This is a genomic window from Mycobacterium sp. UM_Kg1 (genome assembly GCF_000972925.1).
GTDB classification, from domain to species: Bacteria; Actinomycetota; Actinomycetes; order Mycobacteriales; family Mycobacteriaceae; genus Mycobacterium; species Mycobacterium hiberniae.
This window is the reverse complement of the sequence record NZ_JRMK01000008.1, coordinates 1-52429: the sequence shown is the minus strand read 5'-3', so window position 1 is coordinate 52429 and position 52429 is coordinate 1. Positions and strand designations below refer to the sequence as shown.

The window sequence follows — 52429 nt, the reverse complement described above, 5'->3', positions numbered from 1 at the left end:
GTATAAGAGACAGCATCAGCACCGGCGGGCTGACGGTGCTTCCCGGACCGGTGGAGTCGGCGTTGTCGACCCATCCCGCGGTGGCCGAGTGCGCGGTGTTCGGGATCGACGACGCTCGACTGGGGCAGCGTGTGGTCGCCGCGGTCGTGACGGCGCCCGGTGCGCCACCGCCGACCCTGGAAGAGTTGCGCGCCCATGTCGCGGCGTCTCTGGACAGTACGGCCGCGCCGCGCGAGCTACATCTCGTCGCCTCGCTGCCCCGGCGCGGAATCGGCAAACTGGATCGAAAAGCACTGGTGCTCCGGTTCTCTGCCGTCCGGAAAGCGTCGGACTAGACCGCGAGCTCGAATCGCAGCCCGCGAGCCGGCGCGGTCACCGAGGCGAGAAGTTCAGTCCGCCCCACTACTCGAGCCACCGCTCGAGCCGCTGGAGCCGCCGCTCGAGCCACCGGAATCGCCGCTGGAGCCGCTACTCGAGCCACCGGAATCGCCGCTGGAGCTGCCGCCCGACGATGCCCCGGCGTCGCCGCCTGAGCCCGCGGAGCTCGATCCCCCGCCGCCGGAATCGCCGGTGCTGCCAGAACTTCCGCCGGAACCGGCGGAAGTACCGCCGGAATCACCTGATTCACCACCCGAGGTGCCCCCCGACGTAGCGCCGGAGCCGCCTGCGCCGCCCGACCCGGATGTTCCGGAATCCGAACTGCCGGAGCCGGACGTCCCCGAACCGGAACCGTTCGACCCGGAAGTCCCCGAACCCGAACCGCTGGAGCCGCTCGTGTCGCCGCTGCCGCCACCGGATTCGCCCGCGTCGCCGCCCGCTCCACTGCCCCCGGAACTGCCGCCGTCAGAACCCCCGGAGGTTCCGCCGGACCCTCCGGTGTTGCCAGCGGACCCGCCGGTGTTACCACCGGAGCCGCCGGTGTTACCACCCGAACCGGTGTCGCCGGAACCACCTGCACCACTGACGGATTCGCCCGGGTTACCGCTGGAGCCGTTGCCTCCTGTACCGTCCCCCGAGCCGGCATCGCCGCCGGAGTGACCGCCTTGGCCCTGGCCACGACCAGGCCCGACGCCTCCCCCACCGTTGCCCGAGCCGGGCACCCAGCCGCCACCGCCCCCGACAGGTCCGGTGATGATCGGGACCGGAATCGGGAACGGGATCACCGCAGGAGGCGCCGGTGCCGCCGGCGGTACCGGCGCCGCCGGCGGAACAACGACGTCCGGAGCTGTATTCACCGGCGCCACAACCGAGTTAAGAGGTGGAGCCTGGGGAACGGACGTGGGCACCGGCTTGGGTACCGGCAGCACCGGCAGGAAGTTGCCCGGCACCGGCTGGGACTGCGGCGGCGGCACCACCGCGGGCTGCGACGGCGTTGACGCGGCGGTCGGGCGGATGCCGATGGTCACCGCCACCGCCAGCGCCGCGCATCCGGCCACCAGAATTCCCCCGACCGAGCTGCCCACCAGAAGTGCACGCCCCACCGGCGGCGGTGGGGCGTCGACTTCAGCGGGGTCGGCGCCCCCGTAGTCGGCCTCGTAGTCGGCCTCGTAGCCCTCATAGTCGTTCTCGGCGTACTCCACCGGCAGCAGCTCACCGTCGTCGTCGGTCATCGAATACGCCAGTTGCTGCTCCGGCAGGCTTTCCTCCACCGCTGGTGCCAGCTCCGTGGACGCTGCCGCCACGGCGCTGGCCTGCGTCACCGCCGGTGCGGTCATGGTCGCGTCGCCGGCCGGACCGGCGGGCAACCACGTGGTCTGACCGTCCTCGTCGGTGGCGTTGCGCGCCAGCGCAACGGCCGAACGCGCCTGGGCCAGCTCGGTGACGTTCTCGACCCCCGCCTCTTCCAGGGCGCGGTGGAGCTGGGCGAGCAATTCCGAGTCCGACCAGCACAGCCGCGTCGCCGCCAACCGATGGCCCTCCTGGGCCAGCGTGCGGTGTGTACCGATCACGGTGTCGGTCAGCGTTTCGACCGGATCGCGCGTCAGGTCGAGCATCGACTCGTCGAGAACGGCATCGCCGTAGCCGTCCGACTCGACGAGCGCCAGCCGGGCGAGCGCGCCGGTGATCGACACCCCGAGCGCGACGTCCATTACGCGTCTCCTTCCGCGGCCACTCGTTTAGCCAGTCTAGCCGCGCTTGACCGATAGCCGACCGGGCTGATCTTTGCAGGTCCGGGGCGTAGGTGCCGCTCGCGACTATGGTGAGCAGGTGATCGCCGAGTCGACCAGGGCCTGGAATATCGGCCGCGATGCAACGGCCGCGGCACTGCTGATCGCGGCGTCGGCCCTGCCGTGGAGCGTCTATGTGGGCGCCGGAATCCCGGGCAGCCCCGCAGGGTTGTCGATTGCACTGGCCGTCGCCACGGTGCTCGCAGTCGCTGCGATCACCGCCACCTACGTCGGGCCCTGGGCGATCACGCGTGAGCCGACCGATCCGGTGGCCACCGCGACGCTGCGCCTACTTCTCAGCACGCCGTATCTGCTGTTGGTGCTCGGCATCGTTGCCGCTGATGTGGTGCAGACGGTGCGCTACGGGGGAAGCCCGCGACCGCCCGGCGGGGTGGGTCCGGGCGCCCTGCTGGGCACCGCGGGGGCGTTGCTCGCCGCGCAACCGGTGCTTGCCGGACCGGTGCGCTTGTGGTGGCGCACCGTCCGGGTCCTGGGGTACGCAGCGATCGCCGGTGCCACCCTGAGCACGCTGTTCAACCTCTACTGGCGCGTGAGTTACGCCCTGCCCGACGCGCAGTCCCCCGACGGCTTCGGCCGAGCGCAGGTGGCGATCATCGCCACCGCGCTGGTGTACGGGGCGGCGGCGTGGGTCACGGCGATCTTCGCCTCGCGGTGGGTGCTCCTGCGCGACAAGGCATCCCAGCTCAGCGTTGTCCTTCTCGGTGCAGCCACTGTGGTTGCCGTACTGCTGGTGTGGGTGCTGCCGGTGGGCCGCGACATCGACGGCTTTCACGGCATCGCCCAGAACACCTCCACGGCGGGGGTCGGTTTCGAGGGCTATCTGGTGTGGGTGGCGGCCGGGGCGTTGCTCGCGGTGGCCGCAGCACGCGACGCGTCGCCGGCGACGTGGCTGGCGGCGACGCGTAACACGCTGCTGCTCATCGCGGTCTGGAGTTGCGGGTCGGCCCTCATGCGCATCGTCGATCTGAGCGTCGCTGTCGGCCTGGACCTGCCGCGTTCGCCCTACGACAGCGTTGCGACGGCGTCCTTCGACGTGGTGAGCGCGGCCCTGGCGATCTGGCTGCGGCTCAACCTGGGCAATCGATCCCTTCCGGCGGCCGCCGTCTGGTCGGTGAGCGCCGTCCTCGTCGGCTTCACGGTGGCGCGCGTGGTGGTGGGCGTCGGTCTGGCGCCACGGCTCGCCGAGGCCCAGCGCGTGGCCGCGGCGGCGGGACCGGTGTACGGCAACGGACTCGCGCAGCAGATCACCAGCACCTTCGACGTGGTGCTGTGCGGCCTTGCCCTGTGCGTCCTGGCGGTGGCGATCATCGTCGGCCGCGGCACAGTGCCCGCCGACGACCGTCCGCGGCCCGGCGGACCAGGCTCGCCGCGTATCTTCCGTTCCGCGAACTCCCCCACCGCCGCACCCACGGGTGGACCCAAGATTTATCGGGGCAGTGACGCTGCAGCCGAAGACGGCGAAGTGGTGCAGGGCGGCTCGAGCGGCGACTGAGTGCCGTCGCGCGGCCGGCACGAGCACCGGGGCACCGCGGCGTTTATCGAACTCCGACGACGGGTAGCCGAAGCTTTCTGCTCGTGAGCGCGGGTGAACGATACGGATGAAGGTCACGATGGACATCACTGCATTTGTCGCAACGACAACACGGCGCATTGCTCGGTATCTGGGCGCAGCGATGGTGCTGGGCGGTGCCGCACTGGTGGCCCCCGGCGTCCCCTCCGCCTGGGCGCAACCCTGCCCCGATGTGGAGGTGGTGTTCGCGCGCGGCACCAGCGAGCCACCCGGCGTCGGCGGCGTCGGTCAATCCTTCGTCGATGCGCTGCGGGCCAAGGTGGGTGAGCGCTCCTTCGAGGTGTATCCGGTCAACTACGCCGCCAGCAATGATTTCGGCGGCGGTCTCGACTTCGCCCGCACCGTGGTCGACGGTATCCGAGACGCCGGCACCCATATCGAGAACACCGCCGCGAACTGCCCCAACACCCGCATCGTGCTGGGCGGCTTCTCCCAAGGTGCGGCGCTGGCCGGTTACACCACGTCGGCCGAGTTCCCCAGAGAAGTCCCCGCCGCCTACCTCACCTCCCTCCCCCAGCCGATGCCGCCGTCCGTGGCCAACCACGTTGCGGCGGTCGTGTTGTTCGGCAAGCCTTCGGCGGAGTTCCTTGCACCCAACGGCGCGCCACCAGTGCGGATCGGTCCACAGTATGCGTCCAAGACCTTGGAACTGTGCGCCGACGGCGACACCATCTGTAACGGAGCCCCAGCCGGCGGCCCGCCCTTCGCACATGCGTCGTACGGCGTCAACGGCATGACTGAGCAGGGCGCCGAGTATGCCGCCGCCCACCTCTGAGCGCGCTACGCCGATTCAGGGCAGTTCGAATGGCAGCTGAACACCGGCGTGCGACAGGCAGTGCGTGCAGGTGCGCTCGGCGTCGATCTGTTCGATGGCCTGGTGAACCAGTTCTTTGAACGGCTCGATGTTCTTCTGGAACTCGGCGAACACGTCGACAGCCTTCACGCCCGCACCGACATCGACACCGGCGTCCAAGTCGGTGACCAAAGCTACTGCGGCATAACACATTTCCAGCTCCCGGGCCAGCACCGACTCGGGATAGCCCGTCATGTTGACCAGCCGGAATCCGGCCGCGGCGAACCATTGGCTTTCGGCGCGGGTGGAAAAGCGCGGGCCCTGGATCCCCACCATGGTCCCGCCGTCGACGACGTCGGGCAGCCCGGTCACCGCGGCCCGCAGCGCCGGGCAGTACGGGTCGGCGAACTCGACGTGTACGCCGCCGTCGTCGAAGTAGGTGTCGGCACGCCCCCGGGTGCGGTCCACCAGCTGATCGGGGACCACCACCGAGCCCGGGGGCAGTTCCGGAGTCAGGCTGCCGACCGCACACGGTGCGAGGATCCGCCGCACTCCCAAGGCCCGTAGGGCCCACATGTTGGCCCGATAGGGAACCGTGTGGGCCGAATACTCGTGCGCCGCGCCGTGCCGCGGCAGAAAGGCGACCTCGTGGCCACCGACAGCACCGATGGTGATCTCGGCGCTGGGGGCTCCGTAGGGGGTCTCGCTGGTGAAACGGCGCGCGTCGTCACCGAAGAACGAGTAGAAGCCGCTACCGCCGATCACGCCCAGCATGTCCGCCGCTTCCTCCTGATCTCGGTGGTACCTCGCCGCTGACGGCCATCCCGATCGGGTCGTCACCGCCGAGCACGTTCCGCCGCTCATGCAAGGATCGTGCGGTGGCCAGCTTCGCACAATGGATAGAGGGGGCACGTCCCCGCACCCTGCCCAATGCGATCGCCCCGGTGGTCGCCGGAACGGGTGCGGCCGCGTGGCTGGGTGCAGCGGTGTGGTGGAAGGCCTTGTTGGCGCTGACCGTCGCGGTGGCGCTGATAATCGGGGTGAACTACGCCAATGACTACTCCGACGGCATCCGGGGCACCGACGACGATCGCAGCGGGCCGGTGCGTCTGGTGGGCGCCGGGCTGGCGAGCCCCCGGGCGGTGCTGTACGCAGCGATCGCCGCGCTGTCGGTTGCAGCGCTGGCCGGTTTGGCGCTGGCCCTGCTCACCGCACCCTGGCTGCTGGCAGTGGGGGCGGTCTGCATCGCCGGGGCGTGGCTCTACACCGGCGGGTCGCGACCCTACGGCTACGCCGGCTTCGGTGAGATCGCGGTCTTCGTGTTCTTCGGCCTGGTCGCGGTACTGGGCACCCAATATGTCCAGGCCCTGCGGATCGACTGGGTCGGCGGCGCGCTGGCGGTCGGGGGGGGCGCGCTGTCCTCGGCAGTGCTGGTGGCCAACAACCTGCGCGACATCGTCACCGACGAGCCCGCCGGAAAGCTGACGCTGGCGGTCCGACTCGGCGACGCCCGCACGCGGGTGCTCTACACGCTGCTGCTGGCCTTGACGGGTCTGATGACGCTGGCACTGATGCGGGCCACGCCCTGGTGCGCGGCCGGCCTGCTGGCCACGCCGCTGGCCCTGCGGGCGGCTGCGCCGGTGCGCTCCGGCCTGCGCGGGGCGGCGCTGATCCCGGTGTTGCGCGATACCGGCCTGGTCATGTTGGTGTGGGCCACCGTGGAGGCGACGGCGCTGTTTCTGCGATGACGGGGCCGAAACCCGGTCAGGCGAGTTGAGGTGTCCAGGGCCGGTCCCAGTGGTCCCGGGCCGCGACATCGGCCAGCGGCTTGCGGCGGACCCGATGGTGGTGTCCTCGTGGCCAGCCCACGGTGACCAAGGTGGCGACCTTCCAGGTTTCCGGGATGCCGACGAGTCGGCGTAACTCGGCGTCGCAGGCGTCCTGCCACAGTGTGATGGCCGCGCCCAGCCCCTGCGACCGCGCCGCCAGCAGGAAGTTCTGGACGGCGGGGAACACCGAGCCCCCCTGCTGCAGCTCCGTGGTGCCCCGCTGCGGCTGCACGCAGAACAACACCAGAGCGGGTGCGCCGCCACCGACGCGCATGTGCTCGGCCATGGTGCGCAGTGTGCGTGATTTGGGATCGTCGGCGCTATCGGTGACGTCCGGCAGCCGGTAGAAGTCCTTCATCACCTCCCAGGTGCGCTGCGCTGCGGTGGTGACGAGCGCACGGAGTTCAGGCGAGTTGAGCACCACGAACCGCCAGGGTTGCCCGTTGCCGCCCGAGGGGGCCCAGGACGCCGCCGTCAGACACTTCTCCAGCATCTGATCCGGAACGGCTTCGTCGCGGTAGCGCCGCACCGCCGTCGCGGTGCTCATCACCGTCCACAGATCGTCCGAGACCGGCTCAACCGGCTTGTGGTTCATGCACCCTCCGTGGCAGGACCCCTTGCCAGGTACCGCCCCGCACCGGACCGGTGACCAGCGGCAGGTCCAGGGTCGACAGCAGGCCCGGCGCTGCCTCGATGACCGCCGGGATGGCGTTGAGCTCACGCATCACCGTCGCGTAGGTGAGCCCGCGCATGTTGTTCCCGCGGCCGTGCATCTCGATGTCGACGGTGTAGGTCGGCAACCCGTCGACGATCACCCGGTAACCGCCGTGGGGCGACGGATGCTGCGGCCAGTCCGGTGCCGCATGCTCGCCCATCCGGGTGATGTGCTCGAGCACGACACGTTCCTCGCCGTCCACCATTCCGGCCAGCTTGAACCGCATACCGCCCATGGTTCCGGGTTCCACCCAGCCGGAGGCGACCTGGTAGCGCTCGGTGGCCAGCCACTTGTCGATCGTCGTCTCGACACGATCAAGCGGCAGACCGACACCGTCCGCGACCAGGTGGACGATCGGCGACCACAGCGCGGCCAGCCGCGCCGTGTCGAACAGCGGGGCCGGGTAATCCGGCGTATGACCGAAACCCATGAAATCGAACATGATCTCCGGTTGGGCGATCGGGCCGTAGTCGAGGATCTCCAGCATCGTGATGGTGTCGACCCTGCTGCTGAACCCGGTCATCGTCAGCGCGATGACATCGTTTGCCCAGCCGGGGTCGACGCCGCTGTTGAACAGACTGGTGCCGCCCTCGCGGCAGGCATCCTCGAGGAGCTCGACGGTTTCGCGGTCGGCCGCAGGCGGATAGCACAGTGGCACAAGGGATGTGCACACCACGTTCTTGCCCGCACGCAGACAGCGGGCGACATCCTCGGCGGCCTCCCGGTAGCGGTAGTCGCCGGAGGCGAAGAACGCGACCACGTCGGCATCGATCGCCAGCGCGGCATCGATGTCGCGGGTGGCGATCACCCCGGTCGCGGGCATGCCGCAGATCTCACCGGCGTCGCGCCCGGCCTTGGACTCCGAATGCACGATCAGCCCGACCAGGTCCAGGCCGGGATGCGCAATGACCGCCCGCAACGCGCCGATACCCACCTGCCCCGGTCCCCAGAGGATCACCCGCGGGTTATCGCCCACCGGGCACCGCCGTCAGCAGCTCACGCAGGTTGGCGCCCACGATACGTTCGATCACCGGTTCGTCCAGTGCGGCGATCTCCGGTGTCAGCTCCGCCGGATGTGCCAGCCCCTCCGGATGCGGGTAGTCCGAGCCGAACAGCACTCGATCCGCGCCGATCAGATCGATGAGCCCGGCCATATCCTCCTCGTGGAACGGGTTCACCCAGATGTGTCGCTTGAACGCGGTGACCGGATGTTCGCCGAATTCGGCCGGCATCTTCTTGTAGACGCGATCGAAGAGCTCGATAAGCCGCGGCACCCAGTTGCCGCCGTTCTCCACGACACCGACCCGCACCCCGGGGTGGCGGGTGAAGACGCCGTGCGCGACCAGCGCGGCGCAGGTGTCCAGGATCGAGCGGGCGTCCTCGTACACGATCGTCTTGAACGCATCGGGCTTGAACGGCTGGTATTCGGCGCCGGCGCCCTCCCAGTCGCGGCTGTAGCGGTCATAGCCGGAATCGCAGGCATGCATGAGCACCGGTATCCCGTGCTGACTCAGACGCGCCCAGAACGGATCGAAGTACGGCTGTCCCATCGAGGTGGTGCGGCCCGAGGGCGTCGCCACCGGCCGCGGGTTCACCAGCACGGCACGCGCACCGTGCTCGACGCACCAGTCGAGTTCGGCGACGGCCTTGTCGACGTCGGGCAGGGTGATCACCGGTGTCGCGAAAATACGTCCGCGGTAATCGAAGCTCCACTCCTCCAACAGCCACTCGTTGTACGCGTGGACCACGGCGTGCGCCAGCTCGATGTCGTCGGTCATGCGTTCTTCGAGCATTCCGCCGGTGGTGGGAAACATCACGCAGGCGTGGACGCCCTGCTCGTCGAGCAGAGTCAGCCGCTGATCGGCGCGACGGAAGGCGTCCGGGCAGCTGATGGGATTGGCCAACTCCCGCAACGACTTACCGTCGGGATTGATCCCCCGGAAGTAGTCGGCCCAGGCCCCCGGCGAAGCCACCACTTCGTACGTCGGATTGGGGATGGTGTCGGTCAGCCGCCCCTTGATCATCAGCTTCGTCTGGCCACCGACCTGTATCCACTGGATGGCGTCGCGATACTGCCGAGGGAGATGCCGCGTGTAGGCGTCTTCAGGCTCGTACAGATGGTTGTCGGCATCCCAGATCTCACGGACGGGAGGGGTCACGGCGACTCCTAAGTTACGTGTGAGAATATCTCTTCTCATCAAGCGATAACATTATTACCATAGCGGGAAGAGGGAGAGCGGTGGGCGATTACCAGTTCCTGAAATGGCAGACCTACGACGACGGCAGCATCGTCCGGATATCACTGAACCGGCCGGATCAGCGCAACGCGCAGAATCGCGGCATGCTGGTGGAACTCGACGAGGCGTTCGGCGCCGCCGAGGCCGACGACAACGTCCGGGTGGTCATCCTGGCCGGCGAGGGCAAGATGTTCTCCTCCGGCCATGACATCGGGTCCAAGCAGGCGATCAGCGAGTACCTGCCAGGCCCCGATCAGCACCCGACGGCGGCCATCAACGGCGGAACACGGGAGGGCGCCGAGAAATGCATGCTTCAGGAGTGGCACTACTTCTTCCAGAACACCCTGCGCTGGCGAAACCTGCGCAAGATCACCATTGCCCAGGTGCACGGCGATGTGTTCTCCGCCGGTCTGATGCTGATGTGGGCGTGCGACCTGATCGTCGGCAGTGAGGATGTGCGATTCGCCGATGTGGTGGGAACCCGCCTGGGCATGTGCGGCATGGAGTACTTCGGTCACCCATGGGAGTTCGGGTCTCGCAAGGCCAAGGAACTCATGCTGACCGGCGACGCGATCGACATCCACGAGGCACACCGACTGGGCATGGTCAGCAAGGTCTTCACCCGTGACGAACTTGCCGACCGGACCCTGGAGTTGGCCCGCAGGATTGCCTCAGTGCCGACCATGGCCGCGTTGCTCATCAAGGAGTCGGTCAACCAGACCCAGGACAACATGGGCTTCTACAACTCGCTGCAGGCGTGTTTCACTCTGCACCAGCTGAATCACTCGCACTGGTCGGGCATCCGCGAAGACAAGCTCGCCACGGCCGGCCCCGAGCAGGGGGTACCGGACTGGCGTAGCGCACCGCCGGTCGTCCTGGCCGTCAAGGATCAGGTTCGGGCGCTGGAATGACAGCCCGTCAGCCGGTTGCGCCGTAGCGCGCGTCGGCAACCCGGTCCAGCGCGGTCAACGGATCTCCGTAGACCAGGGTCAAGCCGCGGACCCGCCGGTAGTACAACTGGACATCGGCTTCCATACCGAAGCCGTATCCCCCGTGCACGTGCAGGCTGGTCCGGGTGGCATCGCGGGCGGACTCGGCGGCGAAGGCGAACGCCATGGCGGACAGCTCAGTTGCCCGGGGGGTCTCGTCGGTGAACGCACACGCGGCCTTGAACGCCAGCAGCCGCGCGCCGTCGATGGCCGTGGCACTGTCGGCGAGTGGGTGCGAGACCGCCTGAAACGATCCGATCGCCACACCAAAGGCTCTGCGCTCCTTGGCGTACTGTGCGCCCACTTCGACGGCGCGACCGCCGATGCCGACCAGCGCAGCTGCCGTCAGGGTCAGCCACCGGTCCAGCGCAGACGAGTGCAGGGCAATCGCTTCAGCACCCTTGGCCAGCGTGACGGCGTGCGGTTCGATCGCCACGTCCGCCAACGGCAGGGTTCCCAGGTTGTCGACCACGGTTCTTTCGCCGATGCTCGATGCCACCAACCGATCGCCCACGAGTGCGATCACCACGTCGGCGACCGCGCCCGCCGGTACCATTCCCAGTACCGAACCATAGGACCGGCGCGGCGCGAAGGTGATCAGCTGCTGACCCGACATCGCCGTTGCCAGCAATTCGGCCCCGGGCGCGCCGCATGCCGCCAACAGCCCGGCAGCAACCTGCGCCTCGATGACGGGAGCCGATCCTGTTGCCCTGCCGTGCTGTTCGGCCAACAACGCCAGCTCGAGCACTGAGGCACCCCAACCACCGTCGCACTCAGGTACGGCCATCTCCACGACACCCGTTTCCCGCAGCGCCAGCCACAGGGCGGAGTCGAAGCCGACCGGCTCGGCGGAGCGCACCCGCTCTGAGGTCGACTCACGCGCATACAGGGCGGCGAAAGAGTCGACGAGCTGACGCTGCTCGTCGGACAGGCTCAGGTCCAAGTCAGTGCCCCGTTCCCGCGGATATGATTGCTCTCACTTTTGAGATTAGCAGTATCGTCTAGGTGTTCCAGCGAGAGATTGGTGCGAGGGCATGCATTTTCGGCTCGACCCGGAGACCGCGGAGTTCAGCGCTGAGGTGCAAGCACATCTGCAGGAGGTGCTGACTCCCGAGTTCGAGGAGCAGACCTACCGCAGCGGGGTCTCCCATGATGAGAGCTTCGCCAAGGGCTTGGTGGACAAGGGCTACTTCGCCCCGGCCTGGCCGGTCGAGTTGGGCGGCCAGAATCGCGGCCTGTGGGCCGAACAGGTCGTCAAGGAACAGATGATGCGCTTCGACGCACCGGTGTACCTGTCCGAGACAACCCGCATGGTGGCGACGATCATCCAAACCGCCGGCACCCCCGCGATGCGGGAGAGGATCGTTGCCGACGCCATGCGGGGCGATATCACCATCGCGCTGGGATTCACCGAACCCGAATGCGGATCGGACGTCGCAGCGGCGGCCACCCGCGCTGTGCGCGAAGGTGATGACTGGATCATCAACGGATCGAAGATGTTCACCACCAACGGCCATATCGCCGACTACGTGTTCCTGCTTGCCCGGACCAGTCCGGACAAGCCGAAGCACAAGGGACTGACCATGTTCCTGGTGCCGAGCGACAGTCCCGGATTCGAGGCGCAGGCGGTGTGGACGCTGTCCGGGGAACGTACCAACGTCACCTTCTACAGCGATGTGCGTATCGGCGACCAGTGGCGCATCGGCGAGATCGACGGCGGCTGGCAGGTACTGCGGCTCTCGCTGGAGTACGAGCACGCCTCGGGCTGGGGGCCGCACATCGCCCGTCTTCTGCACCACGCCGAGCAGTGGGCGCAGGCGACCCCACCCGACGGTGGCGCGGTACCGATGAGCCAACCCGATGTGCGACGCCGAATCGCCAGAGTCGCAATGGAGACCGAAGTCGCCACGTTGCTGCAGCGACGGTGTGTATGGCTGAGCGAGCAGGGTAGACAACCGGTCGCCGAGGGCCCGATGTCCAAGGTCTTCAGCACCGAAGCCCTCGAGCGTGCGAGTCAGGACATCGTCGAACTGGTGGGCCCTGACGGGGCGCGGGCCTATTTGGACCCGACCGCCCCCGAGCGGGGCAGGTTCGAGCAGCTACTCCGGTTCGCCCTCGGCACCACGATCTACGCCGGCACCAGCGAAGTTCAACGATCGATCATTGCGCAACACGGCTTGGGTCTACCCCGTTAGCCTGCGCTACTTACGGGCTGTGCGCGCGCGCGACGGGCGCGAAGCCCGGACCGGCGCCGGCTTCTCGTCCACCGGTGGCGAGATCGCCTGCTTACACCAGGCCCACAACTGGTCTTCGGTGAGCTCAGCCCCCTTGGTGCCGAGCTGAAACACACCGATCTGCGCGAGCGCGGTCAGAGTCGAGTTCAGCAGCGTGGTCAGCTGTGCGGGTGTCAGATCCTTACGCACCAAGCCGGCACGCGAACAGGCCGTCACGATTTTGGTGAGCAGCTTCTGATGCGGTTCCCAGATCTTCGCGAAGTCGGTGGGCCGTTCGATCTCCAGGCTGAGGTTGTAGATGGTCATGACCCGACCGCCGGACTTCTCCGAGGATTCGGCGCGGGAGAGGAAGCCGCGGCAGAACGCCTCGAGTTGCTCCATCGGCCCGTCCGCGGCCGCGACCTCCTGACGGATACTTTCGGTGAACTGGCTTGTGACGTCTTCGTAGAGCGCGAGCAGCAGTTCTTCCTTGCCCGCGAAGTGCTGGTAGAAGGCCCGCAGACTCAGGCTGGAGCGATCGATCAGGGTCTGAATGGTGAAGTCGGCTCGCCCGGACTCTTCGATGAGCTCCAGAGCCGTGGCCAGGAATCGCGAACTGCGGGCGAGTGCGCGCGCCCGCGCAGCACTGAGTCGCCGGTCGATGGTTCGCTGCTGCCAGGTGGTGCCGGGGCTGTCCAGTTCGGCTTCGACAATCTCCAACTCGGCCGGTGCGCCGCCGGGGGTGCCTTTCTTCGCGTTCATGATGCCTCGAAGGATACGGGATCGACGGCGAGAATTGTCCGTCTACCTACACGAGTATGTTGGTTATCGCCCGCCGTGCCCTCCATCGCAGCACCGGACACGGCACCCATACGCTATCGTGGAAACGATCATTCTCGTTTTTAACAAATACTTGCTGTCGCACGTCCTGAAGGAGTACGGCGTTGGGTTCAGTCAGCTCTGCAGATATTCCGATCGTCTCGCCGGACGACCACCTCGTTGAGCCGGCCGACCTGTGGACCAGCAGGCTGCCCTCGCGCTACCGGGACATCGGGCCGCGAATCGTCAGGCACCGCGGACGGATGGACCCCAGTGTCACCTCCGACGTCGCCTTCATCGACGATGCGGCCGGTCGCGAAGCCGACATCTGGCATTACGAGGATGCCCTCATCCCGATCCCGCTCATCAGCGCCGCGGCCGGCTACGAGATCGACGAACTCACCACCGACCCGATCACCTACGACGAGATGCGCCCCGGCTGCTACCGCGTCGCGGATCGCCTCGCCGACATGGACATCGCCGGGATCGAGGCCTCGGCGTGTTTCCCCAACACGCTCGTCCGGTTCTGCGGACAGCGATTTCTCTACGGCAAGGACAAAGACCTGTCCCTGCTCTGCGTCCAGGCCTACAACGACTTCCAGATCGATGAGTGGGGCGCAGGCTCGAACGGTCGGCTGATTCCACTCGGAATCATCCCACTGTGGGACGCAGAGCTCGCCGCCAAAGAGGTGGAGCGGGTTGCGGCCAAAGGCATGCCCGCCGTCTGCTTCTCCGAGCTCCCCGCACGCCTCGACCTGCCGTCTATCCACAGCGGCTATTGGGACCCGTTCTTCGCCGCCTGCGAACACCACAACGTCGGCATCATGATGCACATCGGCTCAAGCTCGTCACTGACCAAGTCTTCGCCCGACGCCCCGCACGTGGTCACCAGTGCGCTCATGGCAGTCAACTGCACGATCGCACTGGTGGACTGGCTGTTCTCGGCGAAGCTGATGCAGTTTCCGAAGCTCAGGCTGGCGTTCGCCGAGGCGCAGGCCGGCTGGATCCCCTATTACCTTCAACGTGTCGATGAGGTGTGGGAAGACCGTCGGGGGTGGGGCGGTATCCATCCGTTGCTCACCGCGCCGCCGAGCAGCCAGATTCCCGGCCGGGTGTGGTTCTCGACCTTCGGCGATCCGGTGGCGTTTCGCATCCTCGACCTCATCGGGCCCGATCAGCTGATGTTCGAGACCGACTACCCGCACAACGACACCAACTGGCCACACAGCACCGCGGTCGCGAACAAGGCGACCGAGGGTCTCGATGAGGAAACCAAGCGCAAGGTCTTGTCCACCAACGCGAAGAACTTCTTCGGCTTGGCGTAGCAGAACGGGCGGGGCTTGAAGCGCGATGAAGCGCGACGATCTAGCGAGCCTGCCACTGCGGCGTGCGCTTCTCCAAGAATGCTCGCGGTCCCTCGATCGCATCCTTGGTGAGTGCCACCTTCATGCGGTAGTTCTCGGCCAGCAACTCGGCCTCGTGAATCGGCAGCGTCAGGCCGTTGCGCACCGCCATCCGTGATCCGCGCACGGCCAGAGGTGCATTCGCGTTGACAATCTCGGCGATCTCCCAGGACCGGTCCAACAGCGCGGCGTCGGGCACCACCTCGGTGAAGATGCCCAGATCGTAGGCTCGTTGGGCGCTGAGGCGCTCATGACGCCCCATGAGCACCAGCCGCATCGCCACCGGAAGCGGCAGGATCCGGGCCAGCCGTACGGCTTCTCGGCCCGACGCCACGCCGATACTCACATGCGGGTCCATCAGGGATGCGCTCTGTGCGGCGATGGTGATGTCCGCCGTGGTGACCAGGTCCATACCTGCACCGCATGCGATTCCGTTGACCGCGCAGATAATCGGTTTGGTCATCTGCAGCCAGGGCGGTGTCGCCTCCTGCGGGGCATCCCACTGCCGCAGCGAGCTCAGAATGGGTTCGCCTTGGTTGTCGATTCCCGCGGCGTTCTCCATGTCGTGGTCGGCGGCCTTGTTGACATCGGCGCCCACACACAGCGCCCGGCCCGCGCCGGTGATGATCAGGGTCCAGATGTCCGATGAAGTCTCGACCTCGGTGTACACCTCGGCCAGCTCGGCGATCATCTCGTCGTTGATGGCGTTGAGCACCTCGGGTCGGTTGAGGGTCACACATGCCGTGTGCCCGCGCACCTCGAACTCGATCGTCTGGTATCCCACAGTCCTCACCTTCGTGTTGAATCGAAATCCGCCGGGTCGGATTCGGCGTGCGGCCGGAAACCGAACACGTCGTTGAACCGCTCGCAGTAGCGCGGCCACACATCGGGATTGAGCAACCGGGGCGGCAGCTGGCCGGCAAAGATCGCCTTCCACTGGGTCGCGGTGGCGACCGCGATATCGCGTGCCGCCTCGGCGGTGATACCGGCGGTGTGGGGGGTCGCCACCACATTGCCCATCTGCAGCAGCGGATCATCGGGCCGGGGCGGCTCGGTATGGAACACGTCCAGGCCGGCCCCTGCTATCGCGCCGCTGCGCAGGGCGGCCAGCAGGGCGTGCTCGTCGTGGACCGGCCCGCGGGCGGTGGGGATGAAGTACGCCGTCGATTTCATCGCGGCAAACTCCGCGCGCCCGATGAGTCCCTCGGTCTCGGCCGTCAGCGGACAGGTGACCTGGACGAAATCCGAGCATCGCATCAGCTCGGCAAGCTGGACCCCGACAACCCCGAGGTCTGCTGCTCTGGCCTCATCCAGATACGGATCGTAGGCGAGCACGGTCATCCCGAACGGCGCGCAGAGTTCCACCAGTCGAGAGCCGATCGCCCCGAGGCCGATGACCCCCAGAGTTTTGCCGAGCAGCTGAGTTCCGCGCAGGGTCAGCCGGTTCTCCACCGGTCCCGCGCGCAGTGCGCGGTCGGAGACGGTGATCTTCTTTGCCAGATCGAGCATGAACCCGAGCGCGTGTTCGGCGACCGCCTCCGCGCCGGGCCCCGAGTTGTTGCACACCGCCACACCGGCACGCGTGCACGCCTGAACATCGATCACGTCATAGCCGGCCCCGGCAGAGCACACCGCCAGCAGGTTCTCGCACCGTGCGATCAGCTCGGCACCGGCCAGATACTGCGAGGCGCCGGGCACTGACGCGGTGTCGGTACGGGTGGCCACCTGGTAGCCGTGCGCCGACTCCAGTACCGACCAGTTGCGTTCGGCCGGCCCCGACAGATCCAGCCGGACGACATCGATGTCGGCGGTCTCCAGCACGTCGCCGGCGATCGGGTCGGTCCACCGCTCGTATGCCAGCCGCGGGTGTGTCCTGCTCACCGGCTTGGCTTGGGCTTCACCTGGGCGGCCTTGAACATGTCGGCCAGCTCGGCGTCAACATTCTTGTAGTCGTTGCGCGCTATGGAGCCGTCCCGTCCCGGCACAACGTCATACCCGAGGCGCATGTCCTTGTTCTCCATGTGGAAGTACTCGCGGCCGAGCGGCAGGCGGCGGTCCTCGCGCGGCACCTCCATCCAGGCCCGCAGGAAGCAGCGCGCCTTCTTCGGGTCGGTGCTGCTGACGAAATCGGAGCGTGAGTGGCACATCGCGAAGTTATTGGCCACCGCGGCCTCACCCGATTCGAGCCGGAACTCGACCTGTTGCTCGACGAGTACCCGCCGGAGCAGCTCAATGGCCTCATTCTGTTCGGGCGTGAACTCGCGGCCGAGGGTCTTCATCGCGGGCAGGATGCTGCTGTACGTGAAGTTGATGCAGACCCGGCCGTCGATCTGCGAGAACACCGGCACGTCGTACGGTGTGACATCCGGCTGGTCATCGGGCTGCTCGCTGCGACGATGGTGCGGGAAACCCTGGTAAAGAACCTGCAGCAGGTCAGGCCGTTCCGCCAGGATTCGATTGTGGGCCGCGGGCCCGCTGGCGAACTGGCTTTCGCCACCGGAAAGAGCCGGATACACACACAGCAGCGACAGAATGTCGGCGGCGTCGTTGTGCATCGCCAGCTCCGCGCTGGACTTGGTTCCCCGGGCCGGTTGCACACCGTTGGGCAGGATCTCTTCCTGGACCCGGACCAAACGATCACCGAAGGAGTTGTTGGACACCGGATATCCCAGATGCCAGCAGAACGCCCAGTAGATCCGCTCGAGGTCCTCCACCGAGTGCTGCTCGACCGGGAATCCGCGGACGCACGCCAAGCCCTTGCCGAACATCAGGTCGCGGTACAGCCTGGCGAGGTCGTCATCGAGGTCGGGATGGCGCGCGTCGTCGAAGGTGATGTCGTCTCGGTCCTTTGCCGCTGTCCGCACCAGGATCGACTCCAGCGCCGCCACATTGCGGGCGGACAGGTCGAAGCAGAGGTCCTCTTTGCTGGTGAAGTCAGCGCCGGTCCACGCCATCGAGTCGCTGACCTGTGCGGTGTGTATCGCGGTGGGCATCCGGGGCTCCTGTCGTCGTGCGCGGCCTGTGCGCTTGTCAGCGACCCGCCGACAGAGCACGGAGCGCCAGCGCGCGGGAGCCGGCCGCCTCGGTCATCATCCCGACATCGGTACCCGCCGAAATGAAGCGCAGGCCCAGGCCCACAAACCGTTCCAGCAGTTCAACCGACTTGATACCGGCGATTCCCAGCGCCACGCCGTGCCTACGACAAGCCGCTGCAACAGAGCGTACCGCAGAATGGAAATCATCATTCTCGTAATCGCCGTGGATTCCCATCTCGGCGGTCAGGTCACTCGGCCCCAGCAGGATCATGTCGATACCCGGGACCGCGGCAATCAGGTCACAATCCGCTACGGCTTGCACGCTTTCGACCATGACCGCCACGACCGTCTGTCGCTCCAGTTCGGCGGTGAGCCCGGACGGGTCGAGGGGGCGATATCCGCTCACCACGCTGGGACCGGAGATCGATCGCCGCCCGATCGGAGGGAACCTGGCCGCAGCCACCACAGCGGCCGCCTCGTCCGCCGAGTTGACGTGGGGAACAATAACTCCCACCGCCCCCGCATCGAGAACTCGTGCGATGACCCCGGGGTCCTGAGAGGGCACTCGGACCAGGCCCGCGATGCCCGCACCGACGGCACCCACACACATCAACGCTGCGGTCTCCAACGACGTCGAGGTGTGCTCGAGGTCGACGTAGATGGCGTCGTAACCGCAGGCGGCAGCGATCGCCGGCACCTCGGGCGTGCGAGAGTTCAGCAGGGCCAGGCACAGCACCAACCGGTCGCCGCGCAACTCCGCCCTGAGGTTGTTCCGCATCGTCCTGACGTTAGCGGAATGAGAATCACTATTGACGGGGTTCGGTAAACGCCGTTACCGGTGTGGTTACCATGTGCTATGCCGTCCAAGCGCGTTGCCATCGTGGGAGCGGGACTCTCCGACTGCGGGCGGGTGCCCGATATGACCGCGATGGGGCTGATGGCCCAGTCCGCACGCCGCGCCATCGCCGACGCCGGCCTGTCCAAGGACGATATCGAGGGCTTCGGCGGCCACGGGACGCTGCTGCCACCGATCGAGGTCAGCGAGTACCTCGGCCTGCTGCCGCGCTGGGTCGATGCCACCAATGTGGGCGGATCCTCGTGGGAGGTGATGGCCCGACATGCGGTCGCCGCCATCGCCGCGGGCGAAGTCGACGTCATCCTGCTCACCTACGGCTCCACCGCCCGCTCGGACGTCAAACGGCGGACACGCGCCTCGGCGGCCGCGATGGGCGCCGGAGGGGCCATGCAATACGAGGCTCCCTACGGCGCCACGCTGATCGCCAAGTACGCCATGGCCGCCCGCAGGCACATGATCGAGTTCGGCACCACCGCGGAGCAGTTGGCCGAGGTCGCGGTCGCCGCACACGAGTGGGCGGCCGGCAACGAGAACGCCTTCGACCGCGAACGCATCACCGTAGACGACGTGGCGGCCGCGCCCATGCTGGCCGATCCCTTCACCGCCAAACACGTCTGCCTGCGCACCGACGGCGGCGGAGCGGTGGTGCTGGCCAGTGAAGCCGTTGCCCGCAACTGCGCCAAGGAGCCGGTCTGGGTACTCGGTTCCGCCGACGCCGCCTCGCACGTCAGCATGAGCGCGTGGGACGACTTCACCACGTCGGCCGGCGCGCTGTCCGGCCCGGCCGCCTTCGCCCAGGCCGGTGTGGATCCCGCCGATATCGATGTGTGCCAGCTCTACGACTCCTTCACCGCCACTGTGCTGTTCACCGTCGAAGACCTCGGCTTCTGCGCCAAGGGCGAGGGCGGCGCATTCATCGGGTCGGGGGCATTGCGGCCCGGTGGCGCGCTGCCCACCAACACCGACGGCGGCGGGCTGGCCGCCTGCCATCCGGGGATGCGCGGCATGTTTCTCATGGTCGAAGCGGTGCGGCAGCTTCGCGGTGAGTGCGGCGAACGCCAAGTCGAGGATGCCGAACTCGCCTGCGTCCACGCCACCGGCGGCTTCTTCAGTCACAGTGCCACGATGATCCTGGGGAGGCAGTGATGACGAGCCCCGACCGGCCCACCATCGACGTGGACAGCGAGGCATGGTGGTCGGCGATCCAGAACGGCACACTGCTGCTCAACACATGTCAGGACTGCGGCCGAAACTCGCTGCACCACAGGGCGTTCTGCCCTCACTGCTGGAGCGAAGACGTGGCCCCCACCCCGGCATCTGGTCGCGCAACGCTCTACACCTGGACCGTGGTCCACCAGAACGCCGCTCCGTTCGATGCGCGCACGCCGTATGTGGTCGCCATGGTCGACCTGGCCGAGGGACCACGCCTGATGACCCACGTCGAGAACTGCACCGTCGAGGAACTGGCTGCCGGGCTGGAGCTCGTTCTCGGCTTTCGCCACGGCGAAGACGGTTTCGCCATCCCGATTTTCACGCCGGTACTGGAGAGGAACTGAAGTGAACAAAGACGACATGATCCTGGTCAGCGTCGACGACCACATCGTCGAACCGCCCAACATGTTCGCCAACCACCTGCCCAAGAAGTACCAGCACGAGGCTCCGCGACTGGTGCACGACACCGACGGCAGCGACCGATGGCAGTTCCGCGACGTCACGATCCCGAACGTGGCCCTCAACGCCGTTGCCGGCCGGCCCAAGGAGGAGTACGGCCTCGAGCCGCAGGCACTCGACGAGATCCGGCCCGGCTGTTACAACGTCGACGAACGCGTCATGGACATGAACGCCGGCGGCATCCTGGGATCGATGTGTTTTCCCTCCTTCCCGGGCTTCGCCGGGCGGCTGTTCGCCACCGAGGACCACGACTTCTCCCTCGCACTCATCCAGGCCTACAACGACTGGCACGTCGAGGAGTGGTGTGGCGCCTATCCGGCCCGATTCATCCCGATGACGCTGCCGGTGATCTGGGATCCCGAAGCCTGCGCCAAAGAGATTCGCCGCAACGCTGCCCGCGGCGTGCACTCGATGACCTTCACCGAGAACCCGGCCGCAATGGGATACCCGAGTTTCCATGACCTGGAGCACTGGAAACCCATGTGGGATGCCCTGGTCGACACCGATACCGTGCTTAATGTGCACATCGGCTCCTCGGGTCGACTGGCCATCACCGCACCGGACGCTCCGATGGATGTGATGATCACCCTGCAGCCGATGAACATCGTGCAGGCCGCCGCGGATCTGTTGTGGTCCAAGCCGGTCAAGGCCTACCCGGGTCTCAAGATCGCGCTGTCCGAGGGCGGCACCGGGTGGATCCCGTATTTCCTCGACCGGGTCGACCGCACCTACGAGATGCACTCGACGTGGACCGGTCAGGACTTCGGTAAGCAGAAGCCCTCAGAGTTCTTCCGCGAACACTTTCTGACCTGCTTCATCTCCGACCCGGTCGGGGTGGAACTGCGTAACAAGATCGGCGTCGACAACATCTGTTGGGAGGCCGACTACCCGCACTCGGACTCCATGTGGCCCAATGCCCCCGAGGAACTCGATGCGGTGCTCAAGGAGTTCGACGTACCCGACGCCGACATCAACAAGATGACCTACGAGAACGCTATGCGCTGGTATCACTGGGACCCGTTCACCCATATCACCCGTGAGCAGGCCACCGTCGGAAGTCTGCGTAAGGCCGCCGAGGGCCACGATGTCTCGATTCAGGCGCTGTCCAAACGGGACCACAGTGGTCAGTCGTCGGACTGGCAGGCTCAGATCAAAGAGGCCACCGTCAACGTCAGCGGTACCGACTGACCTGTGGCGATCAGTCTGTTGCGACCAGTCGGTCGGCCACCGCTCGTGGCCGACCGGCTGCATGCTCGTGCAGCCTGTTGCGCGCCACCTTGCCGTTGGCATTGACCGGCAGCGGCTGGTCCCAGAACACCAGTTCCTCAGGCAGCTTGTACTTGGGCAGTCCGGCCGACACCAGCGCCTCGGTCAACTCTGCCAGCGACAACTCGGTGTCGCCGTCGAGCACCAGCGCCAGGGCCAATCGCTCTCCGGTGGTCGCGTCGGGCACCGAGTACGCCGCGCATTCGCCGACACCGGCTATCCCGGCCACCGCCTGCTCGACCTCGGCGGCCGGGATCTTCATCCCGTTGCGGATCACGATGTCCTTGATCCGCCCCACGATGCGGACCCGTCCGGCCTCGACCTCGGCGACGTCGCCGGTGCGGAACCACTCTCCCTCGAAGGCGGTGTCGTCGGCGGCGGGATCGGTATAGCCCAGAAAGGTATGCGGACCGCGGATGCAACACTCCGCCGGATCCCCGCTCGAACCCAGTCGCACCTCGACATCCGCCAGCGGCACCCCGTCATCGGCATGTCGCACCTGCCGAGCGTCCGTCCGCTGCCCGGAGGTACTGACCGGGACCTCCGAGGATCCATACGCTCGCATCACGACGATGCCGAATTCATCCTCGATACGTTCGACGATCCGCGGGTCGAGCATGGTGCCGCCGAGATATACCGCACGCAGCGGCACCGAACTTTCCCGTGCCACCGCCTCGTCGAGCAACCGGTCCAGTAGGCGGTCCGGTCCGCCATACCACGTCGCCCCGCTGGACAATAAGAATTCACACGTCCTTGCGGGATCCCAGCGGTCCTCCAGTACGATCGGCGCCGCAAGCATGGGACCCACGAACAGCGCCTGCACCACACCCGTGACAGACGCCAGCGGGCTGATCAGGAAGATCCGGTCCGCCGGCCCCAGCCCGGCGGCTGCGACGTAGTTGGCGGACGCCTTGTGCAGGGTGCTCAACGAGTGCACCACCCCCTTGGGCTCCGCGGTGGTCCCCGAGGTGTACAGCACAAACGACGGTTCGTCGGCGGGCCGGTGCGGCCGAAGCGGTACCGGCGCGCCGGGCAAGTCACTCGGGTTCGCGATCCACCTACACCGCGTGGCCAGCTCCTCGGCCGCCGTCGGCCAATTCGGCGCCAGACCGAACGATGCCCCGGTGCGGTCGATGATCGAAGCGATCTGCGCGGCACCGGCGCTGCGTGGCACCAGCAGCACGACGCCATCACAACGCTGCACCGCGTGCACGGCGGCTACCGAGTCGACGTCGTTGCCGGCCACCACGACTACGGCACTGCCCGGCACCGCGCCGGCCCCGGTCAGCTCCCGGCATATCCGGTCGATGCGGCCGTCCAGTTCGGCAAAGCTGATCTGTTCGCACCGATCGATCAATGCGATCCGATCGGGATGCCTTGCCGCAGTGTCGCGTACAAGGTCCAGTGGCTGCTGTGTCCAGTGCCCGGCGGCCCGATATCGCGCTCGCAGTCCTGCGGCGCGCAGGCCCGCATTGCCCAGAAGACCGGTCGGGCACGTCATGAGATCCTCCGATGCAAACATTAATTCTCGATACTGCGAATGTAACCTCTCACCCATGACACTTGCATTCGACAACCAGGTAGCCATCGTCACCGGAGCCGGCGGAGGACTCGGCCGCTGCCACGCGATCGAACTGGCACGCCGCGGGGCCCGGGTCGTGGTGAACGATCTCGGCAGCGCAGTCGACGGCAGCGGCGCCTCCGAGTCGGTGGCCCAGCGCGTGGTGGACGAGATCACCGCGGCGGGGGGAACAGCCATTGCGAACGCCGATTCGGTGGCCACCGAGGCGGGTGGTGAGGCCATCGTCGCGGCCGCACTGGAGGCTTACGGGCGCGTCGACATTCTGGTCAACAATGCCGGCATTCTGCGCGACGCCGCGTTCAAGAACATGACGGTCGACCAGTTCGACGCCGTAGTCGCCGTACACCTCACCGGCGCGTTCAACGTGACCCGCGCAGCGTGGCCGGTCATGCGGGAGCAGAACTACGGCCGGATAGTGCATACCACTTCGGGCACCGGTCTTTTCGGCAATTTCGGACAGGCCAACTATGGGGCCGCCAAAATGGGCCTGGTCGGCATGATGCACGTGCTGGCGATCGAGGGGGCACGCAACGGCATCACCGTGAACGCGATCGCGCCCATCGCGCGGACCCGGATGACCGAGGACATCATGGGCGAGGCGGCCAAGGCGATGGACCCGGAGCTGGTCACTCCGGTGGTGGTGTATCTGGCGCACCGCAGCTGTGAGCGCACGGCCCATATCTATTCGGTCGGGGCCGGCAAGGTGTCTCGGGTGTTCATCGGTGTGACGAAAGGGATCCAGGATCCCGCCCTGACCGCCGAAGGCGTCGCCGCCGCGATCGACCAGATCGACGACAGCTCGTCGTTCACCATCCGGGGCGGGCCCACCGCCGGCTGAAGGCACGCTCAGCGCCCGCGGAACCGCGGCGGCCGGCGCTCGGCGAAGGACTGCAGCCCTTCTTGCAGATCAGCGGTGCGGGAGTTCAGCTCGGCCGCCCATGCCTCCTGCTCGAACCCACGCTCCCGCGGCGACTCCACTGAAACCGCGAGCAGGCGCTTGGTCAACGCAAGCATCACCGAGGGCCCCGCTGCCAGCTGTACCGCCAGGGCGTCCGCAGCCTGGTGCACCTCATCCGCGCGCACTACGCGGTTCACCAAGCCCAGCCGCAAACACTCCTCGGCGTCCACCGGCTGACCCAACATCACCAGTTCGGTGGCCTTGCGCAGGCCGACGATCCTGGTCAGCAGGTGCACGGCCCCGGAGTCGGGCACGATGCCGCGATGCACGAATCCCTCGACCAATGACGACTGCTGCCCCATCACCACCAGATCGCACGCCAGCACGAGACTGGCACCGCCGCCCAACGCTGTTCCGTTGAATGCCGCCACAACTGGTTTGTCGCAGTCGAGTACAGCCCCCACCAACCGTTGCCAGCCCTGCGCCAGTTGTCGCGCGATATCACCCGGACGCCGGTCGGGGGGAAGCTGCCTGGACGTATCGGCCGGCGCCGACGCCAAGCCCGCACCGGTGCAGAAGTGTCGCGAACCTGTTGACGCCAACAGCACCGCTCGAACTGCGGGGTCTGCGTGTGCACTGATCAGGACATCGGCGAGCGCATCTCGAGCCAATGGCGACAAAGAGTTTCCGACGTCAGGGCGGTCTATGACGATGCGGCCCACGCAGTCGGACCCCACGTCGTACTTGATCCCGATCGGTTCTTCCGGCATCCAAACCCGCCCTACGTTAACGTCGCTCTCGTTTTTCGGGTATCTTAATTCTCACTTTGGTCTCGACCAAGTGCATGCGCCATGAGGAGGTTGCGCGATGACCGGCACCGGCCAGATCACCGATGAGGCGCTGGACCGGCTGCGGGCCACCATCGGTATTGCCATCCCCAACCCCCAGCCACCGCACTACCGGCGACCCAACGAGGACGCCTTTCGCAATGCCGCGGAGAGCTACGGGGACGGGAATCCACTGTGGTGCGATCCCGCCTATGCCACCAAATCGATTTGGGGAGAACCGATCGCGCCGCCGCCGCTGATAGGCGGCGACACCGTGATCGGCGAAGACGAAGTCACCGAGCTGTCCGAGGCGGACCGCGCGCTCACCAAGGGCGACCCGCTGCGGGGCGTACACGCCTTCTACGCGTCGTCGTCGCGGGAATGGTGGGCTCCGCTGCGAGCAGGACATCGGGTCTTCCGGCGTAACGCGCTGGTCGCGGCACTGGACAAGAGGAGCGATTTCGCCGAGCGGGCGGTCCATGAGTGGACGGCGCAGGTCTTCCGCGACGATGAGGGAACCATTCTCGGGGGCCAGTACCGCAACATGATCCGCACCGAACGCAGCAAGGCCCGCGGTCGCAAGAAATACCAGGGGGTCGAGCTCAAGACCTGGACGCCTGAGGAGATCGCCGAGATCGACGCGCGGTACCCGAGGGAGGCTCCTCGCGGGTCCGAGCCGCGATGGTGGGAAGACGTCCGGGAGGGTGACGCCGTCGGACCTCTGACCAAGGGGCCACTGACCGTCACCGACATGGTCTGCTGGCACGTCGGCATGGGCACCGGTATGTACGGCGTGCGACCGCTCCGGCTGGCATGGCGCAACCGGCAGCGAATTCCCCGGTTCTACACGCCCAATGAGCAAGGCGTGCCCGATGTTGCGCAACGCGTCCACTGGGACCCCGAGGCTGCCCGCGGCGCCGGAAACCCGACCACATTCGACTATGGCCGGATGCGCGAAACGTGGCTCATCCATCTGTGCACCGATTGGATGGGCGATGACGCCTGGCTGTGGAAACTGGACTGCGAATTCCGGCTGTTCAACTACGTCGGCGACCTGCACACCATCTCAGGGACCGTGGTGCGCAAGTTCCTCGCCGAGGGGGACCGGCCGGCCGTCGAACTGGAATTGGCGGCCACCAACCACCGAGACGAAATCACCACGCCGGGCCATGCCACCATCCTGCTGCCCAGCCGGGAACGAGGTCCCGTCCGGCTGCCCGATCCGCCCGGCAGAGCAACCGACCTCGCCCAGCTGCTGACCGCGGTGTCGGCGCGGTTCTCGCAGGGTTGAGCCGCTGATGACCTACGCCAGCGTCCCGGGCCTCGTGGTAGAACACCGAGGACCTCAGTTGCGCCTGACCCTCGACCGTGCCGAGCGGCGCAACGCGATCGACGATGTCGTCCTCGACGCCCTGGTGGCGCACGTCGCGGCGGCCGGTACCGACGAAGAGGTGCGCGTCATCCGCATCGATGCCAACGGGCCGGACTTCTGCGCGGGCTCGGACCTGATCACCACGACATCAGCTTTTGCACGCAAACCTCGCGTCGGCGCCACTCAGCGCAGACTGCCGAACAAGGCCAACCGGCTCATCCCGCTGATGCTGGAGACGCAGGTGCCGATCGTATCGGTGGTGCACGGCTGGGCTGCCGGTCTGGGGTTCCACATCGCCCTGGCGTCTGACTTCTGCCTGGCCGCCGACGACACGAGATTCTGGGAACCGTTCATGGCCCGCGGCCTGAGTCCTGACAGCGGCGCCGCCTGGCTGCTACCCCGCCTGATCGGGATGGTGCGCACTCGCCGGCTACTGATGCTCGGCGAGGAGCTCTCCGGCGCTCAGGCCGCGGCATGGGAGATCATCCACGACGCCTACGCGCCCACCGATCTGGCCGCCGCTGCCGACGAGTTCACAGACCGGCTCGCGACCGGCCCGACTGTTGCGCTGGGACTCACCAAATGGCTGCTGCAGAGCGGGAACGGACTGGACCTCGACCGGCACCTGCACAACGAAGCTATGGCTCTGGAACTGGCGACCCGCAGTGACGACTTCAAAGCGGGCCTGGCGGCCTTCCGGGAGAAGCGGAAAGCGGAGTTTCAGGGTCGATGACACTGCCGATCGACGCGTCGAGCACCGCTGAGGAAGCGGTGGCCACAGTTGAGCAATGGATTCAGGCCGAGGTGCCTGAACACTGGCGCGCCGCCGCCGCCGACGGCCATCGGGCGCTGCGTGCGGTCCGCACTCCGGAGGACTACCGGCGGTGGTATCCCGCCTTCGCCTCGACCGGCCTGGTGGCGCCGACCTGGCTTCCCGAGCACGGTGGGCTCGGGGTGTCCAACGACGTGGCGCGCGCCATCGAAACCGTCCTGGCGCCGCTGCGGTTGAACCGACTGAACCCGCTGGGGCTCAACAATGCTGCCGCGGCCTTGTTCAGTCACGGCACCGAAGAACAACGCCTGCGATTCCTGCCCCCCATCGTTCGCAACGAAGAGAAGTGGTGCCAGCTGTTCAGCGAGCCCGGCGCCGGCTCGGACCTGGCTTCGCTGGCCACCCGTGCCGTACGCGACGGTGACGAGTGGGTGATCACCGGGCAGAAGGTATGGACGACATGGGCCGATGAAGCGGATTTCGGCATCTTGCTGGCCCGCACCGATCCCGAACAGCCGAAGCACAGAGGTATCACCTATTTCCTGCTCAATATGCACCAGCCCGGCGTCGAAGTCCGCCCACTGCGCCAGATCACCGGCGAACGCGAGTTCAACGAGGTGTTCCTAGACGGCGCAAGGGTTCCCGACGCGCACCGCGTGGGCGATCTCAACGACGGCTGGCGGGTCAGCGCATCGACACTGTCCGTGGAGCGGCAGATGGTTTCGGGATCGGGCTCCGGCGGCATGGGCCGGCTCGGCGGTTCCAGCGCGCAGCGGTTGATCACATTGGCACAGGAGACCGGGCGCTGGGCCGATCCCGTGATCCGCGCCAAGGTCATGCGGCTGTGGGCGCAGGAGCAGGTGCGCGGCTGGACCAACGCCCGGGTACGGGCGGCCCTTAAGGCCGGGCAATCCCCCGGCGCCGCGTCGTCTATCGGAAAGGTCCACCAGGCCACACTCAACCAGCAGATTCAGAATCTCATCGTCGACCTGGCCGGCACCGCTTCGGTTGCCTGGGTCCCCCCCGATGACGGCGACGCGCTGCCGCGGGACGTCCAGGGCTGGATGCGCAGTCTGGCCAACGGCACCGAGGGCGGCACCACCGATATCAACAAGAACATCCTCGGCGAGCGGGTGCTCGGACTGCCCAGAGAACCCGATCCCTGGAAGGGAAAGCCGTGGAAGGACATTCCCCGATCGTGACCGACTACGAACGGCTGATCGTGCAGAAGAGCGGTGGCATCGGCTGGCTCATCCTGAACCGCCCGGAGGCCGGCAACGCCTTTGATGCGCTGATGCTCGACGAGCTTGAACACGCCTGGGCCGACCTCGAGGCCGACCCCGATGTTCGCGTGATCGTCAACACCGCGAACGGCAAGGCGTTCTGCACCGGCATGGACGTCGTCCAGGTGGCACGCGACAAAGATGCCATGCGCAAACACTCCCGGCGGACCCGGGACGCCGAGCTGAAGATCTCGTCCTGGCACTGCGATGTCTGGAAGCCGGTGATCGCCGCGGTGAACGGGGTATGTGCGGGCGGCGGACTGCATCTGGTCGCCGACGCAGACATCGTGATACTCAGCGAGCGGGCCTGGATCGTGGACCCGCACGTCTCCGTCGGCCAGGCCGTCGCCTACGAGGCGATCACCCTGCTGCGCAAGTCGCCGATGGAAGCGATCACCCGAATGGCGTTGAGCGGGCGAGGCGAACGAATCCCCGCCAACCGCGCGTACGAACTGGGCATAGCTTCCGAAGTCGTCCCCCACGACCGGTTGCGCACCGCAGCGGAGACCCTGGCCGGCGCGATCGCGACCAACTCTCCGGCTGCGATGCGGGTGACCAAGCGGGCGCTGTGGCGGTCACTGGAGGGCGGACTGACTCAAGCCCGCCGCGAAGCAGCGGAGGCGATCCGGCATATGCGCCATCAGCCCACGGAGGTGTCATGACATACCAGCGACTGATCGTGGAGCGTCGCGGCCCGGTCGGGTGGATCATCAACAACCGCCCCGAGCGGCTCAACGCCTATGACCACCTCATGCGCCAGGAATTCCGCAGGGCGTGGGCTGAACTCGATGCCGATGCCGACGTCCGGGTCATCGTGCACACCGGCAACGGTCGCGCGTTCCAGGTGGGCACCGACGTCGAGGAACTCGATGAAGGCGCCGAGCAGTTCGCGGACACCATGTCCTCCCTCGACCTCGGGCTCACCGCCTGGCATTGCAACGTCGGCAAGCCGGTCATCACCGCGGTCAACGGCGTGTGCGCAGGTGGTGGACTGCACTGGGTCGCCGACGCCGACATCGTCATCGCCTCCGCCGATGCGACTTTCGTCGATCCACATGTCTCGATCGGTCAGGTCAGCGCATTGGAGACCATCGCGCTGATGCGCAAGATGCCCGCCGAGGCCGTGCTGCGGATGGCGCTGGTCGGCAGCCACGAGCGACTCACCGCGCAGCGCGCCCACCAACTCGGCATGATCAGCCAGGTCGTCGACCCACCGGAGAAGCTGCGCGACGTCGCCCAGGAACTCGCGGAGAAGATCGCCCAGAACTCGCCGGCGGCGATGCGCGCCACCAAACGCGCACTGTGGGGCGCCCTGGAGCACGGGTTGACCGACGCGTGCCGGGAAGGCGCCAAACACCTGACATCGATGTGGGGTCACCCCGACCAGGACGAGGGACCGCGCGCCTTCGCCGACAAGCGCTCCCCGCAGTGGCTTCCGTTGGAGCCGGATTCATGAGCCTGGCACAGCTGCTCGACGGTCTGCCGCCCATCGCTGTGCATACCGTCGACCACGACGTCAGCCGCGACCAACTGATCGACGGCGCCCAGTCACTCGGCGACCTGCTGACTTTCGCCGGCCTGCAGACCGGCCAGGTGGTGGCGGCAATGCTGCCCAACGACGCCATCACCGTCGCGGCGCTCTTCGGCACCTGGCGCGCCGGCGGCGTCTATACCCCGCTCAATCCACGGGCCGCCGACGCCGAACTTGCCGAGCAGCTGGCAACCCTGCGGCCGGTCGCCGTGGTCACCACAGCGCCGCTGGCGCATCGCTTCGGCGCTTGCGGGCTGCCGGTCATCACCGACGACGGGCCGGCCTGGCAGCTGTCTGCCGACGGCGCCGGCCCGAACGACCCCCGGCAATACGACACCGACGTCGCACTGCTGCAGTTCACCTCGGGCACCACCGGGAAGCCGAAGCCGGTGCCCCTGCGGCACGCCACGGTGCTCGATCTCATCGACCGCCTGCTGAGCAAACTTCGGGGTAATTCGAACGCCCCCAAACCCAAGCGGGCGCCGATGCCCAACCTGGTGCCCCTGTCGCTGTCGTTGTGGGCGGGTATCTACCAGGTGCTGTTCGCGTTTCGCGCGGGCTCCGGTGTGGTGCTGATGGAGCGCTTCACGCCACAAGATTTCGCCATGCTGGTCAAGCGGCACCGGTTGCGCTCCACCGTGCTGCCGCCGGCCGCGTTGACCATGGTGCTGCACGAGGCGACGGTGACCGACCTGTCACCACTGACGATCGTGCGATCGGTCACCGCGCCGCTGTCCCCGGTCCACGCCGCGGCCTTCCGTGACAAGTTCGGGGTCGTGGTGCTCAACTCCTATGGTCAGACCGAACTCGGCGGCGAGGTGGTCGGCTGGTCAGCCGCTGACGCCCGCGAATGGGGGGAGGTCAAACTGGGGTCCGTCGGGCGCCCGTTGCCGGGCATCGACGTCATGATCGCCGATGACGAGGTGCTGGTACGCACTCCGACGACGACGGCCCGCAAGATCGACCCCGCGTTTTTGGACCGGCTCACCGCCGACGGCTGGTTTCATACCGGCGATCTCGGCTGGATCGACGACGACGGATTCCTCTGGCTCGACGGCAGAGTGTCGGACATGATCAACCGCGGCGGGTTGAAGGTGTTCCCGGGCACCGTGGAGGACGTTCTGCTGTCCTCGGCGGGGGGGCGGGAGGCCGCTGTGGTCGGCGTCCCCGACGAGCGTCTCGGTGAGGTGCCGTGGGCGTTCGTGGTCCGTCTTGACGACACAGTGACCGCGCAGGATCTGGACGCCTGGTGCCGCGCGCGACTGACCCCCTACCGGGTGCCCGCGCGCATCGTGTTCGTCGATCAGCTTCCGCGCAACGAGGTCGGCAAGGTGGTCAAACACAACCTGCTGCTCGGCGATCACGAGTGATCCGACAGCTTCCCCGGCGGGGTATCCGCGCGGTAATCATGTCCTGACAGCCGTCCGCGACCCGCGCGTGGCAACCGATCGTCCCAGGACCGGTTCCAGCAGGCCGGGCAGGCTTGCGACGACATGTGGGATCGCGTTGACGATTGCCTGCCCGGTGAAGACCAGAGACGGATTCGCGTCCTCGTCCGGCCCGTCCTCGAAGCTCACCTGCAATCGCAGACTGGGACGCCCGACGATGCGGTGCACCATTCCCGCGCCGCCCTCGGGCTTGGGCCACGAGTCGGGCCACGGTGTCGACGACACGGTGGCGAAGTACTGGATGGAGACCAGCGGCCGACCGTCGACCATCCCCGCCAACTTCCAGCGGTGCCCGCAAATGGTCCCCTTACCGATCGTCCCGAGTGCGGTCTTCAGATCGTCGGGGGCCAGTAGCGTCTCCCATTGCAGGTCTACCGAATCCAGCCGCAGGCCGAGCACATCGGCGACATAGCGCACCACCGGTTCCCAGTCGTGGTGGACCTTGCCCGACGCGATACGTGCCGGCACGTGCCCGTCCGGCTTTCCGAAGCCCATGGACTCGTGCAGCACATCCCAGATCGGGTAAACCTCGTCCAGCCCGACCGCGTACTCGTCCATTCGGTAGCTGTCGATCCGGCCGGCGCCCGCGAGTAGCGCGACCGGCAGCTGCATGCTGATGATCCCCGGTTCACATCCCGATGCGTAGAACGTCGATCCGCCTTGCATGCAGGCCGATTCGAGCAAGGAGCGCCACTGACTCGGCGCCGCGGGAGGGTAGACCATCGGGATGGTCGAGATGGTCACCACGTTGATGCCCGCCTGCAACAGGCGAGCGATCTGGCCGTACGCCGCCTCTTCGCGACCCACGGCCGTCGAGCAGTAGGTGACGCAGTCGGGCTTCTGGCGAAGAACGGCGTCGAAATCGGCGTGCGCCAAGACACCGGTGTCACCGCGTCCACAGAAGCTGCCCGCGTCTCTGCCGACCTTGTCCCGACCCGACACAAGCAACCCGACCAGTTCCAGGTCCGGGTCGTCGAGCACGCCGCGAAGCGCTTCGCGGCCGGTCAATCCTGTCCCGGCATGAACCACGGTCACTGCCACGGCGGCCTCCTCAACGATTGGGTGACGAGCTGCTGGATGCGGATTCCTGTCATCGCGGGCAACCTTCAGGCCCGCCTGAACACGTGTGTCGCCACGGTGACCAGCTTTCCATCAGCACCGTCGTCGTAGACCCGTGTGCGTGCCGCAACAGTGCCATCTGCTCCGGGGAGAGATTCGGCCACGAAGCGGAACGGCCCAGCTTTAGCCCTGGCGAGGAACATGATGTGCGACGAGACGCCGAAGAATGACTCTGTTCGCACCGAATCGGCCACGCAGCTGCGGGCCGCGGTCTCGGTCAGGACGAACTGCGGACCCACATGCAATGCCGCATCCGGCGAGGCGATCTCGACAGAAAGCTCGGGCAGGACCCAGGTGCATGCATCGACCCGGCTGCCGCCGAACCCCTGCCACAAGGGCGGCAGATCCGGCGAGTCGACCACCTCGATCGGTTCCACCGTCATCTTCTGCAGACCGTCAGGCGGAGTACCGATGATCACCCCCTGGCCTTCGGTGACCGCCAGCACGCGGGCCGGTTCATCGGCATCGACGATCAGCGATCGGCTGTAGGCCATACTGCGCCCGCGTTTCAAGTCTTCGGTGCGCACCTCGAAGCGGGTCACGCCCGCACCGGCGTCCAGAACCTGGCATGAGTGCACCACCGGATTGGGGACTGCTTCCAGGTCTGAGACCACACCGCCCTCGGGCGCGGCGATGCCGAAGACGCACAACAGGATCGCTCCGGTTTCGTCACGCATATCGGAACGTAGGGCGACGGTGTCGTCGGAGGGACCGACGTTCATCGACCCGTGATTTCGGCCGATGTAGCGGTAGCTCAGTAAGCCGCCCCAGCGGCGCTGCAGTTCCGCGGCGTAGGCAGCCCGGTCGCCTACGAGGTCTCTGATGTCGCGAATGATGTCTTCTCCCTGCGCTCACTGTCCGCTCCATGGGGGACTCCGACAACGACCGGCGTCGACGCGGATCTCCTTGTCATCGCCGGAACCGCTCACGTAGTTCGGTTTTGAGGACCTTGCCGGTGAGGTTGCGCGGCAGCGCTTCCACCAACTCGAGACGCTCGGGCGCCTTGTGTGCGCTCAGTCCGCGCTGCCGGCAGTGCGCTACCAGCGAGTCCAGTGTCACCGGCCCCGCCTGCGCGACGACGACGGCACAGACTCGTTCCCCGGTCCGCGGGTCGGGCACACCGATCACTGCGACATCGGCCACTGCGGGATGAGTGGCAAGCACGCCCTCGACCTCCAGCGTGGAGATGTTCTCTGCATTGCGGATGACCGTGTCCTTGATCCGGCCGGTCACGATGACGTTGCCGTGGGTGTCGATACGCCCCCGGTCGCCGCTGCGGAACCAGCCGTCATCGTCGAAAGCGTCCGCGTTCAGCTCAGCGTCGACATAGCCCAGAAAGCACTGCGGACCCTTCAGCCGCAACTCCCCTTCCTCCCCCACACCGACCTCGCGCTCGGCATCGTCGACCACCCGTACCGAGACGCCCGGTACGGGTCTGCCGACGGTGTGGTCGAGGGTGTAGGCGTCGCCGTCCGGTGGCGGTGAGGTGGCCACCGGGAACTCGGTCAGTCCCCAGGCGTTGGCCACCCCGGCCACCGCGAGCGTCTGACGCACTTGCCGGCTGAGTTCGGCGGTGATCGGCGCACCCCCGCCGACACACCCGCGTAGCCGATCGAACAGCGGATCGGATCCGTTCGCCCGCTGCGCGGCGATGAATGCCGCAAAGAAGGGGGTGGCCGACCCCAGCAGGGTCGCCCCGTGGGCCGCCATCGCCCGGGGCGTGTCGGTCGGGTCGAAGACGTCGAACAGGACGAGCCGCATGCCGGTCAGCAGCGCGGCGGCCAGCATTGCCGCACCGCCGATGTGGGAGATCGGAAAGGCGATCGGGTTGACGTCCCCGCTGGACGCGCCCACCATCTTGATCACGCCGGCCGCCCCTGCGATGACGGAACGATCACAATGTCGAATGCCCTTGGGGGCCGCCGTGGTTCCCGACGAGTAATAGACCCACCGGGGGCATTCCGCCGAATCTGGTGGCGGCGCGAGTACCGCTGGGTCGCCCGTGTCCAGTCTGAGGTCAGCGGCGACAGGCGTGTCGTGGTCGATGACCACCACGGACATGTCGTGTTCTCGGGTGAGTTCGCCGGCCAGCGCTCGATGGTCAAAACCCCGCCACACCCCCGGGTTGATCAGCACCTCGGTACCGAGCTGCCCAGTCACGAAACTCAACTCGCTGGAACGCCAGATCGGCAGGACGGGGTTCTGAACAGCACCCAACCGGGCCAGCGCCACCATCACGACCATGGTTTCCAGAGTGGTCGGCAACTGCCAGGACACGACAGTTCCCGCTGACACCCCGCGCTGCGCGAGAGCCGCAGCCGTGCGCAGTGCCGCAGCGCGCAGCTGCGCGTTGGTCAGACTGCGGCCGAAGTCATCGGTCAGAACCACCCGGTCCGGATGCTGGTCGGCCGCGGTTTCCACCAGGCCCCAAAAGGTTGTCACCGGCTCGGCAGCATCAGCCGGCGCTTGGCAAGGATATTGCGCATGATCTCCGAGCTGCCACCGGAAATGGTGTAGGCCCTTGACCACAGCCAACATTCGCGCAGACGTTCTTTGGCGCCGCGGGCGGCCGAATCGCTCGGTCGGTCAAGCTCGACGGCAGCCGCCAACTCAGCGCCGTAGGCAGACACCCGATGATAGGTCTCGGCGAAGCTCAGCTTGGCGATCGAACCGTCGCCGACACCGTCGGCACCGACGATCATCCGTTCCACATGATCGTCGATGAACGCTTTTGCCACCTCGACCTCAACGGCCAGCTCAGACAACTTGTGACGGATGTCGGCGCACTGCAGAGCGGGCACACCTTCCACGGTGCCGGCCTTGGCCAGCATGATCAGGTCATCGATGAGCAGTTCGAGCAAGATGACGTTACCGCCGATGCCGAACCGTTCGAAGTCCAGACCGGTCATGATGATCGACCAGCCCTGGCCCGGCTCCCCGACCACACTGTCGGCGGACAGTCTGACCCCGTTGAGGAAGACCTCGTTCACCTCGATGGCGTCACCGACTGTGCGAATAGGACGCACCTCGACACCGGCCGCGGTGAGGGGGACCGCAAAGACCGACAGCCCGTGGTGACGCGTAGACGACGGATCGGTGCGGACCAGCGCCAGACCCATGTCGGCCCAGTGCCCGTCGGTGATCCAGGTCTTCTGGCCGTGCAGCTCCCAGCTACCGTCGGCCTGCTGCGCTCCCCGGCACCGCACAGCGGCGATATCGCTACCCGCGTCGGGCTCGCTCAACAGCTGGCACCAGACGTGCTCGCTGCTGCGGATGCGCGGCAGCAGCGTCTTCTTCTGCTCCGGCGATCCGAAGTGCAGCAGTATGTGTGCGGCGAGATTGACCTGGTCGACGGGCCGGGGCGCCCGGGCGCGCAGAATCTCCTCGCTGACGATGCGATCGTGCAGCGGGTGGAAATCGGCCCGGCCCCCGTATTCCACGGGCCAGTCCGCACCCACGAATCCGGCGTCGAACAGGGCCGCGAACCAGCTGCGCAGCAGCGCCTCCTGGGCCGCGTCCACGGGCGCTCGGTGTCCTTCTCGGGCGAGTACTCCGGGCGCGTTCTCGGCGATGAATTTCCTTACCGCAGAACGAAACGCCGTCAACGACTCAGGGCTGGGCCTAACAGCCGTGGTGGTCACCATCCCGCCACCTCCGCCAGTTCGCGGTGGCTCGATCGGGCGGTGCCGAACAGCTGCGCGTTGTCGAAGACCCGGCGCAGCTCATGGTGCAGGGGGTACTCCCAGGTGAAGCCGATCCCGCCGGACAGCTGCATGCATTCGTCGACCGCGGCGGTCGTGTTGGCAGTCACGAAGGCATGGGCGGCCGCGGTCAGCAGTGCGGCGCGCGGATCGCGCGCGGCCACCGCCCGCATGGCCTTCATGACGATCGCACGGGACTTGACTTGAAGCACCAGCAGATCCACCAGACGGTGCTGTACGGCCTGAAAGCTGGAGATGCGCGCACCGAAGGCGGTCCGGTCGTTCAGATAGCTGACCAGGCGGTCAAAAGTGGCCGAGAGCGCCCCGGTGGAGTCGGCACTGACGAGCAGCCGGGCCACCCCGCGAAGCTCCGCGGACCGCGCAGCCGTACCGATATCGCATCTCGAGGCAGCACTGACGTCGACTCGGTGCACGGGCCTATGCACGTCGAGCAGATCTGCGTCGTGGTCTCGCGGCAGCGCAGCCAGATCGCCGATGAGTTCGATCCCCCCGTCGGTGAAGATCACCAAGATCTCGCTGCGGTCCACCCGGGCCACCCGGACCACGCGGGCGTCTGCGGTCGCCAGCGCCACCGCGGCGGTAACGGATCCGTTCAGCACACCGGGCAGCAGGCGCCGCCGGATGTCGTCGGGAGCCGTGGCGAGCGCGGCCGCGGCCACCACGCTGCCCAACCAGGCGCTGCGGTCGCCGGCACGACCGATCTCCTCGGCGACGACGGCTGCCTCCACGGGACGCCAGCCCACGCCGCCGTGGTCCTCCTCGACTAACAGGCCGGTCCAGTCCATCCGTGCCAGCTCTTCGACGGAGTCCTTCTCGCCGCGCCCTGCCAGGAAATCCCGTGCGGTAACGCGAAGGAAATCGAGGTCAACCTGGGGTTCGTCGTCGGTCGGCACCGCAGACTAGCTCCGGCGCAGCAGCGCGTCGGCGTTGTCCCGCATGATCCGCCGCTTGGCCGCATCGTCGAGCGGGTCGAGCAGCTTGACGAAGTCGGCCGGTTCGGCAAGGCCCTCGGCATGTGGGTAGTCCGAGCCCATCAGCAGGCATTCGTCGTAGCCGAGCCGGTCGACGATGGCGGGGATGTCATCTTCGGGATAGGGCACGACGCCCACATGGCGGCGGAATATCTCCGAGGGACGTTCGGTGAGCTTGCCACCGATCCACGGTCCGTTGCGTCCCATGCCCCGGCTCTTGTCCATGTGGATCAGGAACTGGGGCACCCATTCCGCTCCGTGCTCGGCGACCAGAACGTTCAGTCCGGGAAAACGCCCGAAGAGGTTGTCGAAGATCAGTGCCGACAACGTGTCCTCGATGGGCCGCTGACCGTAGACGTTCATCCACTGCCATGCCGACATGTGCCAGGCCGCCGGATCGGGGGTATGCCCCCAGGCGGGCGAGATCGCGTTGAAGTACCAGAACGGCTGGATATGGAAGACCAGGGTGACGCCCGCCTCCTGAAGCCGAGCGTAGATCGGGTCGAAGTACGGGTCCCCCGGTGAGCGTCCGTAGGCCGGGCCCGTCGGCAGCAACACCAGCTTGACCCCCTGCTCGATGATCGCCTCTGTCTCGGCGATAGCCGAATCAAGGTCGCGCAGCGAAAGCAGTGCGGTGGCGTAGATCTTGTCCTGGTGGTTGAAGCCCCAGGTCTCGTCGAACCACCGGTTGAAGGAGCGGATATTGGCATAGAGCGCAGCGGTGTCGTCCACATAGTGTTCGGCTGCCAGGGCCATACCCGCCGGGAAGATGACGGCGCGCTCGACGTTCTGCTCCGCCATCACCCGCAGCCGTGGTTCCCGTTCCAGCCATTCCGGCTGCATGGGCTGCGGTTCGTAGGTCTCATCGGGGTTTCCCGAGCCCATCTGTTTGAGCATCTCCTTGAGCGAGCCCGGCCGGTAGGCCAGATCGAATCCCAAGCCCGCCTCACTGTTGAAGGTGGCGATCCGGTGCCCGGCGAGAATGCTCTCCTTGCCGTCGGCGCCCCGCACCGGCGCGATGGCCCGGTCGCGAAACTCCGTGGGCAGGTAGCGCGTAAACGCATCGCGCGTTTCATAGCAATGGGTATCGCAGTCGAAGATCCCGTAGTCGAGTTGCGCCGTCACCGGCCGTCTCCCTTCAAGGAGAATCACTATTCTCTGTTTTCAGAAAGGATACTATCCTTAACCGGCCATGCCTATATCGAGGTTGTCCACAGTAAGGGAGGCCATGACCGCAGCGCAGGATGAACTACGCCAGGCCGTCCGCGGGTTCCTGGCCGCCACTTCCGACAGCGCCGCAGTCAGAAGGCTGATGGACAGCGACGCCGGCTATGACGCGACCGCTTGGCACCGGATGGCCTCGGAGCTGGGACTGCACGGTATAGCGGTCCCGGAGCGGTTCGGTGGCGCCGGCGCGGGCAACGCCGAATTGGCCGTGGTGTTCGAGGAGATGGGCGCAGCCCTGTTGTGCGCGCCGTTCTTCGCCACGGTGGCAATGGCCATCCCCGCCATCCTCGGCAGCGCCGACGACGATGCCGTCGCCGAGTTCGTCCCTTCCCTCGCCGATGGTTCCCGCACCGCGACGTTGATCCTCAACGGTCGACTCGGACCGTGGGATGAGTCGGCAGTCGCGCTGACCGCCCGCGGAGACGACCGCGTGGGTTACACCGTTTACGGCGATGCTCCGATGGTTCTCGACGGCCATAGTGCTGACATCGTGCTGGTCGCCGCCGACTGCGAGGCCGGTACCTCGTTGTTCGCCGTCGACGGACGCGCGGAAGCTCTGTTGCGCCGGCCTCTTGCCGGACTGGACCGCACCCGCCGGATCGCCCACCTCCACTTCGACGGCGCACCTGCCCGGCCGGTCGGCCGTCCGGGTGCCGCCGGGTCCGGACTGGCCTGGGCTGCCGACGTCGCCACGATGCTGCTCGCGGCCGAGCAGCTCGGTGGCGCGGCACGCTGCCTGGACACCGCAGTCGGGTACGCCAAAGACCGGATTCAATTCGGCCGCCCGATCGGCAGCTTCCAGGCCGTCAAACACCGGTGCGCCGACATGCTGGTGCTGGTCGAGGGCGCCCGCTCTGCTGTCGCGCACGCGGCCGCGTTGACCGACCCCGACGAACTCGCTGTTGCCGCTTCGGTGGCGAAATTGGTTGCCTCGGAAGCGTTTACTGATGTGGCACTCGACAATATGCGGGTCCACGGCGGTCTGGGTTTCACCTGGGAACACGACGCGCATCTCTATGTACGACGAGCCAAGGCCAGTTCGCTGATGTTCGGCGACCCCGACCATCACGCGCTACGGCTCGGCGAACTGGTCGCCACAACACCCGCCTGACAGGAGGACACCCTTGACGATTTCCTATTCGCTGGAGCTGCCGACCCAGCGCGTCGATCGCACCGATGAGTTCGTCACCGCCTCGGCCATCGCCGACATCGCCCGGGCTGCCGAAGCGGCGGGGTATGCGGCCCTGCACGTCACCGACCACCCCGCCCCGGACGCCAAGTGGCTCGACCACGGCGGCCACCACGCACTGGACCCGTTCGCCGCCCTGTCGTTCGCGGCGGCCACGACGGAAGAGCTTCGGCTGCTCACCAATGTGTACATCGCCGGGTACCGCAACCCGTTCCTCGGCGCCAAATCTATTCACAGCCTCCAGGTCCTGTCCGGCGGCCGACTCATCCTCGGGACGGCCGCCGGCTATCTGAAGCCGGAATTCCTCGCCCTCGGTGCGGACTTCGAACGACGCGGCGCACTGCTCGACGAGGCACTGGACGTGCTGGACAAGATATTCAGCGGCGCAGATGTCGCTTACGCCGGGACGTCGTTCGCCGCCCGCGGGGTCCGGCTACGCCCGGAGGCGACCCGGCCACCGGTGTGGATCGGCGGCAACAGCAAGCCTGCGGTTCGGCGTGCGATCAACCGGGGCCAGGGGTGGGCGCCGTTCAACACCTTCGGCTATGCCACCGCGTCTCGCACCGCCGAGATCTCCACCGTGGAGGAACTGGAATCGGCGATCGCCTGGGCCAGGGGTTACGCCGCCGAGGTCGGCCGTAGCGCCCCCCTGGACATCTGCTTCTCGGCTGGAAACATGCTGGACGAAGACCGGTCTGCCGATGAACGGCACGCGTTGATCGGCCGTCTGGCCGCCGCCGGCGTCACGTGGCTGACCGTCGCACCCTCCGGCGATGACCGCGACGAATACGTCGAGCGTGCACAGACCTTCGCCAAGGAATTCATCCGCGCGTGAATGCCTGGTCACACCGCCATCAGACTGTTCGCGGCGAAGGCGTCCACCGAGATCCGGCGCTGGGCGAACAACCAAACGCCGTTCTCGGGCACCAATACGTCGCGGTACCGGCCCCAGTGGTCCAGCCCGATGTCGGTGTGCACGGCGAAGTAGCTGCTCACCTCGGCCCGCTCGGCGCTGACCAATCCGAATCTGATGCTGGATACGTGATGTCGCACAAATGTCGGGGTCCTGCGCGCCGCATCGCGCGAGCTCATCGCTGCGGCCAGGCCGGCCTCGATCGCCGGGGGCCCAACAAGCGGCTCGTCTGCGCCGGTGAACTCCAGTACGCCCTCGCGTGCGAAACACGCCGCGAGAGCATGCAGATCGAAACGATCCGTGGCCGCTGTGTAATCAGCCAATGTCTGCCGCACCGACTCCCGGATCAACAGCTCCCACTGGTACATCGACTCTCCTCTAGAAAACGCCCTGGCTCAGACGATAACGTGTGTTCTCATGCCGCGACCGAACCTTCGTGACCTCGTCTCACCGAACACCACCGCCCTCGTCACCCAGGAGTGCCAAGGCGGTGTGATCGGCCCCCAGGCCGGACTGCCGATGCTGGCTCGGGAAGCGGAGCGAGAGGCCATCCCGAACATCACCAAGCTGCTGCCGGCGGCCCGCGCAGCGGGCGTCGTCGTCGTACATTGCCTGATCCAGCGCCGGCCCGACGGTCGCGGATCCAATTCGAATGCCCGGTTGTTCGCGGCCGGCAGCTCCTTCGGCGCGGACCTGACCCCCGGCAGCGCCGGGGCGTCACCGCTGCCCGGGCTCGGCCCACACGAGTCCGATCTGGTGCTCACCCGCACCCACGGGCTCAGCCCCATGACGGGCACCGACCTCGACTCCGTGTTACGGAACATGGGCATCACAACGATTGTCGGCGTGGGCGTTTCGGTGAACGTGGCGATAACCAACTTCGTGATGGACGCCGTGAATCGAAGCTATCAGTTCGTCCTCCCCCGCGACGCGGTCGCGGGCTACCCCAGTGAATACGCCGAGTCGGTGATCGACAACACCTTGTCGCTGCTGGCTACCGTGACCTCCACCGAAGACGTCATAGCGGCCTGGTCATAGGGCTGATTCGGCAAGGATGTGGATGTTGGGCCGCCGGAGTGATAACGTCGTTTCCGCTTAGTGTAAATGATAATTATCACCGGTCCGAGGAGGATTCAGCCTCATGCCTGCCCGCTCGCTTCCCTACCCGGTATTCGACATCGACAACCACATGTACGAAACAGAGGATGCTCTGCTCAAGTACCTGCCCCGGGAGCACAGAGGCAAGGTCGGCTATGTCGAGGTGAACGGACGCCCCAAGCTGGTGGTCAAGGACCACATCAGCCACATGATCCCCAACCCGACGTTCGCGCGGGTGGCCCGCCCCGGCAGCGCCGAAGACTACTTCCTCGGCAACAACCCGGAGGGGCTCAACTTCCGGGAGTTCATCGGCGAGCCGATGGATGTGATCCCCGCCTATCAGTACCCGGCCCCGCGCCTCGAGTTGATGGACGAATTGGGCATCGATCAGTGCGTGATGTATCCGACCCTGGCGAGCCTCATCGAGGAGCGCACCACCGACGACGTCGTCTTGACCCATGCGATCATCCACGCGCTCAACGAATGGATGTACGAGCACTGGACCTTCAACTATCAGGATCGGATCTTTGCGACCCCGGTGATCTGCCTGCCCATCGTTGAGGAAGCCATTCGGGAGTTCCACTACGGCCGCGAGCGCGGCATGAAGACGTTCCTGGTGCGGCCCGCCCCGGTGCCCAGTCGGTTCGGGGGTTCGCGTTCGATGGGCCTGCCCGAGTTCGACCCGTTCTGGGAGGAGGTCGTCACGGCAGATATGCCGGTGACGCTGCACGCCTCCGACAGCGGATATCAGAAGCACCTGATGGAATGGGAGGGCGGCGACGAGTACCTGTCCTTCAAGACCAGCGCCCTGCGCGAGGTGGTGATGGGGTTCCGCGCCATCGAGGACACGCTGGCGGCGCTGATCTGCCACGGCGCGCTGTCTCGCTTCCCCGATCTCCGGGTCCTGGTGGTGGAGAACGGCAGTGGGTGGGTGCGCAATCTGCTCCGCCAGTTGGAGAAGGCCTACCGCGTGATGCCCAAGGAGTTCGACGAGCATCCGGTGGAGGTGTTCAAGCGCAACATCTATATTCACCCGTTCCTGGAAGACGACATCGAGGGCATCGTGGAAATCATGGGTGAAGACCACGTGATGTTCGGCTCTGACTATCCGCACCCGGAGGGCATCGGCGAGCCCTTGAGCTTCGTCGATCGGCTGCAGGGCCTGTCCGACACCGCCAAGGCGAAGATCATGGGCGGCAACGCGCTCAAACAGCTGCGACTGGACAAGGTTGCGGTGTGACCCAGTCTCCGCCTGAGCCGACGATCTACCAGGGCGTGGCCGAGCTGCAAGCCCGGGTCGGGGAGCACCTCGGCTACAGCGGCTGGCACACCATCACGCAGGAGCAGATCGACCTGTTCGCCGCCGCCACCGGTGACCACCAGTGGATACACGTCGATCCCGAGCGTGCCGCCTCCGGGCCCTACGGGCGCACCATCGCCCACGGTTACCTGACCCTGGCGCTGATCCCGATCTTGGTCAAGCAGATCTACCAGGTGACGGGGCTGTCGATGCAGATGAATTACGGCGTGGACAAGCTCCGGTTTCCCGCCCCGGTACCGGTTGACTCACGTATCCGGGGCGGCGCGGAACTCATCGGGGTGGAGCGGGACAAGAAGGGCGCCAAGGCCACAGTGCGGGTGTCGGTGGAGGTGGACGGGGCCGACCGGCCCGCGTGCGTGGTGGACACCATCGCGTTGATGGTCGACTAATCCAACGGGATCAGCTTCAACGGCATCTCGATATTGAGCACCTTGTTGACTCCGCACGCTCCGCTGGGGCCGACGGTGTTGTCCCAGCCGCGGAGAAACGGCAAGGCGTACTGGTCGACGAAGAACTTGAACGTCTGCTGTCCATCGACCGACGTACCGTCCGGGCAGGTCATCCAGTTCTCAATGCGGCGTGTCACGTACCACATCGGCTTGGTGTAGCTCACGTCCGCCGTCCAGCCCTGATCACTGCTCACCCGGCCGGAGCACACGAGTACCGTGGTGCAACTCGTTGTGATCGTCCAGGTGCTCGTCACGGTCAACTCGTCGGCGTACCGGTCATTCGTCTTGGCCCACTGTCCGTCCGAGATCACCGTGAACCGTCCGTTGACTGCGTACTTGTTCGGGTCGGCATGCGCCGGCGGGCCCATCGCCATCAGCCCCGCCAGCGCGGCCGTTGTCAGGATCATTCCACGCATAGTTCATCCGTCTCGTAGCACAAGGTCCCGCCAACTCTGTTGGGCGGTGGACACTTTCAGATCCGCTTGGCTGCGGACGACACCATCGGGACCCAGGTAGCGACCTGACTGCGGATCATAGGTGGCCACGGCGATCCGGGGACCGTCATCGGCGGTGGTGTGCGCCGAGCTGGGACGCACATCCGGCGGCAGTGGAGTTGGCTCGATGGGCACGTAAAGTCGGTCCCCCTCGTCGACCCGGCTGTCAGCCGGGATGCCCTGGGCGAGCAGATTGGGGTCGAGCGGATACGGGCCCAGGGCGTGCTGGCGCATAGCGATGGGTTGGAACGGTCTGTCGCTGTCACATATCTCCACGGTCGGGGCACGCTTACCGGGGTGCGCCATACACGGCAGATTACGCAGGCCCCGAACCAGAATCGGCGAATCCTGCGGCAGCTTGCAGTACAACCCGTCCGGCGTATCGATGGTGGTCGTGTCGGCCGGCGAGCGCCATTGCGACGGCGGCAGGAAGCCCACCGTGCACGGCGGCGGATCATTGAGCCCCACCCGGAAGTCGCCCAGCGGATATCCCGTCGCGTTCGCGATGTGCGACAACGCGCCCATTCCCCCGAAAAACGGCGGAACAAGCACCAAGAGTTGTTCCAACGAAGGGTTGTAGGTGACTGCGACCTGGCCGAGGCTGGTCAGGTTGGCCAATAACACCGGCAACGTGGGTTTGACGTCCTCCAGCAGCCGCGAGACCTCGTCAAGTGCGGCCGGCCCCTGCGTGAGCAGAGTGCGCACATGCGGTTCGTCGGCGACGACCTGATCGGTGACACCGGCCATTGCGCGTGCCCAGACTCTGGTTGCGTCGGCCGACTGCGCCGCGCCGTCCAGCAGTGGCGCGCTGTCCTCGATGAGTGACAGGATCTGCTCTGTCACGCTGTGGGAGGCACGCGAGATACCGGCCGCCGAATCGATCAGCGATCCGATGTCGTAACCGGCATCGGCGAGCCCCTTGGCCGACTCGTCGAGCAACGCGGCGATCTTGTCCTTGGGCAGGCTCTTCAGAAGAGCACTGGCGTTGTCGAGGAGGGGGCCAACGGGCTGCGGGACTGTACTGTTGCGCATCGAGATCACGGAGCCGTTCTCCAGATATGGTGGCCCCGACCCGCGCGGCAACAGATCAACGTACTGCTCGCCCACGGCCGACAGGCTGTGCACCTCCGCAATCAGATCGGCAGGTATCCGCGGGCTGGTTTCCAGCGAGAGTGTGGCTTCGGCTCCGGACGGGGTCAGTGCGACGTCCACGACGACCCCGACCTGCACTCCCCGATATGTCACATTGCCGAATTGGTAAAGCCCTCCGCCGGAGGGGAGTTCGAGGGTGACGGTGATGCGTCCCATCCCAAGCAGGACCGGCAGTCGCAGATAGCCGAAGGCCATGACCGCGACACCGATGATCGAGGCAATGACAAAGATGATCAATTGGACTCGCACCAGGCGGGGGTACATCAGCCACCACCGCCCGGTTGTGGTGGTGGCGCAATCTTCAGCGCCTCCTCCCAGGTGGCCGGCGGCGGGGAGATGGGGGCGCCCAGGGGATTGCGGGTGTAATACGCGTCGTAGCCGATGTCGCCGGGCGCCGGTACGAGTTGCGCGTTCTGGTCTTCGAAGCGCGTGCCGGCCAGCAGAGTTCGCTTCAGCCGCGCCGTCGTGAAATCGAGGATGACGAACAGATTCATGTAATCGCCTCGAACTCCGCGGTCGACGATGTTCTGGCTGAACGGGGCGGTGGGCAGATAGCCGAGTACGGCGGCGATCTCAGGTCCGACATCGGCGAGGGCCTTCAGTGTCGGTGCGAGCTTCTCCAGATCCGCGACCAGATCTGCTTGAGATGCGTCGACCAGAGTGCGTGCCGTATCCCCCAGCCGGCTCAACTTCTCCAGCGCCGAGGTGAACGTGGGACGCTGTTGTATCAGCACGTCCAGGGCCGCCGGAAGACTGCGCAGGGCCGACGACATCACTTCGCGCTGGGTAGCCAGCTGTCCGGACAGCCGATCAAGTGCCTTGAGGGATTCGATGACATCACCGCGCTGCTGATCGAACAGGTCGACGAATTCCTCCAGCCGTCCCAACAGTTCTCTGACTTGGGGTTCACGTCCCGACAGTGCGGTGTTGACGCCGTGCACGATGTCGCCGATCTGCCCGAGGCCGCCCCCGTTGACCAGCGCCGACAGCGATGCGAGTGTCCGCTCGGTGGAGGGGTAGGACGAGGTCGCCGACAGCGGAATCGTCGAGTTGGGTTCCAGGACTCCCACCGGAGCCGATCCCAGCGGCGGGTCCAGGGCCACATGCATCGAACCGAGCAGGCTTGTCTGACCCACGGTGGCAACGGCATTGGCGGGCACCCGGGTCCCCGGACGTACCGTCACGTCGACATCGACATGCCAGTCGTTGAACCGCATCTGGCGAACACTGCCTACCACCACGTTCTCGACCATGACCGGCGAATTGGCTTCCAGAGTGCCGATGTTGGCGACCTGAAGGTGATAGAGCAGCGCCGTCGGCCCGGTGCCGACAGTACCGGGCAGGGGCAGGGAGTTGATCCCCCGGAATCCGCAGCCGACCGTCGCCACCGCTACGCAGCAGGCCAGAGCGGTCACCCGATTGATGATCTGCGCTGCCCTCATCGGCCCGCGCCCTCGTCGTTGGGCTGTCCAGGCAGCAGCAGCTCGGGCAGACTGCTCGGACCGGGCGGCAGCGGAACGTACCCCGCCGGCGGGGGGACATCGTTGTTGGCGCCGGTGTAGGCCGACACCGCAGGTGGGGTCTCCGGCGGTCCCGGGGGTGGACCGGATCCACCCGGGGCCAGTTCGGGATCGCTGTAGATGTAGTCCTGCGCCGGCGGCACCGCGGCCAAGAAGGGGTTGACGCCGAAGGGCAGATAGTTGAAGTCCATGGCGTTCAGCGCCGGTCCGAGGTATTGAGCGCACAGCTTCGCCGACTCCGTCGCTGTGACGTTCTCTATCGCACCGATCGCCCCGCAGATGAACTTCAGCGGATTGGCGAAGTTGGCGAACGCGAAGGTGCCCACGATCCCGCCGTCCCGGGGATCGAAGAAGTTGAGCGTGTTGGCGATCGCGGTCGGACTGACATGGAGGAGCTGCTCGAGGTTCCGCTGCCCGTCGACGAGCACTTGGGTGACAGTGGCCAGTCGCTGGATCTGCTCGCCGGCACCGGTACGCGTGCCGCTGACGAAACGTCGCACATCTTCGACGATCCCGGAGACGTCGGCCAACGCCGCATCAAGGTCGGATCTGCTGCCGTCGATGACGCTGGTCAGCGTTGCCAGTCGATCCTGGAACTGCACGATCTGGGTGTTGCTGTCGCGCAGGGCGCCGATGAAGGTGGCGAGATTCTTGATCGTCTCGACCAGGTCACCGCTGCCTTCGGCGAGGATACGGCCCGTCCCCGCCAGCTGACGCAGCGTCTCCCTGAACTTGTCACCGTTGCCGGCAAAAGCGGCGGCCGTGCTGTCGACCAACCGAGACAGCGATGTGCCCGTGACGCCGTCGCCGGCGCCGAGTTCGGTGGCCAGCCTGTTGAGCTGCTCCTTGACCTCATCCCATTCCACGGGAATGCCTGTGCGCTCCAGCGGAATAACCGCCCCGTCGGGCAGGGTGGGCCCACTGTCCACATAGGCCGGAGTCAGCTGCACGTACCGCGCGGAGATCAGGTTCGGGGCCACGATGATCGCCGATGCTTGCGCGGGAACCGGTACGTCACGGGCGACCGTGAAGGTGAGCACCACCCGATCGCCCTCGGCCTGGATGGACTTGATCAAGCCGACCTTCACGCCGGCCACCCGCACCTGGTCTCCCGGGTAGATGCCGGTGGCCTTGGTGAACGCCGCGCTGAACGTCTTGGGTGTGAATACGGTCCCGCGGATGACCAAGCCGGCCCCGGCGAGCAGCACCGCGACCAGAATCATCGCCGCTGCCGCAACCATTCTTTGTGGCATGTTTTTCGGTGTCATCACGGCCGTTCCGGAATTCCGTTGTACGGCAGGGGTAGCTCCGCGCGGGGCCCGGCGTTGTCGGGAGGCTGGCCGGCGTTGACACCCCTGCGGAACCCGAACATGTAGTCCAGGAATGCCTGGGTGAACTGTCCCGGGATCAGGTTCGGCACGTACGCGGTGTAATACGGTCCGTTGGAGACGATCTCGCTAAGGGTGGACAGGTATTTGGTGAGACCGGGAAGAGCCTCGGCCAGATTGTCCCGATTCCTTTCCAGCACCGCCGTTACGGAGTTCAGCTTCGCCAGCATCGGTGCCAGCTCCTGCTCGTTGTCGGCAATCAGCGCCGACAGCTCCCGGGACAGCGCGGAGGTCGCATGAAGCAGACCGACGATGGCCTGCCGCCGCGGCACCAGGACCGCCAGGAGATCGTTGGAGTTGAGGATCAGTTGGTTGACCTGGCGGCTGTTGTCGGCGAGGGTCGCGACGACCTTCCGGGTGGAGTCCAACAGGGCGCTCACCTGCTGATTGCGACTGTTGAGCGATTTCGACAGGCGGGTCAGTCCGTCGAACGTGGGACCGAGTTGGGGAGCGATCTCGTTGATGGTGTCGGCAAGCGCGTCCAGTGATTGGTTCAGAGTGTCGAGGCTGGTTCCGGCGGTGTTGGCCGTCAGTTCGCCGACGGCTTCCGACAGTGCGTAAGGTGATGCCGTCCGCGCGGCCGGAATCACCGCCCGGGGAGCGAGCACCCCGGGGCCGGCGGACTCGAGCGTGAGGATTCGCTCACCGAGCAGGGTCCCGGTTCGGATGTGGGCGGTGGTCTCCGATCCCAGCACGACCTTGCGCTCGACGGTGAAGTCCACCATCGCCCGGCCACGCACCAGGGAGACCTCGGTGACCGATCCGACCTTGATTCCCGAAACCGTCACCTTGTTGCCGACGCTGAGTCCTCCCGCCTCGACGAATTCCGCCTGGTAGCGAGCAGCGGTGGCCCATTCGGCAAAGAGTTCCGGTCGCATGCCCACCGCAATGACCAGCAGGATGACGACGGACCCGAGGATGCCGCCCCGCGCCAGATGTGCACCGCGGTATCTGATCATGGCGCCTCGGCACACCTTCCGGTTTCCTGTTTGATCCACGGGAACACCGCGGTTCGCCCCTGCAGATCGCTCACCCGGATCTGGATGCCGCACAGGTAGTAGTTCAGGAAACTGCCGTATGCCCCGATCCGGGCGAGTTTGCGATAGTTGTCGGGTGCCTTGATCAGGGCGGCTTCCAGGTCGTCGTTGCCGCCCTCGAGGTTGGGGGCCAGCCGTCCCAGCTCAGCGATCGTCGCGGTCAGCGGGGGCCGTGCCTGCGTGAGCAGGTGTGCAAGTGACGTGGTTCCGGCGCTCAGCGCATCGATCGCGGCGCCGATCGGCTCGCGTTCCTGTGCCAGTTCGCCGACCAGTCGATCCAGCCGCCGAACGGCGCCGGCGAAATGCTCACCGTCGCGTGACATCGAGGCCATCGCTGTGTTGAGGTTGTCGATCAACTGCTCGAGCACCTGCTGGTTGTCCGCCAAAGCGTTGGTGAACGACGACGTCTTGGAGAACAGCGACTCCATCGTGGGTCCCTGCCCCTGCATGATCTGCACGAGAGACGCCGTGAGCGTGTTGACGTCTGCCGGATTGAGCCCCTGGATCACCGGTTTGAGGCCCCCCAGCAGCACATCGAGATCCAGAGCCGGCGCCGTCTGGTCGATCGGTATGCGACTGCCCGCCGGAAGGACAGCGGTGGAACCGGGCGCATCGACCAACTCCAGGTAGCGGTCGCCCACCAGGTTCAGGTAGCGCACGGCCACCCGGCTTCCGACGGTCAGGACGACCGACGGTTCCGCGTCGAACTCGACCACCACGGTCTTGTCCGGCTTGAGAGAAACCCCGGTCACAGTGCCCACTCGCAGACCCGCCGCGCGTACCGAATCACCGGACTTCAACCCCGAGGTGTCGGCGAATATCGCGGAATAGGCGTTGGCCCGGCCGCCACGGTACTCGCTGAACACCACCACCAGAGCGACCGTCACCAGGAACATGACCACAGCGAACGCACCGAACTTGACGAGCGTCCTTACCGCACCGTTCATCCCGGATGGCCGATCTGCATGCTGTTGCGCGGAGGGCCGTCGGTCGGCCCGAACAGCGCCTGCTTGAGTCCATCGGCATTGAGCACGATGCCGGGGTTGCCGTAGCGGTACGGGTTGGCGCCGGTATCGGCAACCACGTAGGGCGTGCGCTTCTCGAACTGAACGGGTAGCCCCACGCACTGCGGTCCACCGGTGGCCGCCACCTTCGGCAGATCCTGTGGGTAGCGGTAGCGTTCGACTCCCCACGTGAACCCGGTGCTGACCTCCGCGCCGGGCAGGCGCAGCGGCGGGGCCTTGACCAACGGGATCAGGCCGCTCAGCAGGCAGTACAGGGCCGGGTTGTAACGGTTCAGCAGATCGGTGGTCGGCACCAGCAGACGCAGGGTATCGGACAGGGCGCCCCGGTTACCGCCGATGACATCGTTGCCGGCGTCGGCCAAGCCGACCAGGCTGACCAGGGAGCGCTCCAGATTCGCCTGCTGATCGACCACCAGGGCACTGAGCCGACTCGAATTCCGCAGTGTTGTCATCAGATCGGGTGTCACATCAGCAAACGTGCTCACCACTGCCGGTGTCGCGGCCAGGTCGTGGCGAAGGCTGGGCAGGCTTGGTCGCAGCCGGTCCAGCAGTCCGTCGGCGTCGGCGATGGTGTCACCCAGCTGTTGTCCGCGACCGCCCAAGCCGGCGGCCAGCGTGGTGACCACGGTGTTCAGCTTTTCGGGTTGCACCGCCGAGACCACCTCGTTGAGCTGCTGGAAGACGGTGTTGACCTCCACGGTGACCCGGTCGGCGGCGAGGACCTCACCGGCTCGCAAGGTGCCCACGGCCGCGGTCCGCGGGGGTGTCAGCTGCACATACTTGGACCCGAAAACCGTAGTCGCCGAAATGTCGACCGACACGTTGGCCGGAATGAGTTTGAGGCTGGCCGGATCGATGGCCAGACGAATGACCGCACTGCCGTCATCGCCTTCCCTGATCGAGGCGACCCTGCCGACCTCGACGTCGCGCATCTTGACCTTTGCCGCCGGGTTCATCATCAGCCCGGCACGGTCGGCGATGACGGTGACCGGTACCGAATGGTCGAACAGGGCCCCGTTGAACAGTTGAGCGGCAAACCAAATGACCGACCCGATGGCAACGACGGTGGCAAGCCCCACGCCTGCGCGCAGTAGGCTCCCCCGACCGTTGGTCATGGCCATCGACCGCCCCTCCGCGACAGTGAAGTGGACCTTTCAAATACTGTAAATGACGATTCTCACATCGTGCGCCGAACGTGTCGTCGACTTCTGATGCACTCTCGTCCGCCGGCGCTAGCGTTCCCGAAGACGCTCCCCGATCACCTCGCCGGCGCGCAGCGCATCGATCTGCTGGGCGGTCAGGCCCAGCTCCGACAGCACCTCGGCATTGTGCTGGCCGAGGGTGGGCGGAGCCGAGCGGTGGTGCAGGCGGGGTCCCGGTGATATCTGAAAGGGCCAGCCGGGATAGCGATGGTCGCCGGTGATCGGATGGCGCAGCTCCTGGTAGAACCCCCGGGCATCCAGCTGCTCGACGTCATACATACGGTCGGGTGTCAGCACCCGTTCGGCGGGTACCCCGCGGCGGCTCAGTTCCGCCACCGCGGCATCGGGGTCACAACCACCGGTCCAGTTCGCGACAACGGCATCGACGGCGTCGTGGTTTGTCCGTCGCGCCTGAGCTGTGGCGAATCGCGCATCGTCGACGAGGGCTGGTTGCCCGGCAGCTTCGGCGAACGCGGCCCAATCCGCGTCATCGCGTATCGAAAGCGCGATCCAGTCGTCGCCGCTCGCCGTCGGATAGACACCCTGAACGTACTCGCGGTGGCGATTGCCCTCGCGTTCGGGAAGCTGACCGGTCAGGGAGTACTCGATGACGGGCTCGGCGGCCACGGCGGCGCCGACCTCGATCTGCGCCACCTCGATGAGTTGGCCTTCGCCGGTCCGACTCCGGTGTTCGAGCGCCGCCTGCAGCGCCACCGCGGCGTGGACGCCCGCGATCGGATCGGCTGGGCCCTGCAGGTTGCACGGCGGACCGTCCGGGTATCCCGTCGACGCCGACATCCCGGACAGTTGTTCGATGTTCAATGCCCAACCGACGTAGTCGCGCCACGGCCCGGCCAGTCCGAAGCCGGGCATCCGCACCATGATCACCCCGGGGTTCGCCGCCGCCAGAGAGTCGTAGTCCAGACCGAACTGCTCAACGACCCGCGGCGAGTAGTTCTCCACCACCACGTCAGCCTCGGCGGCCATCCGCAGCGCGAGTTCGCGCCCCGCTTCCGACGAGAGGTCCAGGGTGATGTCCCGCTTGTTGAGGTTCGTACCCTGCCAGAGTGGGCCGCGTTCGTACCAGTCGTCGCCGTCGCGTAGCAGTGAGCCGGAGTAGCGGTGTCCGTCAGGCCGCTGGATCGACTCGACCTTGACGACATCGGCACCGAACGCGCCCAGGTAGCAGGTGAGGTACGCACCGGCCCAGAAGGTACTGAGATCGAAGACCTTCAGCCCCTGAAACGGTTGCGCGGCCTGGGCTGCCGGCGCGAATCCTGCACCGGCGGTGTTTGACCACCCGG

The 52429-nt window shown here is 66.5% G+C and carries 50 protein-coding genes; 22 read left to right on the top strand and 28 right to left on the bottom strand.

All coding sequences use genetic code 11. The features are described 5' to 3' along the window. The coding region (locus tag LI92_RS02685) for an AMP-binding enzyme (protein WP_502691386.1) at positions 1–335 on the top strand (335 nt) is incomplete at its 5' end. A gap of 54 nt (positions 336–389) precedes the next feature. Here LI92_RS02685 and LI92_RS21780 read toward each other — a convergent pair. Beyond that, positions 390–2090 (bottom strand): DUF7159 family protein, encoded by a 1701-nt coding sequence (locus LI92_RS21780; protein WP_052740678.1) that lies wholly within the window; start codon positions 2088–2090, stop codon positions 390–392. 118 nt (positions 2091–2208) lie between these two features. Here LI92_RS21780 and LI92_RS02675 point away from each other — a divergent pair, with 118 nt between their 5' ends. Beyond that, positions 2209–3681, top strand: a complete 1473-nt coding sequence (locus tag LI92_RS02675) for a DUF7937 domain-containing protein (protein WP_046315625.1) — start codon at positions 2209–2211, stop codon at positions 3679–3681. A 118-nt stretch (positions 3682–3799) separates the two neighbouring features. Continuing rightward, positions 3800–4534, top strand: a complete 735-nt coding sequence (locus LI92_RS02670; RefSeq protein ID WP_082109508.1) for a cutinase family protein — start codon at positions 3800–3802, stop codon at positions 4532–4534. A 15-nt stretch (positions 4535–4549) separates the two neighbouring features. On the opposite strand, the gene LI92_RS02665 is transcribed toward LI92_RS02670, so the two are convergent. Then, entirely contained in the window at positions 4550–5326 is a 777-nt protein-coding gene (locus tag LI92_RS02665) for an S-methyl-5'-thioadenosine phosphorylase (protein ID WP_046315614.1), read from the bottom strand. 104 nt (positions 5327–5430) lie between these two features. Here LI92_RS02665 and LI92_RS02660 point away from each other — a divergent pair, with 104 nt between their 5' ends. Further along, entirely contained in the window at positions 5431–6300 is an 870-nt protein-coding gene (locus LI92_RS02660; protein ID WP_046315612.1) for a 1,4-dihydroxy-2-naphthoate polyprenyltransferase, read from the top strand. Positions 6301–6316: 16 nt separating this feature from the next. On the opposite strand, the gene LI92_RS02655 is transcribed toward LI92_RS02660, so the two are convergent. From LI92_RS02655 to LI92_RS02645, 3 genes are read right to left on the bottom strand one after another with little or no spacing between them, the layout of a single operon-like run. After that, on the bottom strand, positions 6317–6976 hold the full coding sequence (locus tag LI92_RS02655; protein WP_286134812.1) for a nitroreductase family protein: 660 nt from the start codon (positions 6974–6976) through the stop codon (positions 6317–6319). Then, complete coding sequence (locus tag LI92_RS02650; RefSeq protein ID WP_046315622.1) at positions 6957–8054, bottom strand: NAD(P)H-dependent amine dehydrogenase family protein; 1098 nt, start codon at positions 8052–8054, stop codon at positions 6957–6959. Before LI92_RS02650 ends, LI92_RS02655 begins: the two co-directional genes overlap by 20 nt. 7 nt (positions 8055–8061) lie before the next feature. Continuing rightward, positions 8062–9294: an amidohydrolase family protein gene (locus LI92_RS02645; protein WP_046315610.1), complete on the bottom strand. Its 1233-nt coding sequence runs from the start codon at positions 9292–9294 to the stop codon at positions 8062–8064. Positions 9295–9335: 41 nt separating this feature from the next. Here LI92_RS02645 and LI92_RS02640 point away from each other — a divergent pair, with 41 nt between their 5' ends. Next, positions 9336–10244 carry an enoyl-CoA hydratase gene (locus LI92_RS02640; protein ID WP_046315608.1) on the top strand — a complete coding sequence of 303 codons (909 nt, stop codon included), beginning with the start codon at positions 9336–9338 and terminating at the stop codon, positions 10242–10244. A 7-nt stretch (positions 10245–10251) separates the two neighbouring features. Here LI92_RS02640 and LI92_RS02635 read toward each other — a convergent pair whose 3' ends face one another. After that, positions 10252–11265, bottom strand: coding sequence for an acyl-CoA dehydrogenase family protein (locus LI92_RS02635; RefSeq protein ID WP_046315606.1), 1014 nt, complete (start codon positions 11263–11265; stop codon positions 10252–10254). A 91-nt stretch (positions 11266–11356) separates the two neighbouring features. Here LI92_RS02635 and LI92_RS02630 point away from each other — a divergent pair, with 91 nt between their 5' ends. Beyond that, positions 11357–12517 (top strand): acyl-CoA dehydrogenase family protein, encoded by a 1161-nt coding sequence (locus tag LI92_RS02630; protein ID WP_046315604.1) that lies wholly within the window; start codon positions 11357–11359, stop codon positions 12515–12517. A 6-nt stretch (positions 12518–12523) separates the two neighbouring features. On the opposite strand, the gene LI92_RS02625 is transcribed toward LI92_RS02630, so the two are convergent. After that, positions 12524–13297 carry a TetR/AcrR family transcriptional regulator gene (locus LI92_RS02625; RefSeq protein ID WP_046315602.1) on the bottom strand — a complete coding sequence of 258 codons (774 nt, stop codon included), beginning with the start codon at positions 13295–13297 and terminating at the stop codon, positions 12524–12526. Positions 13298–13479: 182 nt separating this feature from the next. Here LI92_RS02625 and LI92_RS02620 point away from each other — a divergent pair, with 182 nt between their 5' ends. After that, on the top strand, positions 13480–14679 hold the full coding sequence (locus LI92_RS02620) for an amidohydrolase family protein (protein WP_046315601.1): 1200 nt from the start codon (positions 13480–13482) through the stop codon (positions 14677–14679). 40 nt (positions 14680–14719) lie between these two features. On the opposite strand, the gene LI92_RS02615 is transcribed toward LI92_RS02620, so the two are convergent. The 4 genes from LI92_RS02615 to LI92_RS02600 are packed head-to-tail and all read right to left on the bottom strand — an operon-like array spanning position 14720 to position 18570. Beyond that, the gene (locus tag LI92_RS02615; RefSeq protein WP_082109505.1) at positions 14720–15550 is read right to left on the bottom strand and encodes an enoyl-CoA hydratase/isomerase family protein; all 831 of its coding nucleotides are present in this window, start codon (positions 15548–15550) and stop codon (positions 14720–14722) included. Then, entirely contained in the window at positions 15547–16638 is a 1092-nt protein-coding gene (locus LI92_RS02610) for a hydroxyacid dehydrogenase (protein ID WP_046315597.1), read from the bottom strand. Before LI92_RS02610 ends, LI92_RS02615 begins: the two co-directional genes overlap by 4 nt. Beyond that, on the bottom strand, positions 16635–17750 hold the full coding sequence (locus LI92_RS02605; RefSeq protein WP_046315595.1) for a TauD/TfdA family dioxygenase: 1116 nt from the start codon (positions 17748–17750) through the stop codon (positions 16635–16637). The genes LI92_RS02610 and LI92_RS02605 overlap by 4 nt, the downstream gene beginning before the upstream one ends. Before the next feature lie 37 nt (positions 17751–17787). Then, a complete protein-coding gene (locus LI92_RS02600; protein WP_046315593.1) occupies positions 17788–18570 on the bottom strand; it encodes an HpcH/HpaI aldolase family protein in 783 nt (260 codons plus the stop codon). Between the two features lie 78 nt (positions 18571–18648). Between LI92_RS02600 and LI92_RS02595 the strand changes: the two genes are divergently transcribed. The 3 genes from LI92_RS02595 to LI92_RS02585 are packed head-to-tail and all read left to right on the top strand — an operon-like array spanning position 18649 to position 21507. Next, positions 18649–19794 (top strand): acetyl-CoA acetyltransferase, encoded by a 1146-nt coding sequence (locus tag LI92_RS02595; RefSeq protein ID WP_046315591.1) that lies wholly within the window; start codon positions 18649–18651, stop codon positions 19792–19794. Beyond that, positions 19794–20204, top strand: coding sequence for a Zn-ribbon domain-containing OB-fold protein (locus tag LI92_RS02590; RefSeq protein WP_046315589.1), 411 nt, complete (start codon positions 19794–19796; stop codon positions 20202–20204). Before LI92_RS02595 ends, LI92_RS02590 begins: the two co-directional genes overlap by 1 nt. A gap of 1 nt (position 20205) precedes the next feature. Beyond that, positions 20206–21507 (top strand): amidohydrolase family protein, encoded by a 1302-nt coding sequence (locus LI92_RS02585; protein ID WP_046315587.1) that lies wholly within the window; start codon positions 20206–20208, stop codon positions 21505–21507. A 10-nt stretch (positions 21508–21517) separates the two neighbouring features. Here LI92_RS02585 and LI92_RS02580 read toward each other — a convergent pair whose 3' ends face one another. After that, entirely contained in the window at positions 21518–23086 is a 1569-nt protein-coding gene (locus LI92_RS02580) for a class I adenylate-forming enzyme family protein (RefSeq protein ID WP_046315585.1), read from the bottom strand. 55 nt (positions 23087–23141) lie between these two features. On the opposite strand from LI92_RS02580, the gene LI92_RS02575 reads away from it, so the two are divergent. Then, a complete protein-coding gene (locus tag LI92_RS02575; protein ID WP_046315583.1) occupies positions 23142–24005 on the top strand; it encodes an SDR family NAD(P)-dependent oxidoreductase in 864 nt (287 codons plus the stop codon). A gap of 8 nt (positions 24006–24013) precedes the next feature. Here the strand turns inward: LI92_RS02575 and LI92_RS02570 are convergent, their stop codons facing one another. Beyond that, positions 24014–24835 (bottom strand): enoyl-CoA hydratase/isomerase family protein, encoded by an 822-nt coding sequence (locus LI92_RS02570; protein WP_046315581.1) that lies wholly within the window; start codon positions 24833–24835, stop codon positions 24014–24016. A gap of 97 nt (positions 24836–24932) precedes the next feature. Between LI92_RS02570 and LI92_RS02565 the strand changes: the two genes are divergently transcribed. From LI92_RS02565 to LI92_RS02540, 6 genes are read left to right on the top strand one after another with little or no spacing between them, the layout of a single operon-like run. Continuing rightward, positions 24933–26183: a hotdog family protein gene (locus LI92_RS02565; RefSeq protein WP_046315580.1), complete on the top strand. Its 1251-nt coding sequence runs from the start codon at positions 24933–24935 to the stop codon at positions 26181–26183. Positions 26184–26190: 7 nt separating this feature from the next. Then, positions 26191–26997, top strand: a complete 807-nt coding sequence (locus tag LI92_RS02560; RefSeq protein WP_046315578.1) for an enoyl-CoA hydratase/isomerase family protein — start codon at positions 26191–26193, stop codon at positions 26995–26997. Then, positions 26994–28238, top strand: a complete 1245-nt coding sequence (locus tag LI92_RS02555) for an acyl-CoA dehydrogenase family protein (RefSeq protein ID WP_046315576.1) — start codon at positions 26994–26996, stop codon at positions 28236–28238. The genes LI92_RS02560 and LI92_RS02555 overlap by 4 nt, the downstream gene beginning before the upstream one ends. After that, positions 28235–28981: an enoyl-CoA hydratase/isomerase family protein gene (locus tag LI92_RS02550; RefSeq protein ID WP_046315575.1), complete on the top strand. Its 747-nt coding sequence runs from the start codon at positions 28235–28237 to the stop codon at positions 28979–28981. The genes LI92_RS02555 and LI92_RS02550 overlap by 4 nt, the downstream gene beginning before the upstream one ends. Continuing rightward, on the top strand, positions 28978–29775 hold the full coding sequence (locus LI92_RS02545) for an enoyl-CoA hydratase/isomerase family protein (RefSeq protein WP_046315573.1): 798 nt from the start codon (positions 28978–28980) through the stop codon (positions 29773–29775). Before LI92_RS02550 ends, LI92_RS02545 begins: the two co-directional genes overlap by 4 nt. Then, positions 29772–31220, top strand: coding sequence for a class I adenylate-forming enzyme family protein (locus LI92_RS02540; RefSeq protein ID WP_046315571.1), 1449 nt, complete (start codon positions 29772–29774; stop codon positions 31218–31220). Before LI92_RS02545 ends, LI92_RS02540 begins: the two co-directional genes overlap by 4 nt. A 36-nt stretch (positions 31221–31256) precedes the next feature. Here LI92_RS02540 and LI92_RS02535 read toward each other — a convergent pair whose 3' ends face one another. The 6 genes from LI92_RS02535 to LI92_RS02510 form a co-directional block, all read right to left on the bottom strand. Continuing rightward, positions 31257–32339, bottom strand: a complete 1083-nt coding sequence (locus LI92_RS02535; protein ID WP_192829963.1) for a dihydrodipicolinate reductase — start codon at positions 32337–32339, stop codon at positions 31257–31259. Between the two features lie 65 nt (positions 32340–32404). After that, positions 32405–33253, bottom strand: coding sequence for a hotdog family protein (locus LI92_RS02530; protein WP_046315569.1), 849 nt, complete (start codon positions 33251–33253; stop codon positions 32405–32407). A gap of 73 nt (positions 33254–33326) precedes the next feature. Then, positions 33327–34859 carry a class I adenylate-forming enzyme family protein gene (locus tag LI92_RS02525; RefSeq protein WP_046315567.1) on the bottom strand — a complete coding sequence of 511 codons (1533 nt, stop codon included), beginning with the start codon at positions 34857–34859 and terminating at the stop codon, positions 33327–33329. Beyond that, positions 34856–36061 carry an acyl-CoA dehydrogenase family protein gene (locus tag LI92_RS02520; RefSeq protein ID WP_046315566.1) on the bottom strand — a complete coding sequence of 402 codons (1206 nt, stop codon included), beginning with the start codon at positions 36059–36061 and terminating at the stop codon, positions 34856–34858. The genes LI92_RS02525 and LI92_RS02520 overlap by 4 nt, the downstream gene beginning before the upstream one ends. Next, on the bottom strand, positions 36055–37032 hold the full coding sequence (locus tag LI92_RS02515) for an acyl-CoA dehydrogenase family protein (RefSeq protein ID WP_046315564.1): 978 nt from the start codon (positions 37030–37032) through the stop codon (positions 36055–36057). The genes LI92_RS02520 and LI92_RS02515 overlap by 7 nt, the downstream gene beginning before the upstream one ends. Before the next feature lie 6 nt (positions 37033–37038). Further along, the gene (locus LI92_RS02510) at positions 37039–38235 is read right to left on the bottom strand and encodes an amidohydrolase family protein (RefSeq protein WP_046315562.1); all 1197 of its coding nucleotides are present in this window, start codon (positions 38233–38235) and stop codon (positions 37039–37041) included. A 103-nt stretch (positions 38236–38338) separates the two neighbouring features. Here LI92_RS02510 and LI92_RS02505 point away from each other — a divergent pair, with 103 nt between their 5' ends. Both LI92_RS02505 and LI92_RS02500 read left to right on the top strand, forming a co-directional pair. After that, positions 38339–39448: an acyl-CoA dehydrogenase family protein gene (locus LI92_RS02505; protein ID WP_046315560.1), complete on the top strand. Its 1110-nt coding sequence runs from the start codon at positions 38339–38341 to the stop codon at positions 39446–39448. A 13-nt stretch (positions 39449–39461) separates the two neighbouring features. Next, complete coding sequence (locus tag LI92_RS02500) at positions 39462–40361, top strand: TIGR03619 family F420-dependent LLM class oxidoreductase (RefSeq protein WP_046315559.1); 900 nt, start codon at positions 39462–39464, stop codon at positions 40359–40361. 8 nt (positions 40362–40369) lie between these two features. Here the strand turns inward: LI92_RS02500 and LI92_RS02495 are convergent, their stop codons facing one another. Further along, complete coding sequence (locus LI92_RS02495) at positions 40370–40807, bottom strand: nuclear transport factor 2 family protein (RefSeq protein WP_046315557.1); 438 nt, start codon at positions 40805–40807, stop codon at positions 40370–40372. 49 nt (positions 40808–40856) lie between these two features. Here LI92_RS02495 and LI92_RS02490 point away from each other — a divergent pair, with 49 nt between their 5' ends. From LI92_RS02490 to LI92_RS02480, 3 genes are all read left to right on the top strand, one after another. Further along, the gene (locus tag LI92_RS02490; protein ID WP_046315555.1) at positions 40857–41477 is read left to right on the top strand and encodes a cysteine hydrolase family protein; all 621 of its coding nucleotides are present in this window, start codon (positions 40857–40859) and stop codon (positions 41475–41477) included. Between the two features lie 103 nt (positions 41478–41580). Further along, entirely contained in the window at positions 41581–42777 is a 1197-nt protein-coding gene (locus LI92_RS02485; protein ID WP_046315554.1) for an amidohydrolase family protein, read from the top strand. Continuing rightward, the gene (locus LI92_RS02480; protein WP_046315552.1) at positions 42774–43247 is read left to right on the top strand and encodes a MaoC family dehydratase; all 474 of its coding nucleotides are present in this window, start codon (positions 42774–42776) and stop codon (positions 43245–43247) included. The genes LI92_RS02485 and LI92_RS02480 overlap by 4 nt, the downstream gene beginning before the upstream one ends. Here the strand turns inward: LI92_RS02480 and LI92_RS02475 are convergent. From LI92_RS02475 to LI92_RS02440, 8 genes are all read right to left on the bottom strand, one after another. Further along, entirely contained in the window at positions 43244–43714 is a 471-nt protein-coding gene (locus LI92_RS02475; protein WP_286134811.1) for an Rv2253/PknI dimerization domain-containing protein, read from the bottom strand. The genes LI92_RS02480 and LI92_RS02475 overlap by 4 nt on opposite strands. Positions 43715–43726: 12 nt before the next feature. Continuing rightward, positions 43727–45217, bottom strand: a complete 1491-nt coding sequence (locus LI92_RS02470; RefSeq protein WP_046315549.1) for an MCE family protein — start codon at positions 45215–45217, stop codon at positions 43727–43729. Then, on the bottom strand, positions 45217–46395 hold the full coding sequence (locus LI92_RS02465; RefSeq protein WP_046315547.1) for an MCE family protein: 1179 nt from the start codon (positions 46393–46395) through the stop codon (positions 45217–45219). Before LI92_RS02465 ends, LI92_RS02470 begins: the two co-directional genes overlap by 1 nt. Next, positions 46392–47726, bottom strand: coding sequence for an MCE family protein (locus LI92_RS02460; protein ID WP_286134810.1), 1335 nt, complete (start codon positions 47724–47726; stop codon positions 46392–46394). The genes LI92_RS02465 and LI92_RS02460 overlap by 4 nt, the downstream gene beginning before the upstream one ends. A gap of 14 nt (positions 47727–47740) precedes the next feature. After that, a complete protein-coding gene (locus LI92_RS02455) occupies positions 47741–48820 on the bottom strand; it encodes an MCE family protein (protein ID WP_046315544.1) in 1080 nt (359 codons plus the stop codon). Continuing rightward, positions 48817–49845: an MCE family protein gene (locus tag LI92_RS02450; RefSeq protein WP_046315542.1), complete on the bottom strand. Its 1029-nt coding sequence runs from the start codon at positions 49843–49845 to the stop codon at positions 48817–48819. The genes LI92_RS02455 and LI92_RS02450 overlap by 4 nt, the downstream gene beginning before the upstream one ends. Next, positions 49842–51044, bottom strand: coding sequence for an MCE family protein (locus LI92_RS02445; RefSeq protein WP_192829962.1), 1203 nt, complete (start codon positions 51042–51044; stop codon positions 49842–49844). Before LI92_RS02445 ends, LI92_RS02450 begins: the two co-directional genes overlap by 4 nt. A gap of 111 nt (positions 51045–51155) precedes the next feature. Continuing rightward, positions 51156–52429, bottom strand: a 1274-nt coding sequence (locus LI92_RS02440) for a CaiB/BaiF CoA transferase family protein (protein ID WP_046315538.1), incomplete at its 5' end; no start/stop codon positions are given.

Excerpts from the sequence above, each read along its gene's own strand:
- LI92_RS21780 (WP_052740678.1), bottom strand. The coding sequence starts at position 2,090 with ATGGACGTCGCGCTCGGGGTGTCGATCACCGGCGCGCTCGCCCGGCTG.
- LI92_RS02670 (WP_082109508.1), top strand. The coding sequence starts at position 3,800 with ATGGACATCACTGCATTTGTCGCAACGACAACACGGCGCATTGCTCGG.
- LI92_RS02665 (WP_046315614.1), bottom strand. The coding sequence starts at position 5,326 with ATGCTGGGCGTGATCGGCGGTAGCGGCTTCTACTCGTTCTTCGGTGAC.
- LI92_RS02655 (WP_286134812.1), bottom strand. The coding sequence starts at position 6,976 with ATGAACCACAAGCCGGTTGAGCCGGTCTCGGACGATCTGTGGACGGTG.
- LI92_RS02645 (WP_046315610.1), bottom strand. The coding sequence starts at position 9,294 with ATGAGAAGAGATATTCTCACACGTAACTTAGGAGTCGCCGTGACCCCT.
- LI92_RS02630 (WP_046315604.1), top strand. The coding sequence starts at position 11,357 with ATGCATTTTCGGCTCGACCCGGAGACCGCGGAGTTCAGCGCTGAGGTG.
- LI92_RS02625 (WP_046315602.1), bottom strand. The coding sequence starts at position 13,297 with ATGAACGCGAAGAAAGGCACCCCCGGCGGCGCACCGGCCGAGTTGGAG.
- LI92_RS02605 (WP_046315595.1), bottom strand. The coding sequence starts at position 17,750 with ATGCCCACCGCGATACACACCGCACAGGTCAGCGACTCGATGGCGTGG.
- LI92_RS02600 (WP_046315593.1), bottom strand. The coding sequence starts at position 18,570 with ATGCGGAACAACCTCAGGGCGGAGTTGCGCGGCGACCGGTTGGTGCTG.
- LI92_RS02595 (WP_046315591.1), top strand. The coding sequence starts at position 18,649 with ATGCCGTCCAAGCGCGTTGCCATCGTGGGAGCGGGACTCTCCGACTGC.
- LI92_RS02590 (WP_046315589.1), top strand. The coding sequence starts at position 19,794 with ATGACGAGCCCCGACCGGCCCACCATCGACGTGGACAGCGAGGCATGG.
- LI92_RS02580 (WP_046315585.1), bottom strand. The coding sequence starts at position 23,086 with ATGACGTGCCCGACCGGTCTTCTGGGCAATGCGGGCCTGCGCGCCGCA.
- LI92_RS02575 (WP_046315583.1), top strand. The coding sequence starts at position 23,142 with ATGACACTTGCATTCGACAACCAGGTAGCCATCGTCACCGGAGCCGGC.
- LI92_RS02570 (WP_046315581.1), bottom strand. The coding sequence starts at position 24,835 with ATGCCGGAAGAACCGATCGGGATCAAGTACGACGTGGGGTCCGACTGC.
- LI92_RS02565 (WP_046315580.1), top strand. The coding sequence starts at position 24,933 with ATGACCGGCACCGGCCAGATCACCGATGAGGCGCTGGACCGGCTGCGG.
- LI92_RS02560 (WP_046315578.1), top strand. The coding sequence starts at position 26,191 with ATGACCTACGCCAGCGTCCCGGGCCTCGTGGTAGAACACCGAGGACCT.
- LI92_RS02555 (WP_046315576.1), top strand. The coding sequence starts at position 26,994 with ATGACACTGCCGATCGACGCGTCGAGCACCGCTGAGGAAGCGGTGGCC.
- LI92_RS02545 (WP_046315573.1), top strand. The coding sequence starts at position 28,978 with ATGACATACCAGCGACTGATCGTGGAGCGTCGCGGCCCGGTCGGGTGG.
- LI92_RS02540 (WP_046315571.1), top strand. The coding sequence starts at position 29,772 with ATGAGCCTGGCACAGCTGCTCGACGGTCTGCCGCCCATCGCTGTGCAT.
- LI92_RS02520 (WP_046315566.1), bottom strand. The coding sequence starts at position 36,061 with ATGGTGACCACCACGGCTGTTAGGCCCAGCCCTGAGTCGTTGACGGCG.
- LI92_RS02505 (WP_046315560.1), top strand. The coding sequence starts at position 38,339 with ATGACCGCAGCGCAGGATGAACTACGCCAGGCCGTCCGCGGGTTCCTG.
- LI92_RS02495 (WP_046315557.1), bottom strand. The coding sequence starts at position 40,807 with ATGTACCAGTGGGAGCTGTTGATCCGGGAGTCGGTGCGGCAGACATTG.
- LI92_RS02490 (WP_046315555.1), top strand. The coding sequence starts at position 40,857 with ATGCCGCGACCGAACCTTCGTGACCTCGTCTCACCGAACACCACCGCC.
- LI92_RS02485 (WP_046315554.1), top strand. The coding sequence starts at position 41,581 with ATGCCTGCCCGCTCGCTTCCCTACCCGGTATTCGACATCGACAACCAC.
- LI92_RS02475 (WP_286134811.1), bottom strand. The coding sequence starts at position 43,714 with ATGATCCTGACAACGGCCGCGCTGGCGGGGCTGATGGCGATGGGCCCG.
- LI92_RS02470 (WP_046315549.1), bottom strand. The coding sequence starts at position 45,217 with ATGTACCCCCGCCTGGTGCGAGTCCAATTGATCATCTTTGTCATTGCC.
- LI92_RS02465 (WP_046315547.1), bottom strand. The coding sequence starts at position 46,395 with ATGAGGGCAGCGCAGATCATCAATCGGGTGACCGCTCTGGCCTGCTGC.
- LI92_RS02460 (WP_286134810.1), bottom strand. The coding sequence starts at position 47,726 with ATGCCACAAAGAATGGTTGCGGCAGCGGCGATGATTCTGGTCGCGGTG.
- LI92_RS02455 (WP_046315544.1), bottom strand. The coding sequence starts at position 48,820 with ATGATCAGATACCGCGGTGCACATCTGGCGCGGGGCGGCATCCTCGGG.
- LI92_RS02450 (WP_046315542.1), bottom strand. The coding sequence starts at position 49,845 with ATGAACGGTGCGGTAAGGACGCTCGTCAAGTTCGGTGCGTTCGCTGTG.
- LI92_RS02445 (WP_192829962.1), bottom strand. The coding sequence starts at position 51,044 with ATGGCCATGACCAACGGTCGGGGGAGCCTACTGCGCGCAGGCGTGGGG.